The organism is Oleidesulfovibrio sp. (genome assembly GCF_047973035.1).
In the GTDB taxonomy this organism is placed as follows: Bacteria; Desulfobacterota; Desulfovibrionia; order Desulfovibrionales; family Desulfovibrionaceae; genus Oleidesulfovibrio.
Genome location: NZ_JBKEBF010000019.1, coordinates 1 through 57,671, shown reverse-complemented (window position 1 = coordinate 57,671; position 57,671 = coordinate 1). Strand labels below are relative to the sequence as shown.

The following is a 57,671-nucleotide window of genomic DNA, read 5'->3' as shown; positions in this document are numbered from 1 at the left end:
CTCATGTCCCACGCAACAACAACGAGTACTCCAGCAAGAGCAGCCAACGGGATGTATGCCGCAATTGGTGCCAGAAAAAGCACGAAAAGAACTAATACGACAGCGTGAATCATGCCGGAAACGGGAGAGTATGCTCCGGCACGTATGTTTGTTGCTGTTCGCGCAATTGCACCGGTAGCGGGAATGCCGCCGAAAAATGCTGCAGCGATATTTGCTGTGCCTTGAGCCAGAAGTTCAGTGTTGGCGTTGTGGCGGCTGCCGGTCATCCCGTCTGCGACTACGCACGAAAGCAGAGATTCGATGCCTGCCAGCAGTGCCACCGTTATTGCATCAGGCAGCAGTAACTGCATTTTTTCAAGGCTGAACTCCGGCAGGGCGAATTGCGGTAATTGCTGGGGGATACCGCCGAAGCGGGAGCCGATGGTCTCGACAGGCAAGTTGCATGCCCATGCCAGAGTGGAGATTGCCACAACAGCCATAACAGGGGCAGGTATCCTTGGAATGTATCGCCTTACCCCCAGAATAATGGCTAACGTCAGTATACCCAGTGTCGCCGTTGTGATATTGATATGGTTGATGTTCGTAATATATGTCTGCCACTTTTCAATGAAATCTGGCGGTACTGAGTGCAAGCTTAATCCCAGAAAGTCATTCATCTGCGATGAAAAGATCAGTAACGCGATGCCCGCAGTAAAGCCTGTGGTCACAGGATAGGGTATGTAGCTGATCAGCTTGCCCAGTCTCAGAATCCCGAACAGCAGTAATATTACTCCTGCCATCATGGTTGTAAGCAGCAGTCCGCCGTACCCGTGCTTTGCAATGATGTTGAAAACGATAATGACAAAAGCACCGGTTGGCCCGCCGATCTGGTAACGGCTTCCGCCAAGGGCGGAGATCAGGAAGCCTGCTACAATGGCAGTGAACAGCCCTTTTTCAGGAGTGGCTCCGGAAGCAATGGCAAAAGCCATGGCCAGAGGCAGGGCGACAATGCCTACTGTTGTTCCAGAGCAAAGATCGCGAAGAAAAGATTGTTTGGAATAACCGTGGCGAAGAATGGAAATGGCCTTGGGCAGGAACCCTTCCCTGTCCGAGGCCGTGTTTTGAGAATACATCAAGAGGCCTCCTATATTCTTAGCGCAGTAATGGCGCCAAGTAGGGAGGCATACTCCTCGGAAACTGTTGTGGCAATAGAGTTTGTAAGATTTTTGTCTTGATGTTCAAGTATGAAAGTGTAGTTGCTTTTTGTACTTGCGCTTGTGCTTTTTTGTACAAGTCGATGTGGCGCGTAATCGTACTGTTTAAGTGATAGTTATGAAGTCCGCGCCACGCATGATTGTACACGCTGCTTTGTTGTAATTGTGAAAATGCATTTTATTAATCTGATGTGCTGTATGATGTGCAACGCTATCGCGTATTTTTATTACGAAATGCGTTGTACTTATTGCACGAATATAACCAGCGTACTTGTTTGCGGCAGGTTGCAACGCGTCCGGCTTACCTCTTCGCTATAATAATCACAAATATTGCCAGGCTTTTTTCTGAGCCTGCCATTAAGGGGCAGACACCCTTGTTAAAGCATACGTCGAGCTTGTTTTATGCTGCAGTTGCAAGTTCTATTCAGGATAATTTATGGCTCACGTCGATGGCGGGCTTATGCGGATGGCAAAGAAGTGAGAAGATAGTGCCTGCGGTGGAAAGCGAAAGGCTTTCCACCGCAGGCTTGTTTGTGAGGGTACGACTATTTTTTAGCTGGCAGAATGAATGAAGCTAAAACTCCGATTGCCAGTGTTCCGATGACAATCAACACGCTTACCTGAGGATCAATGTGGATGCCGGTATCACCGAATACATGGTTCCACGACTGTAGTGTCATCTTTGCAGCGATAAAGAAGAGCAGTGCGACTACAGCTTTCTTAAGGTGTACAAGGTAGTCTGTCAGCGCGGCAATGACAAAGTACAAAGTTCTCAGGCCGAGAATTGCAAATATCATTGCTGCATAGACAAGCAGAGGCTCCTGCGTGACTGAGATGACTGCCGGTACCGAGTCAAAGGCGAAAGCAAGGTCTGAAGCTTCAATGGCGACGAGGCATAGAAAAGCCGGAGTCGCATACCATAATCCTTTGCGTGTGACAGGTGCAGAGTCGCTCTCTGATTTGATTTCATCATGCTTCATAAAAAAACGCTCACCAAAGAGGCGCGTGTAAACAGGCATTAATTTGCCGATACAGTTAACGCTCCAGTGATGGGTGTAATCTTCAATCTCTTCGCCGGTGCTTTTGTCTCGCAACATCTGTACGCCACTCCATGCAACAAACGCTGCAAAGAGAAAACCAACCCACGGTGTTGCATAGAAAAGCCCAGTGCCGATGACAACGAAAATGGCTCTGAAGGCCAAGGCGCCAAGAATGCCCCAGTACAAAATTCTATGCTGAAGGTGTGAGTTAATCCCGAAGCTTGAAAAAATGGCAATGAAGACTACCAGGTTGTCTATTGAAAGGCTTTTTTCAAGCAAATATCCCGCAAGATACATGTCCGCCCAGTATTTATCAAAACGTATCCATAAGTATACGTAGAATAGTAAGGCGATGACAATCCAGAATGCACACCACTTGGCAGCACTCGTAATAGAGATGCTTTTTGCTTTTCTGTGAGCGAATAAATCCAGATAGATTGATACAGCAATTGTTCCAAAGAATATTGCAATCACTTCTATAGGAAAGCCAAAATGTTCCATGAATACCCCGGACTATCATTATGAAGAAGTTATGATGGCGACATCAAACTTGTCTGATCAAAAATACTATTGCAGCACTTTGTCAATAGATAAGTGAAATGTAAGAATATTAAAGTTGTTTTTGAGTTAAATGATGCGATACTTTTGGTGTGTCGTTTGGTGCTATTATTCACTGAGTAGAGTATGTGATTATTTTTTGCATAATGTGCTAAAAAATGCACATTTGATTGATTCACACGAATTCATAGTAGCGTACAAGCATTAGCGTGCAGTTTTGATGGCACTTAACATCGTGAGTGCTCAAAGGATTGTAGTTCATAGGAGCTTTATGGCAGTGTGTAATTTACGCTGGCGCCAAAGGTTGCGTTATAAGCTGTTAGAAAACCCAATGTGTTAGGTGGGGACGTGGCGCTAGTACGTTGATCTCACCGTTCTTAATGTTTAGAGATTCAAAACGCTTTTTTGCGGGATGAAAGGCTAAAACTTAGCCTTGGAATGCTGCCTCATTCTTACTTTTCAAAAAAAAGACCAACGGTGATGTAAGGTCACGCAGGTAGGGATGTGTGCGATGCGTACCTGTGCACACTAATTGTGACTGGTATTGTGAAGGATGTGTGTGAAACTTTTTTCTGTAATCATTCTCAGTCGTTGAATGATAATTTGTTATTTTGAAAACGGAAAAAGGCACTTACAGTTTGGATCTGTAAGTGCCTTGCTTCATTCTGGTACCGAGGGCGAGACTCGAATAAAGGCACAATTTTTCATGCTGTAATGGGTTTAAATCTATTGCTTTTTGAGAAAGGTGGATTGCTCGCCCTCTGATCCCTGACCTAGCGTTTTGACCCTGTTGATGTCAAGGGTGTGTGGGGATTGCCGCCCAACAGGACGCCTATGCGGAGCGGTATAATCGGACCGTCCGCTCCGATTGGCTTGGGCAGTTTCTGTTCTCAAGCAGTGAAGAAGTACAGGACCACGCCGCCAACTGGTTGTGGACCTACAATAATGAACGACCTAACATGGGAATCGGGGGAATTACCCCTGCCCAAAAACTGAGAATGGCTGCATAGCCTCTACTTTTCAGGCCTCCTAAAAATGGTGGGATTACCGACCACGAACTACACACCAACTGTTCCCCTGCCTCGCGGCACGAGTATCCCAACTCCGTAACGAGCTTAACGGCGGGCAGCTTGATCCTTTTCGAATATTTAATTGGTCTTCCCATGTACTTTTCTTCATGGGCGGACAATCGCCTCTCGCCTCTCGCCTTTCGCCTCTCGCCTTATGACGTCATCTTTAGGGCACTTCAACGTGATGATGGTTAATTATTCACGCGCTTCCTCCCTAGCCAGTTCGAGATCTTTCAGCACGCCTACGTACCCTTCAATTTTGCTTTGATATTTCCTAAGGCCAATGATCTTGTTCAACTCTTGCTTGGCCTGTTTCCAGTCTTTTCGTTCCCATGCGCAAAGGGCCAGAAAAAAATGTGCTTCAGGAGCGTTGTCGGAGTTAAGCTCTTTGCGAAATATGACTTCCGATTTATCGAACTGGCGGGATTGATAGAGTAATTTTCCTTTGCTTAATTGTGCGGAGCCTTCTCTCGAATGCCGGTCCAGATAATCAATGGCTTGTTGGATTCGTCCGGCAGAAGCTAGCAGCGCCGCGATAGTGAGCATCTCTTCATGCTCTGGAGACGCTCCGTAAGCACGTTGCAGGGTGGTGACGGCCATGAGTGGAGCCTGTTGATACTTATACAACGAGGCAAGACGCTCCAAATCCTGACGTGAGGGAGTAAACAGGCTGTAGCCGACTTCTAACGCTCCAGCTGCTTCTGGATATTCTTCACTTTCCAGATGCAGCTTGGCCAGTAGCTTCCAATACTCGGCATCTTCAGGGCTGACGGAAAGGTAATTAAGGACCATTTTTTTTGCTTTGGCTAACTGACCAGCTTCCAGCAGTGCGTGGATTGCCAACCGAATCCAGTCTTTATGTGGCCTTGGAGACTGACTCAGGAGTAGTTGTAACACTCTTGCAGAATCCAGATATTTTTCACCCAGATAATAGGCGGAGCCAGCCTGATAGAGTAGGTCGGACCTGTCTGTCTTTCGTAAAACATAGGTCTTTTCGAACATCCCGCCTGCTTCGGCATAGCGTTGTAGTTCATGCATGGTAATGGCGGTGTTCAAGCTCAGAAACTCGTTGTCCGGGTACGCGTTTAGTCCTTTTTGAAAGATGAGTATGGCTTTGTTTTTGTTTCCTGACTGGTACAGAGCATTGCCCAGAATGACGTAAACTTGCGCGTGAATCGCTTCTTGTGTCGTATTCATATATCCGGTGATCAGAGTCGCGGCATCAGTATACAGCTTGTCGTTTATAAGCATTTGGGCCCTGTGTAGCACCTGACGGCCTTCAGGTGGAAGCTTGGCCAGCGCATCACTAGTTAGCAGAAGAACAACAAACGCTGTTGTCATAAATAGGCGTAAGTTTTTCATTGTGTCAGCTCGAAGTTGAAAGGGATTATGACCCAAGTGTCCACTGCTTGGCCTTTGTAGTAACCGGGCCTGAACTTCCAGCGGTTGGCAGCATTGAGCGCTGCTGTTTCAAATACGCCTGAAGGTGTGGCTGAATGAATGGAAAGGTTACTTGGTTTGCCTTGGCTGGTAACCAGCATACGAACGATAACTTCACCTTCAATATGGTTGCGTTTGGCTCCATAAGGGTACTCAGGTGGTACTCTTCGCGTGACTTGCGGTGCTTCGTCCACTTCATCCATGCTAAAGCCGATACCGCCAAGGTCGCCCGTGGGCATGGCGATGCCGTCTTTGAGGCCTGAGTGCATGTCTGCACTGAAATTAGGCGTGCTGATGTTGATACGTGGCTTGACGTTTTCGGCGCGTGCTTTGGAAGAAAATGTTTTCGGCAGATTTTTTGGAGGTTTGGCCTCTTTTAATTCTTTTCGTTTGAGTGGTTCCGTCGGCTTGTCTTTATGGGGTTGGGCAATGCGGATGGCTCCTTGCACTACGGTGAAGTCTCCGGCTTGTTCTGCGTCATTCAAAAGCAACACACCGATATAGATAATCCCAGACACAAGGATTGCGGTCAAACTGGCGGCCACAAAATCGCTTGATTCTTTTACCTTGCGGGCCATTATTCTTTCCTTGCCGCAATGCTGATGTTTTGCACTCCTGCAAGGCGGCACTGGTCTAGCACCTGAACAGCCGCGCCGGTCATGCTTTCTTTGTCAGCTACAATAACCACCGAGCCATCCGGTGTTTCCGCCAGAAAGCGTTCCATGTAGGCACGTACCGTGCGAATATCCAGAGGTCTGCCTTCCACGAAGATTTGCCCTTCAGCTGTAAGTCCTAGAATAACATTCGCTTTTTCTTTAGCTTCGGCGGTCTGGGCGGAAGGGCGCTGTACATCCACTCCAGCCTCGCGCACAAAGCTGGTGGTGACGATGAAGAAAATAAGCAGGATGAAAACCATATCGATGAGCGGCGTCATGTTGAGCTCGCTCCTGCGAGCTCGCGCACCGCGTGCGTAACGGAGGTTTTTCATATCCTTATTCCTTGCAAATTATTGTATTGTCTGTCTGCTCCTGCAGGCCGATGCAGAAAATCTCCATGCGTGCTTTGAGCTTTTCCCCTCTACGGAAAAGTAAACCGCCAAGGATCATGCCGGGAACAGCCACAACAAGACCACTCTGGGTGGTAACAAGTGCTTCGGATATGCCTGATGCCAGAGCTCGTGCGTTACCGGTACCAAATTGAGAAATGACATCAAATGTAGTGATCATTCCTGTCACTGTTCCAAGCAGCCCGAGTAACGGGGCAATGGCAGCCAGAATAAGGATGGTGCCGATGTAACGCATGGCTTTGAATTCCTGTTTTACACGGATAACATCAAGCATGTTTCGGTTCAGTTCGGGGTCATCGCATCGTTCATCTATGTAATTGGAAAGGATATCCCATTGCCATTGGGCAATATCCGTCTGAGACATACAACGTTTACTCTGGAATAGCTTAAGGCATTGGCTCGGCGAAGTTTCTTTTCTGCGTTCGCGCACAAAACGGATGGTTTTGACGATGGACAGAGTCCACATAAGTATAGAAAGTACCATGAGCGGGATCATGATTTCTCCGCCGGCCTGAAAGTACTCTACCATGTGCTCTACAAGGTTATGCTGCTGCATCAAGCCCCTCCCGTTTTTTTACCTGCCCCTTTTTCATAAGGGCTACGGCGAATCCGGTTCCTTTTTCCTCCATGTCGCCGATGATTTTGTCCACCCTGCGCTCTAACACATGATGAAGAATCATAATGGGTACAGCCACGGCCAGTCCGAGCTGAGTGGTGATCAAAGCCTCTGAAATACCGCCCGACATCATGCGTGGATCACCTGTGCCGTATAGCGTAATAATCTGAAAGGTGTTGATCATGCCTGTCACTGTACCCAGCAGACCGAGAAGCGGTGCCACAGATGCCAGTACATTTAGTGTCGGCAAGAACCGCTCTAGAGTAGGTAGTTCCTTGAGTAGCCCTTCATGGAAGGCATTTTCAATGATCTCACGGGTGCTGCCAATATACTTAAGGGTGTGTCCGATGATACGACAGGTGGGAAACTGGGATTTGCGGCGGCAAAAGTCGCGGCACTGTTCCCATTCTCCTTTTGAAACCATGGTCAAGATCTTTTCCATATTGCGATCCGAGTTACCTCGGATTTTACTTAGGGCATAGAATCGTTCCACGACCAGCCCCATGGCCACAAATCCTACAAGGATAATAGGCCAGACCAGCAGGCCGCCTGCACGAAGCCAGTCCCAGACACTCTTTTGTTCTTGTGCCAGACGAGTGAAGGCTGCACCGTTGGAGATGTCTACCGGAAAGGCTATTCCTTCTTTGTCGAAATATGCATTCATAAGTTTGGAAAGAGACCATCCCGGAGCTCCCTGCACGGCCACCAGTTTGGCGCCGTTGCTGGAAGGCCGCAAGAAGCCAAGGGTTCCGTCTTCCAGACGATATGCCTCGGTAAAAGTGCCGATACGTACCAGCTCTCCTGTTTTATCTAATCCATCTGTGCCAATGAATGTTCCGGTGCGGCGGGTGATTTCGCCCGAAACAGTCATTTCATTCAGATACAGGGTTAGCAGGTTGCGGATGCCGCTTAGTCCCGGAAATTTTTCAGGCTGAAGGATCTCTTCAAGTACGGTTGCGCGCTGCGGGTACTCCGGTGTGGTAAGGATTTCATTAAAATAGTCGCGGGCCTGCTTGGCAGAAGTGCGGATTGTGCCGTCGATGGTTTTGAGCTCATGAGCTTGGGCAGCCAGATCTTCTTTAAGTTTTTTTTCGTGCTCTAACAGTTTGTCATACTGTAACTTGAGTGATTCAAAGTTTATCTGTTTCTGATTGATGCTGGCTTGCAGGGCAGCTTTTTCGTTGCCGAGGGTACGTTTTTCTTCTGCGAGAATGGCTGTGGTTTGGATTGCGTTTTGCTTAGCCTTTTCCGCTATGACTTTAACGTCGTTAGTTGCTTTGTCCCAGTTCTGTGCCTGAACCCCGTTCGTAAGAATTATAAAACTGAAAAGTGTAAAGAATGCGTGTTTCATCGTCCGGCTCCTACTGGTAAGTCGAGCAGTTCCACAGCGCGTTTGCGGGCTGCCATCTCTGTGGCGCGATGCAGCGTACGGGAATAGCTCTCATTAAGTGGTTTCCATGAGCCGGAAGCGCGATCCCAATAGCCGGCTTGGGTATTGTCAGTGGTCTGATAGAAGAGCGCAGTGCGTCCCAGCCGGAAAATGGTGACCTGAGTAGGCGCACCGTTGATGTCCAATTCCTGAGTAGTGGTGGCTACGTTGCGTCCATATTCCATTTCTATCAACAGAGCCTCAAACACTCTGCGTAATTTTTCGCTCAGTTCCAGCCGGTAATCATCGAGGGATGTCTGAAGAAACTGAAGGCGCCTTGCACGCTCTTCAGCAAGAAAAGGCAGGTCAGACGCTACAAATTGTCTCAGGCTGTCGACAACGGTTTCCAGATAAGGTTCAAGTTCCATTTTGATGCGCCGGGCTTCTTCCTTACGCCTTTCCAGTTCGGAGATGGTTTCTTCCTGTTTTTGGATGTACTTTGTGTATTTTTTGTTCTGGAACTCCAGCCATGAATCCATGGCTTTCATGTCACGGATATCTGCGGCAATGTGTTCCTTTTGGTCCGTCCATTGCTGATATTTTTGTTGGGCCGCGGATTCAACGGCAATGGCCTTGGTGGCTTGCTCATGCACTGCCTTGGCGGGCGAGGAAGCGGTTGCTGCGGTAGATGGTACCAACAGCAAAGCGAACAGGCTTAACGTGACTGCTTTCAACATGTCTGCTCCTTGCAGGGGGCGCCTGAGCGGGCCCCATGTTCTGAACACGAAATAGAAACTATAGAAGCATCCCGCTCAAGCTCACCACTCCTGTAAGGAGCAATTTTGTCCGATTGTGAATTTCGTTATCAATGCATGGACAATGTGTTGCATCAACAGAGAGGCATTGAATTGAGTGGCAAATCTGAAGTTCAGAAGGAGTTCCGCTTTGTTGACCAAGATACTCTTGTTTATCCGCTGCCGGTGAACGTTATCCAAAAAAGCAACAGGGTGAATTTGTGCAAAACAGATACGTTCCCCTGACATTTTGGGGAAAGTTAATTTATACCCAGCACATTTGAAATCTGCGTCCTGATATCCGTGAAAATGCTGTCACGGTTTTCGTCAATGAAGAAGTGCCCTCCGGGAAACATACGAATGGAGCATTGGCATAAACTTAGTTCTTTCCAGTGCTCCATGCTCCATTCCGGTGAGTCTGCATCGTCGACACCGCCAAGAACTCTGATGGGAACAGCAAGGGGGACAGGCTTGGGAGGAGTAAAAGTTTCCAGCACCTGAAAGTCCGCGCGTACAACTGGCAAGAAAAATTGTTTGAAGGTCGGGTCTGTCAGAACTCCTTCAGGAGTCCCACCCAGTCTGCGGATTTCATCAATCAGATCTTCATCGCTCAAGGTATGGCAGATGCGTCTGGTGTGTTTCAAGTGAATGGGAAAACGTCCTGATGCGAAGAATAGTGCGGGCAGGAGTGCTCCTCGGTGATGTAGTTCTCGAATGACCAGACTCGCGATGCCGCTGCCCAGACTATGTCCGAAAAAGATATAGGGTTGTCCAGTGAAAGGAAGCAGAGCGTCTGTCAATTCTGTGACCAGTCCGTTCATATCCTTTGCTAGTGGTTCATGATGTCGTGAAGCTCTGCCCGGTAACTCTACCGGGCATACTCTGACGACCTCTTTGAGAGCGGGCTGCCATTGTCTGTAGTATTCGGCGCTGCTTCCGGCAAAAGGAAAGCAAAACATCCTTGGGATGTTGTCAGGCTCTGCAGGCAGGTGCGGCAGGCAGGAAGGATTCGTATATGTATTTATCTGCATGATACCCTCTGTACGGATTCTTTGGGGGGTGTAAGCCAACCCCGTTCAACCATGCGGGCCAGATAGCCCAGGAAGAGTTCTTCGGAAACAGGATTTATTTTTCTGTTGATCCGCTGCAAAGCTTCCGTGGTTTGTTCGCAGCCAATGGTAAGTGAAGTGTTGGCGTCGTATCCGTCGTCGTTGATCATTGACAGCAATATGCGCACGTTTTCATCCATATTTTCGGGCGGAATGGCACGCATGTGTTCGGCCCATTTTTCGGGGCTGGTCATGGTTATGGTGTAGCCTGCTTTGGTCAGAAACTTGTGGATGGCATCCCATTGAAGCTTACGGGGGCTGTTTATATGGAACGCCCGGCCGTATGATTCTGGTTGCGATGCCAATGCAACCACCGCCTTGGCCGCTTCATCCACAGGCACTAAGTCTACGACACGCTGGCTGTGGGGCATGAGACCTGTCTGGGTGAATACCCGTATCAGTCGCCAGTATATTTCGTCCGTATCACAATAAAAGCTTCTGTCATCACCGCCCACAGTAGTCATCCGGTAGACAGATACCGGCAGCCCGCGCTCTCCTGCACGGCGAATCATATGATCTGCTACCCAGCGGCTTAGAATGTAGCCGGTCTGGATGCCGGAGCAAGATGTGAATGGGTCATCCTCCAGCACTGCGGCTGTTTCAGAAGAACGGGTTACAAAATCAACAATTGAAGTGCTGCCCACGTAGTGGATGGGGATTGGTTTGCTACAAGCCATCCGCAGGACCTCCCTTGTACCCAGCACGTTAGCCGGTCGGAGCACTGTATAGCTTTGAGCCAGATTTACCTGAAAGCCGCTGTGCATAATGATGTCAGTGTCATTTGTCAGTCTAGACCAGTGCTTCTGGCTTAGGCCGAATTGTGGTTTTTCAAGCGAGCCGGGAACAATGGTCAGACGGTTTGAATATGAAGCTTGCCAGCAGCCAATATTTTTAAGTCCGGATTGCAGAGCCTTCATGCCTTCAGCTTTTGTCCGGCATGGCTCCATGCAGTGGATGTTCAGGTCATTACGTTCAAGCAAGGTGGCTAAGATCCATAGGCCGATGAAACCGGGAGCCCCGGTGACAAAGATTTGCTGGCCCGGACTGATTGGGGGGTGCAGCCGGTCCAAGGCCTTCGGTTTCAGTTCATCGGCCAGAGTAATGTCTTTTTGTGCCTGCGTGATTTCCGGCAGACTGTGAGCTCCTCCATGGTCCGATGCCAGAAAAGAGGCCATGTCTTTGAGTACAGGATAACCGTACAAATTTTTGATGGTGACTTGGTGGTTATGGGATTTTCGTAGATTGAAGGCCAGTTGCGTGACGGACAGGGAGTCGCCGCCCAGTTCAAAGAAATCGGCTTCGCGGTTGGGGACGTTTCGTCCCAGTGTTGTTTCCCATATTTTGGCCAACTGTTTTTCAAACGCATTATTGAATATTCCTGTAGCGGCGCAAGTTGTACTGAATGCCGGAGGAAGTGCCGAGGCGTTAATCTTACCGGATGGGGTTGTAGGCCATTCCTGTACAAATGTGATGGCGTGAGGCTGTATTGCCTGTGGAATGAGGCTTTGCAGATGAGCTTGAAGCTTGAGACGCAGAGAGTCTGGTTGTTCGTCTTGTAATCTGTCCGGCTGAACATAGGCTGCGATACGGCGCTGTCCGTTATGTTCGGGGGTCAGGACCACCGCATCCAAGACCTGTTCATGACTGATGAGTGCTTCCCTGACTTCCAAGGGATTAAAGCGTACGCCTCGTATTTTGCACTGACTGTCGGCCCGGCCAGCAAAGCATATACGTCCTTCTTCATCTACGCGTGCCCTGTCACCGGTAGCAAACCATAGCTCGTGCTGGGAATCGAATGGCATAGATGCGGACGGTATGAATGCAAGTTGTGTGGCTTCAGTATCGTGACTGTATCCCGAGGCAAGGCAATCTCCTGCTATGTAGAGTTCTCCCTCCACACCGTTGGCCAGTGGCAATCGGTTTTCATCAAGCACTATTGCGGCAGAGTTGGATATGGGCTTACCGATGGGGACAGACCCTCGGGCGTCTGTGGTAATTTCATGCCATGTGGCATCCCCCACGACTTCTGTAGAACCGTAAAGGTTAAAAAAACGTATACCGGTCAAGGCGCTTCTTGTTTTGTTGACCAGCTCAGTACTTAGCGACTCTCCGCTGCAGGTCAGGTACTTCAGATTTTGTAACCGGCCTTGAAGACCGTCTGTAGCAATGTGCATAGCATTAAGCAGGGAAGGAACAACTATGAGTCGTGTGACCTTATAGCGCTCAATAATATTTACGAGTTGTTGGGGATTCCGGGAAGCCTCAGAGTTTACCAGTACCAGAGGCACCCCTTGCAGCAGAGCTCCGAACGCTTCCCAAATAAAGTCAACAAATGCCGGCGAAGTCTTTTGGCAGGACCGTTCACCAGGTTCCCAGGGGAGTTCGTGCCACATCCAGTTCAATCGGTTGCTTAGTGCCCGGTAGGATATATTGACTCCTTTTTGAAAACCGGTGGAGCCCGATGTGTGCAGCATGCAAGCTTGCATGCTTTGATCAATTTTAGGTGAGGTCAGCGGTTGGAAGTGAGTGGCTTCAGTTCGTAGCTGGTCTGTAAAAATTGTAATGAGGCCATGGTCTGTACCAAGGTTATCGATCACACTCTCCCACAAGTCTGGGACGGTCAGGACACAACGGGCTCTGGATCTAAGAAGCATCTTTGCGACCTGCTCTGCCGGGTAGGAGGGGGGCAGCGGAGTCCAGATTGCTCCAAGTTGCCAGACTCCGAACATGGCTGCCAACAGGTCGGAACCTGTATCCAGCCTCAGACCAACAAGGTCACCTGCTTTGACCTCTTTCTTTTGCAGAGTCGCGGCAATGGCCTGTGCTCTCTCCATGAGGGTCTGGTATGTTATCTTTGTTTCTTTCTCGCCATCCCCCAGAATTAGTGCGGTCTCATCTCCTTTGTTGTGCACCAGAGATGTGAGAATCTCCCAAGGTTCAAAGGCAGGGAAAGACGAATCTTTTCCAGTTAATGGGGTGTAAGTTTCGGTATGGGGAGCAAAATAATCAACCAGTCGTTCTTCAGAGCTATCGGTTAAAAACAGAATGGCGTGATTCATTGCTTTGAGCAGTTCAAGCATGGCATCTCCTTCGAACTCATCATTATTGTACTGGAGGTTGAGCCGGAGTTCGTTGCCGGGGAAACCCACCAACGTCAGGGGGTAGCTGGTTTTGTCAAAGCTGGTGACGTCGTTGAAACTGAACCCCAGATGACCGGTAGATGCTTCGGACATGGGCATATTTTCAAAAACAGCCAGACTTTCCAGAAAAGGTTCATCAGGTTTTGTACATAGGTTCCGAATACTGTTTAACGGCAGGTGGTCATGTTCGGAGGCTTCGGCAAGGTAGTTCTGGATGGAGTGCAACCATTCCTTGACTGGGGCTTCAGCCGGGCAGGCTAGGTGTAGTGGTAATACGTTTAGAAGCAGCCCAAACGTTTCTTCAATGCCGGGGACGCATGCAGGGCGCGATGCCACAGTTACGCCGGTAAGAATAGTTTTTTTACCGCAAAATCTGGCCAGTACCAGAGCCCATGCACCAAGAAAAAACGTGTTAAGCGTCACTCCGGCCCGACTGGCGCTACGGGTGACTGCTTCAGTTGCTTTTGCAGAAAGAACAATGCTTTGCACAGCAAAGCTGCTGGATATATTGGCAGAGCGTTTTTTGCGTCTGCTTGCCAGAGGCAGGCAGGGGGTGGCCTTATCCAGCCGTTCGGCCCACCATTTTAACGATGCTTCCTTGGGTTTGGTGTTCACGTAGCGTGCATATGCTTTGAGAGATGGTGCGCAAGGTGACTCTACTCTTTTGCCTTGCACGAGCTGTTCGTATGCAGTGATGAATTCACTCAGAGCGATGCCTATGGACCAGCCGTCGGCAATGATGTGATGCAGGGTCATGGTCATGCGGAAGCGTTCTTTGCTCAGATCATGCAACGCAATACGGATAAGAGGTGCCTTGGTCAGAGAGAACCCCTTACTGCTGTCATCGAGAAGAAATCTGCTGAGGAGTTGCATTTGTTCTTCGTCGTTCAGATGGGCGATAGATTCATGGATAAACGGAAGTTTTACCTGAGCCTGTACTACTTGATATGGCTTTTCCAAGCCCTCCCAATGAAAGGAAGTTCGCAAGGCAGGATGTCTTTGCACTACTATTTCCCATGCTTGCCGGCAGATATGAGCGTCCATACTGCCCTGTCCGTGCAGGCTGTATTGCTGGACGTACTCCGAGCTTTCAGGGGCTTGTATGGTGTGAAAGATCATTCCCTGTTGGAGCGGTGTGGGCGCAAAAATATCCGTGATTTCCTGGGGGGCTCCTGTCATGAAGATGCTCCTGTAGCGGCGAAGATGGCTTCTAGATCGTTTTGGGAAATACCGGATTTACTGAAATCCGGTGTCGCGTTCTTGAGAGAAGCGTTGCAGGCTGCTGCGGGTTTTCCGGGATTGTGTTCCGGCAACTCATCCATCAAGGTGCATAACGTAGCTATGGTCTTGGCATTGAAAACATCTTTGATTGTGAAGTGTAGCCCATGGTCCGCAGCCATACGCACCATGCGCAGGACGTGCATGGAATTGCCGCCCATTTCGATAAAGTTGTCCTGAATGCCCACAGGCTGGATTAATAATAGTTCCTCCCAGATGGAGACCATTTGCTTGTGCGTGTCGGTTTCCGGCGGGACATAGCTGTCAGGATTAGCTCTGGCTTGCTTATTGATGCCGCAGTCAGTCGTTTTCCGCATGATCTGAGGCGCTACTTCGGATTGATCAGTGGCAATGGAGGCGTTGTTCAGATTTTCGATCCAGTGTTTTTGCTGACTGAAAACGTATCCGGGTAAAGGTATCCGCTTGCCGATTTTTATGCTCGGGCAACAATTCCAGTCCGGTCGGCCTCCTGTGGCCCATACCCGACCTAAAATTTTTAGTACCGATTCCGGTTCTTCATCGTATTGTCCCCCTAATGTATGAACAGTAATTCCGGCAGGTCCCATTTCTTGACTGGCAAAGTTGCACAGGGTTCTGCCGGGACCGACTTCAACTCCGAGGCATTGTTGGCTGAACAGAGTCTGCAGGCACCGCGAGAACCGCACGGTGTCGCGCAATTGTTTTACCCAATAGTCGGGGGTGGCCATGAATGCGTCAGCCCAAATACCTGTGAGGTTACTGACCAGAGGAATTTGGGGCGGCTGCATAGTTACTTCCTGAAGCACTGCGCGAAAATCTTGCAGAACGCTATCCATAAACGAAGAATGAAATGCGTGTGATGTCTTGAGAAAAGTGCCTTTTTCTCCTGCCTGATCAATAATTTCCGCACATGTTGCCAGATCCTGTTCATGACCGGAAAGAACGCAGCTCTGACTGGTGTTGACTACAGCTATTTCTACCTTGGACAGCAGCGTTTCAGGGAGCATGGAAAGTTTGTCTTCTCCGATGGATAATGCAAGCATCCTGCCTGTCGGAGCCTGCTGCATGGCCCTTCCGCGTGCAACCACCAGTCGGGCTGCATCTTCCATGGAAAACACGTTCGCCAGGCAAGCTGCTACATATTCGCCAATACTGTGTCCGAGCAGGAATTCGGGTTGGAGTCCTTTTTTAATAAGTAACCGGGCCAGAGCGTATTCCAGAGTGAAAAGCAGCGGCTGGGTTATTTTGGTGCGAGTGATGGCTGCGGCGGCTTGTTTATCACCGGTCCAGCAGGCGTACATCAGAGAAAGTAGATCTGGGCCTTTGTATTGCAGCACCACCTCTGCGGTTTGATTGAATTTCTTTTTGAAATATGGCTCTGTCTTATACAGGCTGCTTCCCATGGCAGGATGTTGTGAGCCTTGGCCGGAAAACAGGAACGCAAGCTTGCGTTTTTTTCCGCCAGAAACATGTCGTAAAGGCGCCTCCATGCTGTTGAGAGCGTCTTTTAGCTCTTCCATGCTGGCAGCTATAATTGTCCGGCGTGCCGGAAGGTGAGCCCGGCCATGCACCAGAGTATGGGCAACATCCGCTATATCGAAGTGACCTTGTTCCAGATGTGCTGCAAGCTGCTTCTGAGTTCTGAAAAGACCTGCGGTATCGTGTCCGGATATCAGAAACAGCCTCGGCTCTTTTTTTACAGATCCGGAGTGTTGTTGCGGTGCTCCCTGAAGTACCGTGTGGACGTTTGTACCCCCAACTCCGAAGGAACTGACGCTTCCAAGTCGCGCTGTGCTTTCATCAGCCAGTCGGCTATTGTTGGAACGCACTTCAAAGGGGGCCATGCTTGTGCCAAACAGCGGATTGTGTCTGGTAAAGTTGGCTGTACCCGGTACGCAACCATGGTATAGGCTCAACACGGCCTTGATAAAACCGGCCAGCCCTGCGGTAGCATCCAGATGCCCGATGTTGCTTTTTACCGAGCCCAGAAGAATAGAGCGGCCTGTCGGAATATTGCATTGCGCTATTCCTGCATAAGCCTGTTGCAGCGCTGCCACCTCGATTGGATCTCCCATAGGGGTGGCCGTGCCGTGTCCTTCAATGAAATCCATATCCCACGGGTCGATACCGGAAAGAAGCAGAGCCTCGGTAATGACTGCGGCCTGCGCATTGACGCTGGGAGCGGTGAACCCCACTTTATCGTTGCCGTCGTTGTTGGCGGCGGTGGAGCGAACCACTGCGAGGATATGATCGTTATCGGCCTGTGCATCGGCTAGCCGTTTAAGCAGCACAGCGGCTACGCCGGAGCCGAAAATTGTTCCTTTACCTTGAGCATCATAAGGACGGCAGCGTCCGTCAGGCGAGCGCATACCGCCTTCCAGATACATATATCCCAGAGGATCTCCGAGTAGTGTGGCCGATGCCACCAAGGCCCGATCACATTCGCCTGCCAACAGAGCTTGGCAAGCAACATGCAGGCTGGTCAGAGAAGAAGAGCAGGCGGTCTGCACTGTCATGGCCGGGCCACGCAATCCTAATTTGTAGGCCAGTCGTGTGGCCGGGTAGTCTTTGTCATTACCCAGCAGGGCTTCGGTCATGTCCAGCCTGCCCGCCATGACATGGCCGTGCAGGTTGGAAAGCAAGTACGAACTGATGCTGCAGCTTGCGTATACACCGGTTATGGTGTCCTGCGAATCTGTCGGTTCATATCCAGAATGCTCAAAGGCCTTCCAGCCATACTCGAGCAATAACCGTTGCTGCGGATCGGTTATGGCTGCTTCATGAGGCGAGATACCGAAAAAGTCCGCGTCAAAGCATTTGTATCCGTCGATGCAGCTGCACATGGGCACATAGTGCGGATCTTTGCAGATGGCAGCGTGAATGCTTTTTTCCAGATATTCCGATTTCAGGACTGACATGCTCTGCTTGCCCTGCAGTAGGTTTTCCCAGAATGTATTCAAGTCGGTGGCACCAGGAAAACGGGCAGCCATGCCGATGATTGCAATGCAAGAATCCGTGTACTCGTAAGTGGTCATCGTATTCCTCAGGCGTTATGCGCTACGTATCATCCGCGCGTTGCGGCGCTTTTGCCCCTGTTCTTTTTGTCCGATGCGCCGTGGAGTCGGATATGGATAAGGAGCTGACTGGTTATCGTTGCCCAGCCATGCAGCCATACTTTCCACAGTGGGATTCTGGAACAGGGTCGTCAGCGAGAACTGGTGCCGTAACAACCGTTGAAGCTGCTCATGGACGCTGACAATGAGCAGCGATGTGCCGCCAACTTCAAAGAAGTTATCGCGTACGCCAATGTCATCGACTTCAAGGATAGACTTCCAGATATTTAAAATATCGGATTCGATGGAAGAGGCTGGGGGTGCTGCTACAGTGAGCACTACCCCGCATTTGGGCAGGTTGTGGAGATTGACTTTGCCGGAGGGGGTTCGTGGCCACTCTGTAATTGGAATAAAAATGTCCGGCAGCATAGATGGGGGCAATAATGTGCTCATAAATGGACGGAGCTCTCGGGCCCAATCTGCCGAGTTGAATTCGTTTGCTCTCTGTTCGGGCAGGATATAAGCCACCAACCTGTCTGTGCCATCTGGGCCCGGTTGTGCCATGACCTTTGCTTCTTTGACCTGTTCGTGCTTTTGAAGGGTTGCCACAATGCCATCCGGCTCCATCCGGACACCTCGAACCTTGATCTGCCTATCCTTGCGACCATGATAATAGATGAGGCCATCTTGACCTAAGGCGGCCTCATCACCCATGCAGAACCAGCGTCCCTGGGGTGTTTCTATTCCCGGGATTTCAGGGGGGATAAACATAGCGTTTTTTTTGCTGGCTTTGCCGTGGTAGCCGTGGGCTACGCATGGGCCGCAGACATAGAGCGTGCCTTTTTCGCCGGTAGGAACAGGCCGCAGTGCATCGTCAAGTATAGCCACCGTGGTATTGTGGACTGGTTTGCCTACAGGTACGGCCTTTCTGTCCTTGGCAGAGGCCTCGTGCCAGATGGCGTCCATGACCTCTGTGGAGCCGTACAGATTGAAAAGGCGGATGTCGGGAAGGGCGTTGCGTGTCTTTTGGCATAGCTCCGGACAAAGCACTTCGCCACTGCTGAGGATGACACGTAACGAAGGAACTGTTTCGCCAATCCCTTGTCCAACTTCGTGCATGGCCCGGAGCAGAGAGGGGACAAGAACCATGTGGGTAACCTTGTGCTCACGCATTACTGTAAGCAGCCGGTCAATATTCCGATATGGTCTTGCACCGGCAAGAACCAGCGGGGTGCGCCCCAGAATGGCTCCGAAGGTTTCCCATAGAAAATCCACAAAGCAGGGGGATGTTTTCTGGCAAGCAACATCGCCCGTTTTCCAGGGCAGCTCAAACCACATCCAGCTCAGCCGTGTATGCAGGGCTTCGTGGGACAAGGTAATCCCTTTGGGCTGACCGGTGGAGCCGGAAGTATACAGGATGCAGGCTGCGGACGCGCTTGGCGGAGTTCCGACTTTGGCGGGTTGAGTTTCGACGTGACAATCTATCAGGCAGGGCATGATGCCCGAAACGGTTTCTTTGGTATGCTCTTCCCACAGCAAGCTATGGGTTATGACACAACATGAAGCGGAATCTTCCATGATCCATTGATTCATAGAGGCCGGATGATCGGGGTCCAGCGGAACCCAGATACAACCCTGACGCCATACGGCCAGCATGGCGGCTGTTTGTTCCAGACTGGGATGAAGCATGATGGAGACAATGCTGCCGGGCTTGAGCTTAAGCTGGTCAAGACGCGCTGCCATCTGTTCGGCTTCTCTGACCAGATCGCCGTAGCTGATCTCTTTTGAGTCTGTTTTGTAGCCGGATTCTCCGGTAATAAAGATGGCTGTGGTTGACTCATCCGTTTCCAGAATTTTTTCCAGCTGCTGCCAAAACGGCAGATAGTCGTGCTGCAACTGTTGCCCGTGGAGAATGGTGGCTTTCTCCGCAGGCAGGATTTCATGGATAGGAATGCTCGGTGTGTCGCTGACAATCCGGCCTATCCACTTGAGCGTATCGACCATATCTTTGGCACGCTGGGCACTGATGATGTCTGTGGCGAAAACCAGATAGCAGCGAAGTCCGTTCTTTTCCGGCCAGATCAAAAACTCGACATCCATATGGGTAGTGTTCATAGGCACCAGAACGGAATGTAGAGACAGCTCTTTGCTGAGTGTGTCCAGCGATGGAGTGTTCTGGTAGACTAGGCCGGCCTGATAGAGCGGGTTTTTGTTCAGGCTTCGTCCTTCGCCTACTGCGTCAGCAAGAAATTGGAACGGTAATTCTTCGTGCTCCATGGCGTGCAGCACAGTGTCTCGCAGGTTTTCCAGCAACTGTGTAAAGGGGGAATTGTCAGTAAGACGATTGCGCACCACCAGATTATTGAGGAAAAATCCGATAATATTCTCCGTAGCCGGATGGTTACGGCCTGCAACCGAACACCCTACGGCAAAATCAACCTGCCCGGAAAAACGAGAGAGCATCAGACTAAAAACTGCCAACCATGCCATAAATGGAGTTGCATTATGCCTTTGGGCCAAATTTTCCATGGCTGTTGCCACCGAGCCGGGAATGAAGAATTCAATTGTGTCGCCGGAAAATGTCTGGGTTTCCGGTCGTGGAGCGTCTGTCCATAATTGCAGCTCTGGAAGGTCTTGCAGCTCTGTCTGCCACCATTTTTGCTCTTTTTTTATATATTCCAACGTCATGCGTTGGCGTTGCCACAAGGCGTACTGTTCATACGTAGCATCACTGTTATGCAGTGGCAGAGGGGTGCCTTTACGGATTGTGTCGTAGATTTCAAAAAGCTCTTTGTAAAAAATGGTCACGGACCAGCCGTCAAAGATGATATGATGGAAAGTGATAAGCAGTGTATGCAGATTTTTTTTCTGACGGATTAATACCCCTCGTAAGAGCGGGCCTTGCGCCATATCAAAGCCGATACTTCCTTCGTAATTCATTGCGCACTTAAGATGTTTTTGCTGCTCTTCATGCGCCTGATGAGAGATATCATTATATGTGAGAGGCAGGTTGTCTGGTAGTAACAGAGTCACTGTTGGCTTTCCCGTTTCGTCTCCGGGGTAGCAGCTGTGAAGGCAGCTGTGCCGCTTGATGAGTTCTGTCCACGCCTTGGTAAAGGCTTTCCGGTCTAGCTCTCCGGCTACTTCCAGGTAGAAGGGAATGTTGTAAAATGGATTATCGGGTGAAAGCCGGTTCATGAACCAGAGGCGCTCCTGAGCAAAGGATAGCTCTGCTTTTTCCACCGTCACTCCTTCCGGCCCGAAAGCAATATGGACATTCCCATTGTTTCTGGCTGTTTCTCTGGCAAAATTGAGCAGTTCTTCCAGAGGCAGTTCGACTAATGTTTGTTTGTTCATGTTTACGCCGCACCTCCGCTACTAACGTGTTCTGCGTTATGGTCCGTAGTCAGTTGCACGAGTAGTGCCTCTGCCAGCTCAGCGATGGTGGGCGTTGCAAAGAAAGAAGCCAGTGGGTGGCGGATGAAGATCTTGTCTTCTATGCGTGTGAGTACCTGCATGGCTTTAAGTGAGTTGCCACCTAGTTCAAAAAAGTTGCTCATGACACCGGCAACATTTACTTCAAGAACAGCTTCCCAAATTTCTTTCAGCAGTTGTTCCATGGCATTTGCTGGCTCCCGTTGTTCCTCCTGAATCCGTACTGCGAGGCTTAACGGCGTGCCCTGAAGAGCCTTGCGATCCAGTTTGCCGTTAGCTGTTAGCGGAAACTCGTTCAGCATGAAGATCACTTTGGGCTGTATCTGTAAGGGCAGCTGTACTAATAGCCAGTTACGAAGTTTCCGGATATCCAGACTGCTATCATGTGCAACAAGGAAGGCCCCGAGTATTTCCTTTCCCTTTTCGCCTACGGCACTGACAACGGCGCGCCGGATGGCAGGATGTCGATTAAGCACTTTTTCCACTTCTGCGGGGTCCAGCCTGTAGCCGTTGATGTTCAGCTGAAAGTCTTTACGTCCAATGATTTCAATGAGTCCTTCAGGCCTATAGCAGCCCATGTCACCCGTCCGGTATAGACGTTCTCCGGTGCGTGGATGGATTACGAAGTTTCTTGCGTCCAGAGTCGGATCTGTGTTGCTGCTCATGCACAGCGGTGTACCGCCGCAATACATTTCTCCTTCTACCCAGTCTGGCGTATCCTGAAGTGCCGGGGTCAGGATATGGTAGCTGCTGTTGGCAATGGGCTTGCCGTATGGGATGGTGTCCCAGTTAGCAGGCTTGCTCGTTACCTCGTTCATGATGTTCCATACTGTGGTCTCTGTGGGGCCGCCGATAGAAATGAGCCGTGCATGTGGGGCCACTTTCGCAAGTCGTCGGGTAATTCCCGGATCAAGCCAGTCTCCGCCCAATATAGCCAGCCGAAGATTGGCAAGTGGAGATCTGCCGGCCCAATGTGCCAATAAGTGTTCCATAAACATGGGTACGCTGTTCCAGAGCGTTATCTTTTCGTTTCGTAAAAGAGTCTCCCAGTGTGCTGCATCCAAAGCTTTATCGTTATCCATGCAAACGAGCTTTGCTCCGGCGGATGTGGCTCCGAAAATGTCAAAGACTGACAGATCATGATGCAGAGCCGTCACAGCCAGAATGGTATCCGACTCGTTGATGTTGAAGCGGCTGTTGGTGTAGGTCACGAGATTGAGCAATGCCTTGTGCCCTACAGTTACGCCCTTGGGCACGCCCGTGGATCCGGAAGTGAAAATTATGTAGGCTGGTTCATCCAGCTTAGGGCCGGGCGGTAGCCCTAGCCCTGCATTTTTTTTAAGGAACTGATCCACCGGAACGAACGGGGTCGTACTTGAGCCGCCTGCTTTTAAATAGCCGCATTCGGTTATGACCATGTGTGGCCGGCTTGTTTCCAGAATTTGTTGCAGTCTTGTGGCAGTGGTCCCCGTGTCCAGCGGAAGGTATGCCAGCCCTGCAGCATGGATGCCCAGAACGCAGGCTATCTGTTTCCAGCCGCGGTTAAGCATCACGCCCACCGCCGGGGTAGGGCCGGGGGCGGCATGAGTCTTTCCTTTTTCCATAGCCTGTACGATGTGTGAACCGATGGTGTGAGCGTACTGCAGCAACTCACTGAGTGATATGCGCTCATTACCGCTGACCACGGCGGTTTTTTCCGGGTATTCTGCAGCTTTTGCTGCAAAAAGATCAAAGACCGTTGTATCTGGTAGTTCCAGATGAATGTTGTTCAGGCTGTCTCGACGTTTCAACTGATTCAGAGGAGCGCGGGCCGGACGTTCGCACGACCAGACTTCCTCATCATCGGCAAACCGCTCCAGCAGGCGGATATATTCGTTGAACATGTCCTGAATAAGACCTTCCGGGTATGTTTCTGCCTGAGTGTCCCAGTTGATCCTCAGCTTGTCGTTTAGCAGAAAATACTGGCAGTCGAGCTGAACCTGCGGTGTTTCGCCCTTGGTGGAGAGTACTTCACCGAAGGATTCGATGGCCTGTTCCAAGGTTTTGCCCGTCGTGCGTCTGTCAGGCATGGCCGTAAAGACCACCGGCATGGCTTGTATTTCCAACGCGCCTTTTTCGCGAGTGCGCTCGCGCAGAAGGCGCAGTCCAGAGACATTGCTGTGTTCCAGATCCGTCCACATGCGTTGTTGCAGTTTTTTTGCCCGGTCTAGAAAGGTCACCCCAGATGCCAGATTGACTTCCAACAACGTGAATGACGCAAATTCTCCCACAATATTAGACACATCAGGATGCCAGTCTAGATTTCGGTTGAAGCGGGGAAAATTGAGGGTGAAGTGCTCCATGCCGCTCCAAAGGCCGAGAACTTCGCTATAGACCGCACCCATGAAAGAGGTCAGGGACAACCCGTGTTTTGCGCATCCTTTTTGGATGGCGGCAGTTGTTTCAGCCGTGAGGGTGTGTGTCAGGGTGGTAAAGCCTTGCGATCCGGTTTTTTTGGCGTAAGCACTCTTTGCAGGAGGACGTGGCAGTGATGGTGGTGGCGGCATGGTTGCCAGCTTGTTGCGCCAGTAGTTCAGGTCGTTTTGATATACTTCGCCTTTTTCAAATTCCTGCAGTGCGAGCACATAGTCCCGAAAGCGTAGTTCCAAAGGAGGTAGGTCTGCATCAGGATTTTGATATAAGGCGGCAAGATCTTCGAAGATGATCTGGAAGCTTCGCCCGTCAAAGCACCACATGTCCCATTTAAAATGCAGTCGGCCTTCGGTTTTTCCAGATGTTGCAGAAAAACGGAACTGGCTTTGGGGCCATTGCTTCAGGTCTGATACGGTTTCCTGCATTTCCAATGCGATAGCTTGCAGGCGTTGGCTTTGTTCGTCTGACCCGAGAGCCGTTAAATCTTCAAAAAAAATCTTTTGTTCGGGGACTGTTTCCAGCACCCGTTGCTGCCCGTCACCGTGGATGACAACGCGTAACATGTCGTGTCGCTGGATCAAGCGGTTAATAGCCTGATTGAAGCGTGTCCGGTTAAAGTTGCAGCAATGAAACTCCATGTACATCTGCATGCCGGTGCCGCCCTGAAGTTCGTTACTTCTGCCTATCCAGTATGCCTGTTGCAAGTCGGTAAGCGGAAATGGATCGTACCTGCAGGCGGAGTCGGGTGTCAGATAGTGCCCTTCTTTTTTTCGGTTCAGAGCGTTATCAAGTTGTTTTCTGGAAAATGTAAATTTTCTGGTCATGGCTTCCTCATGGCTTAACTATGCGTGATAGCATGCGTAATTATGATGCTGAGAAGGGTGCGGAGGCGTCCTTATCTTGTTGTCTCAATTGGAATTCCACATGCATTTCCAACGCTCGCAGGGTGCGCATGTTGCTAAATTCGGAAAGGGAAATAGTAATTCCCATTATGTTTTTAATGGTCGTTAAAATACGGATAGCAGCTATGGAGGTGCCCCCAAGAGCGAAGAAGTCGTCGTCCTCGCTCAGGCCGTCAATGCCTAAGATTGATGTCCAGATAGCTGCAAGCGTTTCCAGCAGGCTCATATCTTCTTTGTTTTCAAGCTCCACGGCAGTCTGAGGGGCTGGTGTACAGGCCTTGTTGTCGGAATAGCCGGCTTTTGCCATGTCCAGCCAATGGTGCTCTTTGGCAAACGGATACAGCGGCAGCGACAATCTGGGACCGCTGGGAGTGGTCGGAACTGGAGTGATTCCACGTTTGTAAAGCTCGATGAGGCACAGGGCTATAGCCTGACTGTCTGTATGTACCTGTCGCGTGGGGTCATCTAACAGCGGCAGCCATGTGAAGGGGGTGTCCAGTGTTGCCAGTGTTTGCAAGGCGGGCGATTCGAGAACAGGGCGCGGGCCGATTTCAATAAAGACGTTTTCACCCTCCTTTGCGGCATGCACAAGCCCCTGACTGAAAAGCACCGGATTGAGGGTATGGTCCAGCCAGTACTGAGAAGAGGTGAGCAACTTCGCTTCAGGTTTGCCCGTAACATTGGAGATAAGTGGAATTTTTGGGAGGTGAAACCGTGTCTTCTCCAGCTCGCTGGAGAAAGCGGTAATCATGGGTTGCATGAGCGGGGAGTGAAATGCATGAGAAACATCAAGTCTGGTGCAACGGATGGCTTTGTTTGTCAGTACCGTCCGAAGCTTTTTAATCATATCACATGATCCGGAAACCACGGTCTGTTCCGGGGCATTACAGGCCGCAATCGTCAGAAAAGGCTCGTTTGGAGCTGACGGTACTCCTTGCAGGTAGGGGAGTAGTGCATCACGACCGGCTGCTACGGCAAGCATGTCACCACCGGGTAATGCCGCCATAAGTTGTCCCCGGGCGCATGTCAGCCGTACGGCGTCTTCAAGTGAAAATACGCCGGCTACGCAGGCCGCAGTGTATTCACCAAGGCTGTGCCCCATTACTGCATTGGGTTTGATTCCTTTAGCCTTGAGTGTTTCACACAAGGCGTACCCGATAGAAAACAAAACGGGCTGTATGACGTGGGTGTGCTTCAGTTTTTCTTTTGTCACATCAGGACAAAGGGCCTGACGCACTAAATTTTCTCCGGCATACTTTTCTATCAGCTGGCCGCATCTATCCAAGGTTGTTCGAAAGTCTGCATCCTTGTCGTGTAGTTCGTTAACCATACCGGGGTATTGGGAGCCCTGCCCGGAGAAGACAGCCACAAGATTCTTAGCAGTTTTGCTGACAGGCTTTAAGGGAAGAGCCGATGTAGCTTTTTTTAAGGACTCAGCAAGTTGTTTTGCTGTGTTGCCCCATGCTCCGGTTCTCCAAGATAGGTGCTTTCTGCTGTTCAGGCTTTGGGTGGAAATATCGCGGAGAACAGCGCCAGCATTCGCTTGCAGGTAGTCGGACCACTTTCGGCACAAGCTATCCAGAGAGTCGCGACTGGCTGCACTGAGGTAAATGCAATGGTTACCGGAAGTATGATGTTTCCGTTGGGTTGTTATTTCCGCAGGCCACTCTTCCACCACCGCATGGCAGTTGGTTCCGCCGAAGCCAAAAGAACTGACTGCTGCAATTCTTGGGGATTCGCTATGCCACGGTGTGGTTTGCGTAAAGATGCGAAATGCGCTTTTGTCCAGAAACAGATCAGGGTTCGGTGTGTTATAGTTAATCTGGGGCGTAAATATGGCGTTTTTCAGGGTCAAGATGACCTTTATTAAGGAAAGCATGCCAGCTGCGGCACCCAGATGGCCATAATTGGCTTTAACAGAACCTAGCACACAGGGAGTGGATCGGTTTTTTTCGCCAAATACAGATTGCAGGGCTATAAATTCGATGGGATCACCTAAAGACGTGCCCGTTCCGTGAGCCTCCACGTATTGAATTTCGCTGCTGCAGATGCCGGCTACACTGTAGGCTGTGCGAATGACAGCCTTTTGCCCTTTGATGCTCGGGCTGGAGTAGCCGGGGCGGGCTGCACCATCGTTGTTTACTCCGCAGCCCCGAATGACAGCTTGAATGGAATCTCCATCTGCAATGGCGTCTCCTAGTCGTTTGAGAAGAATTGCCCCGACGCCTTCGCCGCTTATGGTTCCGCAAGCTTTGGCATCGAATGGACGGCAATGCCCTGTGGGGGAAAGGATACTTTGCGGTTCGGCAATATAGCCCCAGTTCCGTGGCGAACTGACACTACCGGCTACGGCCAGTGCCATATCGCAGCTGTGATCCAGCAAGTTCTGGCAGGCTGTGGCCACTACCACAAGGCCGGTGGAGCAGGCTGTCTGTACGTTGAGGCTTGGACCGTTCAGTCCGAGCTTGTAGGAGATCCAGGTACTCAAAAAGTCCTGACCGTTGAGCAAGGCGGGCTGGAGATAGTTGAGGCATTGATTGTCGCTAAAATCGGGCTGTACATTGCAAGGCCAGTAAAGGCTGAACTGTGCTCCGGCATAGACTGCAGCCAGCCCGCACTCCGGTCTGGGGGCATAACCAGCATTTTCAAAGGCATGCCATGATGTTTCAAGCATAAGCCTCAACTGAGGATCCATCGTGCGCGCTTCTGCAGGAGTGTACCCGAAGAATGTTGCATCGAAATAACCAACATCCTCCATTTGTGCGGTCATCGGCACGAAGTTGGGATGCTCCCTTATGTGTGACGGGCATCCTGCTTGGTCAAGAATCTTTGGGCTTAGAGGGCGAACCACCTCCACACCGTTTTTCAGATTAGTCCATAACTGGTCGAGAGCGTCGGCCTGACTGAAGCGACCGGCCATGCCTACCACGGCCACGGCATTCATATATTTTTCTTTTTCCCATTTGTTATCGGCTGACATGAGTATTCTCCGTCTCAATCGGGGTTGGGGTCTGGTTAATTACTGGTGCGGTTTTTGCGTTTGAGACGTGCCGTTCGTTGGGCCGCTGCCCGCGCGTCAGCCAAGTTGTTAATGTCGGAATACTGTGTTGCTTCGTGCTTCGTGGCAGATTGTTGGCCGATGGCAAGAGCCATTTCACGCACACTTGCATGCTGAAAAATGCCCGTGCTTCCAATATCTACCCCGAAGACCTGCTCCACTTTGGTCCGCAGCCTGGGAAGAAGAACCGAGCTGCCGCCCAGTTCAAAAAAGTTTGCCTCCACGTCTACATGCTCAAGGCTCAGCACTTCTTTCCACACAGCAGCCATGCGCTGTTCATAAGCCGAGGCCGAGGCGGCTTCGTGGGTGGATGTATAGTCAGTTTTTTTATGCACCAGCTCGGCAGGTAGCATCGGACATTGAGGATGCCGCAGCGGATACGTCGGAACAAAACTGCTGACGTTGGAGCAATTGATTACCTGAGCGGGGACAACCGCTGAATGCACGTCTCCGCTTATGGCTGGACTAGTGCGGTCAACGCCTACCATTGCCGCAGATATTCCGGCCTGAAGAACTCCCAGCATGCTGATGAAGCAGTTACGCGGCGTGATGGAAAGAAAGCCTCGTTTGGCAAGGAAGCGGCTTTGCATTGCACTGCTCTGGGAAGTGGTGTTTGTGGTGAGTAAAGCCCAGCTCAGGGTGCATCCCGCATCAGAACGCCGGGCGGCCTTGTTGTGGATGAAGGATTCCTTAAGCGCGCTGCATGCGGCATAGACGCCGAAGTCACGTTCGCCCCAATGGGCAAAAACTGTGGAGAAGTTGATGATAGGCCCGTTGCCTTGATGGCTATTGAAAACGGACTCGAGATTTTGCAGGTTTTGCAGGGTCGCGGTGGTTGCCTTGCAGAAGGCTTTGAAGTCTATGTTTTGGATCTGGTGGGAACTGGTGTCTGCTGCCAGATGCAGAATGCCGCCCGGAACACTACCGAAAATCCGGCAGCCCAGAGCAAAAGCGTTGTTCAGCGCTGTGTAATTGCTCAGGTCGGCTTGTACATAAACCACCCGACTAGCATGTGCCCCACGGGTGAGGGCTTTAAGTTTATGTTCTGCTTCGCCTCTGGATTTGCGACCGATGATCAGTAGGCGCGCTTTTGTAGAGGCAAGAATATGAGGAAGCAGGGCGGAACCAACGGAACCCAACCCGCCCGTGCATACGCAGAATTTGTCACTTCGGAACGGCATTTCCCATCCTGCATGGGCCGGAGCTGATGCAAACTTTATGGGAGCGAGATCCGGAACAAACCGCTGACCGTTACGTAGCGCCACGGTGGTGCGGGGTGTGGGCTCGCAGAGTTCCGTCGTAATCATTTCGGATTCCATCGCCAGATCCGCGCCTTGGGAGTCCACAAGCAACACTCTGTGATTATTGTTTTGACGCTTGTGCGCGTTAAGCAGGCCCGTCACAAGAGCTGCGCCAGGGGAGCATGAATGCTGCCTCTCCACTGCCTGGCCGTTTACAGTGATAGCGCAGATCATATCAGGTTCCGGAAGATCTTTGCCGGCAAGGTGTTTAATAAGGGTGAAAAGTGGGGAAAGGGCTTTTTCCTGCCATTTTACAAATCTGTCCGGCGGGCATGATTCTGTATCGTTCGCTTCGGGGAGCAGGCAAACAATGCCTGTTTTATTTCCTTCAACCCGACTGATCAGCAGGCTGATCCAGAGTTCTGCACTGCCGTTTTCATGCCTGTTATTGCAATCCATAACCGCCTGCACCACCTGTGCACCTCGGGTTTCCAATGCCTGTTGCAGCGGAGAGCGCAGACCCGTTTCGGGACCCACCAGAAAAATGGTCCATTTGTCCAGAGTGTGGAGCGGATTGTGATTCAGCTGTTCAGGTATCCAGCGCTTGGCTGCAAACCAGTCTGGCATTGTTCTTTCGTTGGCCAGAAGCATATCAACTGCGCGGATGGCGTTGGCAAATTCACCTTCAAGAAAGCGTTTAATAAGTGAGGCGCGTTGGATTTTTCCCAGACTGGATTTGGGTATCTCATGAGTGGGGACAGGAATGATATGTTTGGGAACGACTCCAAACCCTTGGGAAATGGTGCTCTGAATACGGCTGACCAGCTCGGCTTTTGCTTCGGCCGTGTGCAGATCGGTAGAGAAAAACAACACCACCTCTTCCACCTTTGTTTCGGCATCACGGCATCCTAGAGCGGCGGTAAAACCGGGGATAACGCCAGGAAGAGCCTCTACTGCGCCTTCGACTTCTACTTGGGATATATTCTGGCCGCGAATAATCAGGATTTCCTTTTCCCGTCCATAGAGGATGAGTTTATCGTCGCAGATAAGGGCCAGATCGCCGGTGCTAAACCAGCCGTCATCCGTGAAGTCTTTGGCGTTGGCTTTCGGGTTGTTATAGTACTCTTTGATGACTGCCGGGCCGGATACCTGCAAAGAGCCTATTTCTCCTTGTGGCACCACCTTTCCTTTGGCATTGACTATGCGCATGGACATGCCGGGTACAGGCGCTCCGGCATCTACTATGCTGGCAAAAACCTGCCCTGATCCTGCAGCCCAGGGGCGTGCTATAGTGTAGAAAGATGAAGTTTCGGACATGCCCCATGCATTGGCTAGAACACCCTTGTTCATGCCAAAGGGCATTAGAGCTTCTTCCAAACGCTTAAATGTTGCTTCGCGGGTTGGCTCTCCTCCAGAAAAGACGTGGGAAAGGCTGGAGAGATCCCACTTGCCGGAGGAGTTACTTAAGGCAGTTACGGAACTGTGTAGCTGGCGCCACAGAAACTCTGGAGCCCATGTTCTGGTGATTTTGTGTTCGGTTATCAGGTCAAGAATTCGGGTGGTGTCTGCCAGAATGTATTGCACCGGGCAGAGCACCAGACGAGCCTTGCGCAAGATACCTAAGAAACAATGGGCAAAGAGCGATGCTACGTGATCCAGAGAAGTCATGGACAGCAGCGTTTCGCTTTCCAGTGGTCCGAGCCACTGGGATTTGCCGATGAGCATCGAGGCGATATTTTGAGCCATGAGCGGGACGGCCTTGGGCTTGCCAGTGCTGCCCGACGTGAAAGCCATATAGATGAGTTCGTCTGGAGCCGCCGGAGTTACTTCAGCTTGCTCACCGTTGCCTGCCAGTTCTTCAACATACAAGGCCTGAGCAGTGCTTTCTGGTAACTTTTGGTTTCGTCTAGTGACCACAGTTGGAAAATCCAAAGACTCCAGAATGTACCCAAAACGTTGTAGAACCGGCTCTGGGTTTTGCCCTTCAACTGGAGGAAGGAATATGGTCAGGCAGTATCCGCCGAGCAGCGAGGCCCAGAACAGAGGGAGTATGTCGATCTGCTCCGGGCAGTAGCAAACAAGCTTGTCGCCATGTAGCATGCCATTGGATTGCAGCCCGTGCAGTAGACTCTTGGCTCTGTCCATCAGCTCCTTGCCGGTAAGAGAGGTCCGCTTTCCTTTGTGATTGATGAAAATAAACTCTGTATACGCTGCCTCTTCAATGGTTTTTACAAATGAGAATGTCAGGGGACTACGATCTGGATTGCCCCCGTATACCTGAGATATTTTACCAAAATCCTGAGTCGTTTCGGGTACGGGCATCTCCATGCCCATGGCTGTGTATTGCTTCTCGATGGGGCAATACTTCCCCGGCTTGGTCACATCTGAATGATGCAATACGGGCAAAGAGCGCTGGTTAGGACCTATCTGAGCATCGGCAGGTGCTTTTAATGCTGTTTTTGATAGTACAGGTAGTCGTGATAGGGTGGTAAAATCGGGTTTTCCCGCCTCAGTGAGCGGAATGGCAGAAATCTTTACCCAGTGAGCCAGAGAGACCCCATCGCTTTCATAGACAGGTTCCGTATCATCTTCGCTTGCATACCAGACGACCAATAATTCAGTTTTCAGATTTGTGGGAGCATACTCGGGCCCTGGAGAGGGAAGCATCCCAAGCACCAGATCCACCCCCCCTGACTGGATTGAAATTGAGCGTGCCAGTCTATCAAGGTCAATGCATTGGCCTTCAATCCATGCCGTACGGTTTTCGGGGGTAGGTAGAGGAAACATCGCCTCTCTCTGTCCTTTGCTCCAACCACGCAGGGAAGGCAAAAGCTCTATAAGGTCAGCTGGGTGTGTATTTTTGAATGGTTTGCTGAATGTAGCCGGAACGTAGCGTTCGTCGCCGCGTAGCGTTTCTGTGTTCGCGAGGTCGATGGTAATATGTTGGTTATTGTCGCTGGGATGTTCCAGCAGTAACGAGGCAATGGCTCCGCTTTGCTGGAGCTGTTTCAGGTTGTGGGCATGGCAGAGAGTGTTCAGAAAGCAAATGCGTACGTCTTTTAGCTTTCCGTTCTCCAAAGCCTCTTGAATGTCCAGAGGATGGAGTGTGGTGATGATGAGAGTGGATTCAGAAATTTTTTCCGGAAGTTCTTCAACCCAGTGGCATGCTGCCTGTTTGTTTTCGGCCAACGCGATAAGACGCCGGACCAGCGGCGAGTCTTTGGTTTTCAGAAAAAAGACTGAATCGGCAGCGTTCATGCTTGGCATGACTGCTTCATCGTAACGAGGTGCTTTTGCAGGTTCCATGATCGGAACCAGTTCCAATTCTGCCGGGGTTGTAGCCAAATTCCCGGGCAAGGCCTGACATATGCAACGGAACAGTGCGACGAAGGATTCCATGTTTTCTGCCTTGAAGAGGGCTGTGTCGTACTCGACCATACCTCCTAGACCACCATGGACGTCCCATAGAAGTAGAGACAAGTCATACTTGGCGCTGGCGATGGGCAGGGGGTGGGGGGTAATCGGCAGTCCGGAAAGGTTCAGGCTGTTGTAGGAAAAAAAGATTTGACTCAGAGCCTGCCAGCTTTGTACCCGCGGCTGTGATTCTAGCAGACGGGCATAGGGTAATTCCTGATTGGCAAGACTTTCAAGCAGGCAGCGCCGCCCGCAATCGACAGCGGTGGCAATGGTGTGCCCGGGATTGAGTTTGCAGTGGAGCAACACTTTGTTGGCAAAACATCCAACCAGAGCTTCCAGCTCGGTTCTGGTCTGCCTGTTTGCAGCAGGCACAGAAACTACAGGTTCGAGCTCATTTCCGAATCGGTACATGGCAATGCGAAAGCATGTATGCAGAATCATGAACAGGCTGGATCCGGTGGCTTGGGCAGCTTTTCCCAGCGCTAAAACTTCCTGCTGCTGCAATGCAAAAGGAATCTGGCGAGTGTTTTCTTTCCTTTTTTCCGGGCGAGTATAGTCCGTGGGTAGGGAATGTAGTGAGGGCATCGTTTGTATTTTGTTGTGCCAAAAGTCGGATTGTTTTCTTTCCAGTTTAGGCATGGTCGTGTCGAGCATCCAGCGTACATAGTCCTGATGCTGAAAGGGCAGAGGTGTCAGCGTCGGCTGATTCATGTCATCTTGCTGTAGCAGGACGAACATTTCTTGCAGAAGAATTCCGACAGACCAGCCGTCTGCCACAATATGATGGACGCCTACAATGAGGGTCTGTTTTTCTGGTCCTTGCACCAGCCCCACACGTATGGGGAGTTCCTCTGCCAGATTATATCCCGTGTTTTGGAACTGCCGGGCCATGTTCTGCATGGCGTGGGCATGCTTTTCCACCGAGGGAGCGTCTATGACTTGCAGCTCAAGGCAGGATGATGGCGCGGTTGTTTGTTCTGGAATGCCGGAAGAGTTTAGTCGGATGCGTGTACGCAGCGCGTGATGCCGCTTGACAAGAATGTTCCATGCTTCTTCCAGCCGGACAGGAGATACTGACTTTTCCATGTCGAAGGCTCCCACCAGATTAAGCATGGAATGGTCAGGGCGATCGCTTATTTGGGAAGCCCACAGGAACTCCTGATAAGGAGAAAGAGGAGCTGTATTGCTCATAGAATGCACCCTAGGCATAGGAAATTTGGAAGTGTTGTCCAGAAGTTCAAGCAGCTGGTCTCTGGTGGTCTTGATGGCGTTGCGGAGGGAGGCACTCATGGCACCCGTTGGAGAGTCAGCCTTGATGCTGCCATTTGATGCGGAAAGGATGATACCTTTTTCCCGGCATTGTTTTAAAACGTCGAGAGCTGTCATTTTAGAATTCCTCCACTTCGCGGCATTGTTTTTCAGCGTGTTGCTGCTCATGTGTATTGAATGCGAGAAGATCAATGGTAGAGGCCATGTCTTTTAGCACGGGCCGTTCGAATATCTGGTTTGTTTTGAAGGGAATGTTGAATTGTTCGCGGATGCGGGCGGCCAGTCGGGTTGCAAGCAGGGAGTGTCCGCCAGATGCAAAGAAGTCTGCGTTGGCAGAGGTAGGGGCTTTTCCCAGCAGATTTTCCCACAAAAGAGCCAGACGTTGGCCGATTTCATCCCGGATTGGTTCGGTGCTGTTTTGTGGTGGCTGCTCGGAGAGTTTTTGCAAGGCGTTGATATCCACCTTGCCGCTTGCTGTCAGGGGGATTACCTCCACGTTCAGGAAGAAAGAAGGAATCATTGCCGGCGGCAGACCCGGAAGCAAGAGGGTTCTCAAATCTTCGGGTGAGAGCTTCTTTCCCTGTGCTGGTACTATCGCGCAGGCCAGACGCGTGTCGTTTGTTTGACCTATACCGAAAACGACAGCATCACGTACTGGTGCTAGCAGCTTCAAAGCCTTTTCGGTTTCAGCAGGTTCCACACGTTGCCCTCTGATTTTGAGTTGCCTGTCGATCCTGCCGAGGTAGAGTAATTCTCCGTCACGAGTCCACATACCCACATCTCCTGTGGCAAAGCAGGTTTTACCATCCTGTATAAAAAATCCGTTGTCTTTCGGGTTTAGATAGCCGAGGGCCGTAGATGCTCCACTGATGCAAATTTCACCTGGGATGCCATGAGGAAGCTCCCGGCGTTGATTGTCCAAAATCGTGACGGCGGTGTTGGCGATGGGCTTGCCGATTGGTATTGCCTCTTCTGCCTCCGGGCTGACCACATGCCATGTGGCGTCGGCTGTAACTTCTGTGGAGCCATACAGATTGTACAGGGTAACATGAGGCAAAACTGTATAGCAGCGCCTTGCCAGCTCTCCGGATAGTTGCTCGCCGCTGGCCGTCAAATGGCGCAGGGTGGAAAGGTCCTGCGGATTGCGCTCCTGAATATCAAGTAAGGCCGCCAGCAGCGTCGGTACTAATGTCAGCCGGGTGACGCCTTTTCGCGCAATAGTCTTTAGCAAGGTTTCAGGATCTGCAGCTTCGTTGGAGGTGCAGATGTATAGATCCCCGCCGCTGAGCAGGGGGCCGAGATATTCGCACAGGCTATCCACAAAGGAGAATGAAGCCTTAGCGCACCATAATTCACCATGCTCTTTGGGGACGGCCTGCCACAACCATTGGATGCGATTAAGCAAGTTGGCATGGGATAGGAGTACTCCCTTTGGGGTGCCCGAAGAGCCTGATGTGAAGTAGAGGCAGGCCACTGTATCGGCACAATTTTGTACAAGCTCGAATGTCCCGGAGGATTTTGCTGTGAAGAGTGTGTCTATACGGATACTTTCCAGACTCAGAATTTGAAACTCATGGCCGTTCCAGATGGATGCATACCTATCCTCTGTCACAATTAGTCGTGTACGCGCAGTTTGTGCATGGTGGTACAGACGTGTTTGTGGGAGCTTGATGTCTAGTGGTAGAAAGGCTGCACTGCATCCCCAGCAAGCCAGCATGGCGATGACGGTATCTATACCCGGGGAAAGATGAATACCTACGAAGTCGCCCTGTTTAACTCCATTTTGCTTAAGAATGCGCATTAACCCCTGTACGCATTTAAAAAGCTCTTTGTATGTAGGGCAAGAATCGCCCAGAAGTGACTGTCCGCATATCGGGCGTTGTTCCGGAACGTTGGCGGTTAACTTAAGAAATGGTGCAAGAAGGTCGGTTTTGCACTTGAACTCTTGGCTGGTGTTATTCCACCTGGACTGGAGGAGTCTGTCCTGCGGAGTCATGAGTTGCAGAGCAGCAAGTTCGCAATGATGGTTCTGTGCTGCTTGTTCAGCTATAAAGCAGAACCTACCCAACAGATCATCGATGCTCTGTATGCTGAAACGACTGTTATTGAAGGTGGCGTTAAGCAAAAGTGAACTGTCATTTTGTTGCAACAAAGACACTTCTAGGTCTAGGGCTGTGCCGTGCTGCCTGCCAGAAAGGGGTTGCAGCTGCATTCCTCCGCCTTCATATGTTTGAGACGGGGAGTTGTCTTGACTGAAAGCGATAGTGAACAGCGGGTGTTCTTCTGCATTTCTGCAAGGCGCCAGCTCCTGTACCAGAATATCAAAGGGGATTGTTGCTTTTTCCTGAGCGCGTGCAATCGTTTTTCCGTTTGCTTTTAGTGTGTCATAAATGGTGGTTGCTGTGTCGTATTCAAGATTCAGAGGCACCGGATTGACCAGCATGCCTAGCATAGTGTCCAGTCCGGGCATAGTTCGAGTGGATGCATATGTCCCAATCTGAACTTCTTTTGAGTTAGTGTGACGGGCTAAAGTAAGCCCGAATAAGGTGCAAAGAGCTGAAAAGACGGTCACTTCGGCTTTGGCGGCAAGCTTTGTTAAAGAGCTGACCATGTATTGAGAAAGTTTCAACGTTACATTACCATAGGTCGGCAACGCGCTTCTTGAGAGCTGATTTTTATCAGGCCAGAATGTTGTGTTCGTTTTTGTGGCTGAAAACTCTTTCTTTGAAGCTTCGATGCTGACCTGTATTGCCCGGATTGTTTCTTCTTCTTGCTCCCAAAAAGCGAGATCAGCTTGAGTGAAGTGTGCTCTGGTCAATTTTTTTGCTTCGAGTGCATTTTTGAGGTCGGCCAAGAATATGCCCATTGACCACCCATCAAAGACTGCATGGTGAAAGGCCAGTAGAAGACGGGCTTCGCTATCATTGAGCAACACAAGAGAAGCCCGGCCCATAGGTGCATCTTCCATGCTGATGGGCCTGAGGGCATTGCTCTGGCACAGGCCTTCAAGAATAACTTGAGCCTTATGGGGAGCTTCTAGACGAAGGTCTTCCACCGCTAATTGAATTTTTGCATTCGTGACAATTTCCTGAAGCAGTACGTCTCCTTTCAATAACAAACGTGTTTGCAGTGCTTCATGGTGAGAAACTACTGTTTCAAGAGCGTGTTGCAGTTTTTTAATCGAGACGTTCCCTGTGACCTTGAGGGTGAAGTGCAGTACGTGGTGAGCATGATTTCTGGGGTTCTGGTTTTCGAACCAGAGCCGATGCTGTGCTCTTGTTGCCGGAGTGTGGGTGGATGAGTTGTACCGCTTAATGGCAGGCAGTCGGCAAACTGTGTCAGAGTTTTGCCTGTGGTCATCCATGACGCGGGCCAGACTGTTGATCGTCGGGTTGGAAAAAATGGTGGACACATGCAGCCCTGGATAGTCTTCGGCCAACAACATAGTGTAGAGACGGACTGCGCTTATTGAATCTCCGCCCAGTTCAAAAAAGTTCTGATCAATATGCAGAGATGCTTGTCCGAGAACTTCCTTCCATACTGCGGCTACGTGTTTTTGAGTCGCTGTTTTAGGCTCTGCTCCGCTTGTTTCGTGCCGGATGTTCCATTTAGCTATGGTATTCCTGTCAATTTTATTATTCTTGTTAAGCGGAAATTGTTCTGCAATGCCGATGAATCGAGGACGCATGTGGCGGGGCAGCAGTTTTTCGAGGTAAGTTTTGAGTTCCTCCTCACGTGGGATGGTTTCGCCAGGGATGCAGGTGCACCACATACCGATGAATCCACTACCGCCTGCGCCACTATAGATAGATGCAACCACCTGGTTTATTAAAGGATGGCGGGCTAGGGTCGCTTCAATTTCACCCAATTCGATACGATACCCGTTGAGGTTTACCTGATGGTCTCGGCGGCCGATGAATTCGATATTTCCTTGTGAGGTAAGCCTACCCAGATCACCAGTGCGGAACATTGGGACACAAGTTTCAGGATGCATGATATAGGCTTTGCAGGTTTTCTCTTCATCATTCAGATACCCTGCAGTGATGCCTTCTCCGGAGCAGAACAGTTCTCCGGCTACCAGTTCTGGGCAGTCCTGCATGTGGCAGTCCCATACATGGTACGTAACGTTCTGGATGGGACGTCCGTACGGAATGCTTTTCCAGCTAGGGTCATATTTTTTAATAGGGTAGAGAATATTCCAGCCTGTAGTCTCGGTAGGGCCGCCACTGGATATCACTGTGCATTCAGGCGCATAGGCTTTTAGGCGCGGTGGTGTACTTGCTGGAATCCAGTCCCCTCCTAGGATGGAGTAACGAAGGTTCGGAAGTTGACCAACTCCGGTGTTGGAGTCCAGATAGTCTAGCAACATGGTCATCATGGCAGGAACTGTGTTCCAGACAGTTATATCTTTTTCCTTCAGGTATATAGCCCAGTATGCTGGGTCACGCAGATGATCCGGGTCAGGAAATACAGTATGCATTCCAGCTAGTATGCCACCTACAATGTCAAAGAGCGCCAGATCGTGATGGAAAGGAGAAAGCGAAAGTACAGCGTCCCCGAAGCCTAGCCCGAAGCGTTTCAAGGTGTGCTGCGCCATGTTAAGGATGCCGCGTATAGGCACCATGACTCCCTTTGGAGTACCTGTTGAGCCGGACGTGTAAATGACGCAGTAAAGGGACGGGTCAAGAGGGTGCTCATTGAGTGGAAAGTCCTTTGTGCTTATCTGCTCGTTCTGGCGGGCGGCCATGTTCAGAGCGAGACCGTCAATTTCACCGGGCTGTATTTGTGTTGCTCCGTCTGTGAGTAAAAGGCGTGCCCCGCTGTTTTGCAAAATGAACATGGCCCGTGCTTGTGGCAGATTGTAATCCATAGGAATGAGGACTCCGCCTAAGCTGTGCACAGCCATAGAAGCAATTGATTGCAGGCGCCCTTTACGCAAGGCCAGAGCCACCGGAGTTCCTTGTGTGACCCCCAGTCGGGCCAGGCTCTTCTGCCAGAAAAGCACTTCCTCTTTGAATTGTTTCCAGCTCAGCGAACCGTCTCTGTCTGTAAGGGCGTTAGCATCGGGAGAGTGTCTGGCGTGATGTTTTAAATGCTCCCAAGGTAGGGTCGGATCAATGGGCACCTTTTCACCGGTCAATGTTCTCCTGCGAGACTGCTCCTCAAACGGAAGCGGGATCGGTGATATGCTTTCCCAGGAGTCAGTGGCGCCTGCCAGATTGCGGACGAGATCCACATAGGCTGTAAACATTTTATCAGGCAGGCCGTTGGGGAACATGGACTCATCTACGTCCCAGAACAGGAATAGTTGGTCGTCTACAACCGCGTACTGACTGTCAATCCAGACTTGAGGTGTCTGAGTCAGGGTACGCTTGACACGCCCGAGTTGCTCCAGAGAACTGACCCACGACCCAGCTTCACCAGTTTCTGTTTCTGGCTCGCTGGTAAAAACGTATGGCACCAATGTGCCGGGCGTTAGCCCCAGAACCTTGCGCCATTCCCGCAATACTTTGACGCCTGAGACAAGGCCATGCTTGAGATCTTCCAGTACCTGCTGCTGGACGGCACGGGCATGTTCCTTAAACGGAAGCGGTTTTCTGCGATTAACTTCCATAAGGGAAAAGCTGGCAAATTCACCGGCAATGTCGTTGATACGCGAGTGCACGGGAAGGCGGTTCCAGCGGGGAACATTGATGGTGAAATGTTTTTCTTCTGCCCATCTGGACAGAGTTTCTGCATAACAGGCCAACAGCAAACTGGCTAGAGTCAACTCTCTTTTCCGGGCTTCTTCGCGAAGCGATTTCCACTGTTCAGATGATAGTTGTGCTGATTTGCGCGAAAAATTAGGTTGTTGTCTGCTGCGGGCTTCTGCTGTGGGTAGTTTGGGAGCCAAAGGAAGACTCTTGATACGTTCTTTCCAATATTCCCATGATTTTTGGTACTGTGGTAAAGTGCGGATTGTTTCCAGATGAAGAACGTAGTCCCGAAAGTTGACTTCCGGAAGGTCTTCTAATTCTTTACCTTTGTAAATCGCGGCCAGATCGTTGAACAATATCTGGAGACTGCGTCCATCCAACGCCCAGCAATCAACACTTCCCATGAGCAGGGCGTCATTGCCATGTTGAAATACCGCAAAAGAGAACTGAGGCCATTCGGCCAGATTATAGCATTGATGGGCAAGCCTCTGGCGCGAGTACTCCAGCTGCTGGTTCCATTTGTCGTAGTCGCCGGTGAAAAGTTTATGCTCCTGTATTGTGAAGGTTGGAGAGCACTCCTGTATCACTTGGGTACCGTCGCCAAGCACCACAGCCCTTAGCATGTCGTGTCGTCTGACAACCTCTTGCCATGCCGTGGTAAAACGATGCAGATCGAAATTAGCAATCTGCACCTCAAAGAATACATGAATACCCACACTTCCAGAGTCCTGTTCACTGCCTCTTCCTAACCAGTAAGCCTCCTGATTTTCGGTAAGGGGAAAAGGGAGGTGGCGTGCCTCTGGATTCGCTCTAAGGGGGGGGAATTCTTCTTCCGGGGCCATGCGGGACAAAAGACTAAGCAGTCTGGGTTTGGCTTTTGTGATACGCTTCCGAAGTTCGGGCGTCAGGGCACCAGGTTTAGCTTTGCAGACGAGACCTTCTTCCTCTGCGCGCAAGGTAATTCCCCGCTGCTTTAACTCCTGAAGAAAAGATAGATCATTGTGAATATGTGCGGTGCTCATATTAGAAAATCACCTCTTCGTAGGAGTTGTTTGATGACGGGATAGCTGCGGGGCTCTGACTTTCTTTGAGTAATGAAATGTATAGGTTAACGTGTTCTATGGTCCGCTTCTGGTAAAAAATGTCCAGAGGGATCGTAGCCCCGGTTGCCTTGCGGATGGAAACAATGAGTGAGGCTGCCTTGAGTGACGTTCCGCCATGGGCCAAAAAAGAATCTGTGTCGGTAAAATACTTACTGCCGAGGGCCAGACGGAACAGGCCCAGAACAGTTTCGGGGGACTCGTCCTGCATATGAACTGATGGTTCTGGAAGTTGACCTTTATCCACTTTACCATTTGCATTAATAGGCATTTTCGGAAGAAAGACGAAATGACGGGGGAGCATATATTGCGGGAGTCGTTTTGACAGGAAAGTGCTTAATGACTCCTTGGAGAACGTGCGGTCAGGCTTGACGACTACATAGGCGACGGGTTCTGACTCGGCACCGCGTCTGACTGCGACATGGGCCGTGGCCACCTCGGGTGCAAGCTCAATGGTGGAGCATATTTCACCAAGGTTGACGCGATAGCCGGAGATTTTGACCTGATCGTCAAACCTGCCGAGTAGTGTCAACTTTCCCTGTGCGTCCAGTCTGCCCAAGTCTCCAGTTCGGTATAGCTTCATACCCGGATTGTCATTGTCAGGAATGAACACCTGCTCAGTTCGTTGCACATCATTCAAATAGCCCATGGATACAGTTGGACCTCCCAGAACAACTTCTCCTGTTTCACCTGTTGGCAACATAATGCCGTGTTCGTCGCAGATACGCACAACAGCGTCGCCGATGGGGGTACCCACTGACAGGTCCTCTTTAGTACTAGGTATACCATTCACAAGGTCCTTGGTGATGATGACCGTTGTTTCAGTTGGGCCGTAACAATGGTAAAATTTTTTAGGTGGTCCTGCTGCGAATACGCTGCGGAGAATTTCCAGAGTGGCCTTTTCTCCACCCATAAACAGGAAGCCCAGAGATGAAAAAACCGATGGATTTTGTAAGGCCAAAGCGTTGAACGCAGCTGTGGCCAGAAAGAGGGAACTGATGTTGTATTTAGACAGAAAGTTCTGGCAGCGGGGTGCGTCAAGGATATCGCTTGTCCTGCCACCCACTATGGTGCAGCCATTGAGCAGACTGCCCCATATTTCCAGAACGGTGGCGTCAAAGGTTAGAGCTGCGCAAAATGCAACTCTGGCTCCGGGGCGCAAGGCCTCGTGGCAAAAATTAGTCGCAAAGTGCAGCACGTTGGCATGTGAAACCATAACCCCCTTTGGCTGGCCCGTAGAACCGGAGGTATGCAGAATATACAGAGGAAGTTGCTCTGCGGGGCTTGTCGGCAACGGTCTTGGTTCGTATTGATTGTCCGTTGTGATTATGACAGGCAGGACAGAGAGTCCGCAAAAATTGTTGTAGGCCTTTTCGGAGGCGGCAATAACCAGACCTGCATTACATCTTTGCAGAATACTCCGGCTTCTTCGCTCCGGCCATTCTAAGGCAACAGGGACATAGGGAACACCGGCCTTGGCAGCTGCAAGAAAGGCCACGATAACCTCGGGAGAACGTTCCAGAACGACCCCCACTGGTTTAGTGGTGCCAAGGCCATGTGCCTGAAGTTGGGTGGCCAGCGCGTCGGATGCCTTGTCCAGTTCTTCATAGCTCAGGCTGAACTCCGAAAATATACAGGCTGGTTGATGACCATGTAGTTGCGCGATGCGGAAAAAGCGCTGCAAGAGAGGGCTCGTCTGCTTTTGTTCGGTAAAATCAGAGGAGTCTTGCCCACTGCATGGGGCATGTCCGTACATGTCTATTTTCATTAAGACTCTCCATGAACGTCTATTTCAAGCCTGTATGGTTAACGAGGTCCGACAGTGGAAGGGAACTGACCCATCGCGGTTCGGACATGGTTATGTCGGTGTTTCCACTAATCCAGCCCACGGCAAGAGTTACATCTTTGCGAGCGGTAGAGACGGTTTTTGCTTTCACAGGAGTTGCCGCGCAGGGGGCTCCATGTACAAGTGCCGTCTTCGGACAGACATGGAACGATTTGAAGTCCCAAGTCAGTCCGGTACCGAGTGCCTTTGCTGCAGCTTCCTTTCTGGTCCAGACTTCGAGAAAACAACGTTCTTTTTCGATCGATTCTGCTATCAAAGTCAGGTCAAGAGGATGCAGCGTTGAGTACACGTTTTCGTATAAGCCGCTTTCTGCCCGGGACAATTCGATATCTATTCCGCAAGGACAACTTCGTGATATCGCCAAAGCTGCAAACGGCCACGAGTGTGACAAGTTGAAATACAGTGGAATGCCAAACGGGATGGCTCTGAGCTTCGGTTTTCCATAAGCAGTGTTCTCGAATTGCCACTGGTGTGGATTAACTGCGGGCTCGTACATGCTGAGCAACACCCTTTTCAGGATATGAGCCGTGCAGAATAACAGCGCATCTCTGGTAAAATGAAAGCGTTTCATTCGAAGCAATTCTTCTGAGGACAGCAGGCCATCAGCAATTCGGGCGGCAATGGAAAACTGGTTTGAAGCACCCTGAACCTCGTCGGTCAGGAAAAAGCTTTTTGCATCAGCAAGCCAAATATCAATGTCATCAGAAAAAGTTACGTCGATACTCGTTGATCTGGCAGCGCGCTCATGCAGCGGAACTCGTGCTTGTCCGCTGCATGGAGCGTTGCTCGGGTTCGTAAGTCCTGCGCTAGTCAGCTGGGACCATCTGGAACTGGAAGTCGTCATTACCGTCTTTATAGGCGTCATATTTGAGAACTTCGGCAACGTTGTTCTGGTCGTCGAAGAGAAGCACTGTGGGCTTTACATTGCAGATATCTTCTGGCGAGTTGACATATTCGGATGCTCCGATAATGACCTCGTCGCCCGGTTGGCAACGGCGGGCTGAGGCTCCGTTGAGAACGCAGCATTTGGACCCGGGCTCACCGAATATTACGTAGGTAGAAGTTCTCTCTCCATTTGTTTTGTTCCAGATGTAAACATACTCCAGCGGGTAAATACCGGCCTGTTTGCAAAGTAGAGGGTCCAGAGTGATGGAGCCTCTGTAATTAAGATTGCTGTCCGTCACTTTCAGACCGTGCAGCTTGGCGCGAATCATCTTAATCATCTAAAATTTCTCCATAGTAATGTTATTTTCAAGAGCTATTGAGCCACTGATGAAGCATACATTAGTTGCTCTCAGTTCTTCGTGCTGCCCGAGGAAGGATTATGCATGCTCGTTTTTGAAAATGATTTTCAATTCCAAGAAGAGGCGGTTATTCTGTACCATTGTTTTTTTAAATTTAGGAACAGGCTCACACAGGCCCTTTAGTGGCGAAATGGTAGATGCTTAAAGATATTGTTTTTTATCTGGCTGTTAGTGATGGGCTGAGCTTTGCCCCAGCTTATTTGTGAATAGGCGTAGCGTTTTTTGGGTACGCATGCTCCGTTTGAGGGGAGTCGTATAGCGTTGTGGTGATGTTAATTCTCATTTTCATTTTAAAGTGATGTCTGACCACTGAACAATGCAACGAAAATGAGGAGAAAACAGTGCATATGTTATCGAGGGTTACTAAATTGGGCTGCTCTTTGTTGGCTGTGCTCGCCATGGTGCTTGTGTTTGGGGGAGGGGCTCCGGCATATGCAGAGGAGCAGAAAGAGGAAAAGAAAAGCCGACCAAGCTATTTACTCGAGCCAGTAAAAGTTTTTGCCAATAAACGTGAGCAGAATGCTCAGAAGATACCGATATCAATGACTATCATGGATGGTAATAAACTTGAGGATGCGGGAATAAAGACTCTTAAAGATGTATTCGATCGCATTCCCAACCTCTATACAGGGACAACTGTTGGCAACAACAGGTTTATGTCTTTCCGAGGCAAGAAAACTATGGAATTTGTGGAAGCTAACCCACTTATCGTTTACGTGGACGGCATTCCTATGGATTCTTTTCTGAATACTGACCCCAGTCTTTTGAATATTGAACGTATTGAGATACTTCGTGGTGCACAGAGTGTTTTATACGGTAAAAGCAGTATGGGCGGGGTAATCAATATTATTTCCAAGAAACCAACAAATGAAAATTTTTTTACGACGTATGGATCAACAGGTAGCTACTTTAGCCGTGAAATTGGAGGACTTGCCACGGGACCTGTTGTAGAAGACAAACTTTTTTACTCACTCTCGGCGCAGTATGACGGTACTGATGGCTATATGGACAATGAGAACAGCGAAGAGAGTAACAAAAAAAATACAGGGCGTTTGAAAGGGCAATTGCGTATTACTCCCTCGGAAAAACTTGAGATGAATCTGGTTGCTGAATACATCAAGGAAAGCAAGGGATTTGATCCTAATATTAAAGGTATGAGTCCGACTTTGAAAACTGCCGCAAATCCGAATGATAGTACCAACAGCGATGCTCTGAGCACTGGTTTTTCACTTGGATATGACTTTGATTGGGCAAGATTGGACTCTGTATCGACATACCGACAGGATAGTGTCGAATATGAACAAGATATGCAGTTCCTTGGGTTGCCGATTCCTGTTTCCGGCCGTGATGTGGACAGGCTTGAGTTTAGTCAGGAATTCCGGCTCAAGTCTCTTGAGGGCAGCGATGGTATCAGTTGGCTAGCGGGTATCTATGGTAGCCACAAAGAACATGACAGAAAAAAAATATATTCAGAAATGTTCGGTATGGAGTTTTTGTATAACAATACAGAAAAGTCTAATGACTACGCTGCATTTGGTCAGGCTGTATTCCCCTTTATGGATGATAGGATGAAACTGACTACAGCCCTTCGTTACCAATATACGGATAAAGAAATACAATTTAAGCACGTGAATCCGTTCGGGACTGACAACAGAGCTCATACAACCCAACATTGGGATGCTATACTGCCGCAGGCGAGTCTTTCTTATGATGTTACCGAGAGTGTCATGGGATATGTCAGTATAACCCGTGGTTTCCAGCCGGGTGGCTTTAACTGGAACAACTCTTCACCAGACCCTGAAAAGCATACCTTTGAGGAGCAGACATCGTGGGATTATGAAGTGGGTGTCAAAAGCATGTTCTTAAGCAACAAGCTCATGGTTAATGCCAACCTTTTTTATTCTGACATTAAAGATCTGCAAACCTGGAGCACTGACGCATTCAATAACTATTATGCCGAAAATGCCGGTAAAGCGACAAGCTGGGGTGGTGAGCTTGATGTTACCGCACGGCCGGTCAAAGGGCTGGAACTGGAGTTTTCGGCTGCCTTCACAAGGGCCGAGTTTGATGACTACGTTACTGACATAAGCGGGGTTGAAGTTGATTACAGCGGTAACGATGTTCCCCTGACTCCGGAGCACACTCTGAGCGCTGCAGCTCAGTATCGGTTTGAAAATGGTTTGTTCGTTCGGGGTGAAGTGCTTAACTACGGCAAAATGTATTGGAATGACGCTAACACGGTTTCCCGAAGCGGCCTGACGATTTCCAATGCGAAGCTGGGGTACGAGTCGGAAGGGTGGAGAGCCTATCTTTATGGAAACAACGTGTTTGATGAGCGCTATCTGACTTTCTATATGCCCACATCTGATATGGGTACTGTCGGTAAGCCCAGAGAGTTCGGCCTGCGTGTTGAAGTAACATTCTAAACGTTTGAATTACGGAATGAAACGCGCAGCTCGGTTAACGTGTTGCGCGTTTTTATGTGAAGTCGCTCTGGTTTCTTGTTTGTTTATCTGCATCGACAACCCATGCGGAAACCTTTCGCTACTGCTCCCGGAGTGACTCCAAAGTGTTTTCTGAAGGCGGCAATGAAGTGGCTGACATTAGTGTAGCCTACGTCCCAGGCGCATTCACTTACGTTTTTTCCGTCATTGATCATAGCAAGATATGCTGTCTTGACCCGTTGCTTTTGCAGGTAGCCAAAAACTGTGGTGCCGAAAACCTGCTTGAAGCCCCGCTTTAGTTTAAATTCATTAATGCCTACTTCTCGGCAAAGGTCCTGCAGTGAAGGAGGGGTGACTATGTTGTTCTTCATGAGCATACGGACTTGATTGAGCTTCGATATGTCATCCTGAGTAAGTGGTATTTTTTTTGTTTTTTGGCATTCCTGAAGATGGTCAAGAATAAGGCACAACATCTCTATACCGGTGCTATATGCAAATACTTTAAACAAATCGGGAGCAAGTGTAGAGCGCATCACTTTGTCGGCCAAAGCAATTGCCTGAGGAGGGGCAGGAAGGCTTTCGGCGTGCAGCGACTGGCCATTTTTTAGTATGATGTCGACAAAGTTAGCTGGAAGGCTTTGTATAAGCTTCGTGCCAAAAATATCCTGCAAAAATTGTGGATCAGCAATGAGCATGACACTGCTGTGCTGTTCTTTGCCCATGGAAACTGTTTCTCCGCAGGTGTTAGGAGCGTACCCGATGTAAAGATCGTTGTCGCATACGTGTATCTCCCTTTTTGAATCATCGAAAAATTTGACAACTCCATAACCAGAAAGAGAAACGGAAAATACAATAGGTGATTTTTTGAACGCAAAGGATTTCGGTTGTGGGTCGGGAGCGACATTGTCAGCAGTAACCATGCTGAATCCAGAGTTCAAAGTCAGTTCGCAAACTCCTTGGGCATAGTTTGAATGGGACACGTCGATAGAGCGTATAAAGGATTTGTACGCTTTGGAACCTAACTGCTCAAGCGCACCAAAAAAGGTGTTATTCAAGCTGGGTTGGACGACCATATCAATTATGCTGGCCATTATCCCTCCTTGCCTATCTAAAAAAGACCGTAAGTTATGACGTATGGAGCTATTGATATCAAAATTCATAATCAAAAGCAAGAGGGCGCGTTGTTTGAGTGGAAATGGTTTTCATTTTCGGGTGTGGATGCTCCTTTTGCAGGTAGCGGCGGTGGCACAAACGAGAGAATGTTCGCAGGTATGCCCATACGTGGATAGAGAACAACCACCGCGAAGCGAATCTAGGCTTATTTAGGGTAACAGGTGAACCAAAGGACACTCATGCTTTCCAAAATAGTTATAAAGATATTTCAGTACGCAGGTATGCGACCCACAGCTTTGGCTCCTGCTGTAGGGTGCTCTTTGCTGGGAGCCGTGCTGTCTTTGGCGCCGGCTGTGGCAGCGTTTTTTATCCTCGCTCCCCCGGTTCAGCGGGAGCAAGGCAGCCAGTGGTTTTTGATTGTCGGAGGCTTAACAGTCATAGCAATGGTTGTGCGTTATGTGCTTGCACTTGCTTCGGGGCTTATGAGTCATAGGGTTGGAAACATTGTATGCACAGCCCTGAGAAAGAATATTCTTGAGAAGGTGGGCAGGCTTGGTGGCGGAGCGCTATCGTCTTTTTCTCAGGGGCGTATGAAAAAAATGCTCACCGAGGATGTGAACCTTGTCGACATGTTCATATCTCACCATCTTCCTGACGTAGTTTCTGCCATTGCATTGCCTCTTGGTATCGGTTTTTCATTGTTTTTTATTGATTGGCGTATGGGGTTGGCTGCTCTTGCTCCATTGCCTTTTGCACTATGGGTGCAGGGTGGCTCTGCCAAAATAGTCCAACAGGACGACTTCATGGCTACGTATGGTGCGGCACAGGAACGTATGAACACCTCCATCATCGAGTTTGTTCGCGGCATGCCAGTGGTGAAAATATTTAACAGAAGCCTTGATTCTTGCGACAGGTTGCGCACAAGCGTGGAAAACTACAGGGATATGCAGGCGTCGTTCATCAGAAAACTGACCGGAAGATGGGGAGCCTTTCTTGCGCTGGTCACCTTGAACCATGTGCCGCTGGGGATTCTCGGTTTATGGCTGCTTTCAAAAGGTTCAATTCAGGTTGCTGAACTTGTTCTGTTTATCATGCTTGGTCCCATGATGCTTGCCCCGCTCATAAAGGTGATGCGTATCGGCGCAATTCTCAGTCAGCTCTCCATAGCTATGGCCGGAATTGATGCTTTATTTGAATGTGAAGATAAAGACGAACAACCCAAGGCGGGACAGAACATACTTACAGAAGCTGTAGGTACAATTGTTGTTCAAGATTTGTCGTTTTCCTATGGGGAGTCTGAAGTACTGACTGGTATTAACATGAGCATACAGCCCGGCAGTTTTGTAGCTGTGGTTGGCCCTAGTGGCAGCGGGAAAAGTTCTTTAGCAGCGCTGCTCGCGGGTATGGAAAAGCCGCAATCTGGATTTATCAAGATCGGCGTACGAGATATGGCTGAGATGTCGTTGGAAGAACGCTCAAAGACCGTCAGCGCTTTTCTGCAGGACTCTTTTATTTTTACCGGTTCAGTGTTTGACAACATTCAGCTTGGCAGCCCTCACGCTAGCACGGACGAGGTTGTCCGTGCCGCCTGCATGGCACAATGCCATGAGCGAATCAAGGCATTGTCAGACGGGTATGACACGATTATCGGCGAAGGTGGCCGCGTCCAGCTTAGCGGAGGAGAAAAACAGCGTATAGCGCTTGCCCGTTGCATTCTCCGGGACACCCCTGTGTTGATTATGGACGAGGCGACGGCTGCAATGGATGCAGAAAATGAATGCAGAATCCAAGAAGCTCTTGCAGCGTTTATGGCGACCAAAACCGTAATCGTGGTTACTCATCGTATACATACAGTTGAAAAAGCAGATCATATCATCGTCTTGAATAATGGTTTTGTTGTTGCGCAGGGTACGCATGCTCAACTTCTCAGGGAATGCAAAGCATATGCGACCATGTGGAGCGCCTCTCAAACAGCGAAACAGTGGAAGATTGGTTCTCGTCAATATAACGGTGTGCAGGAGGCGGTCGCATGACGGTAACACAGGTTGTCCGGTCCATCTTTAGAATTTCCGGTAGCGGTAAGCAGTTTGTAAGACCCATAGCCCTATCGGCTTTGTCTACACTGCTTTTCGGACTAACGTATATGATCGTGGCCTGGTTTTTCGGAGGGCGTTTAGAGCTGACCAACACTCTGTTGTTTCAATGTTTCATCGTTTTGACTGTTCTGGCAATATGTTACCTGCTCGTGGTTACCATAGCGCGCTTGCAATCTACTCTTATGGCTTGCGCAATGGTGGCTAAGGCGCGTGTACGTCTAGGAGAACACCTCCAGCGTTTACCGTTATCTTTTTTTAAAAGAAAAGACCCTGGAACAGTCACGGCCTACATCCTTCAGGACATGGTCAGTGTAGAAAATGTCTTCAGTCAGTTTTTTGTAGAATTAGTGGCATCGGTCATGCTTCCCCTGATTTTTGCCAGCTTGTTTTTTTCCCTTGATTGGCGGTTGGCGATGCCCTTGTGTCTGGTTTTCGTGTTGGCTTTTCCTGTTTTACATTTGGCGCGTGCTGCAGTGCGGGAGTATGGGCAAAAACATATAGAATCACGCAACAAAGTGTTTTTGTATGTCATTGAATACATTTCCGGAGTGCGGGAACTCCGCTCCTGCATGGCTACTGGCATGGGGTTTAAGCCACTGGCTCAGGCGCTGGAGCGCCAGCGCTCATCGTTAATGCGCTTTGAACTGAGCTCTGTCGGCCCGATTCTTGTTTATTCCGCCCTGCTAGACTTAGGTTTCGTGGTCATGTTTTTTGTTGGCATATGGCTACTGTCGGTTTCAATGATTGATGCCGGCACCCTCGTTATCTTCCTTGTGCTTGGGGGTAAGTTTTTTGAGCCTCTGCGGGATATAGGAGCCTTTCTGGCGGAATTGAAAGGTATGGGCACAGCCGCTGTGAGGATTACAGGCGTTCTTGACCAAAGGCCACTTCCTGTAAATGAAACGGAGGTGACTCCGGCAGGAAATGCGATTGAGTTCCGTAATGTATCTTTCGCTTATGAAGAGAAAAAGCATGCCCTTGACAATGTCAGTTTTACAGTGGCCGAAGGGAGCGTTACAGCTCTGGCTGGGCCCTCCGGCGGGGGCAAAACGACTATTGCCAGTCTGGTTGCCCGGTTCTGGGACGTGCAAAGTGGCTCCATAAGCATTGGTGGATTGGACATCCGTTCACTACAGCCAGAAACGTTGCTAGGTAAGCTCAGTGTTGTGTTTCAGGATATTTATATTTTCCATGATACGGTTTTCAATAATATTCGTATAGGCAATCCAGAAGCAACGGACCATGAGGTGATGGAAGCTGCAAAAGCAGCTTGTTGCCATGACTTTATCATGAAGCTTCCTCAAGGCTACCAAACTGTGGTTGGCGGGGTAAGCTCCGGACTTTCCGGGGGTGAGCGACAACGCCTTTCGATTGCTCGCGCCATTCTTAAAGACGCCCCCATCGTACTGCTTGACGAGGCTACTTCGGCCCTTGACCCCGAAAATGAACTGGCCCTGCAGTCTGCGCTAAACAATCTGTTGTACGGTAAAACAGTACTGGTGATTGCCCATCGACTGGCGACCATTTGTGATGCAGACCAGATCCTTATTTTGGATCAAGGCTGCATAGTTGAACAGGGTACTCATGAGCAACTTATGGATAAGAAAGGGCTTTATCATCGACACTGGGATCTTCAGCATCAAACAGAGTCATGGCAATTTCGCGCATCCTTTATGCCTCTGCGGCAGGAATCACCTGAGCCATCTAGCCTTTGAACACTATATAGTTGAATGGAAACGCAGATGAAACGTACTCAATTTTGGAAGGATATGGCAGCTATCGTAGCTCTTATGGGGCCGATACTCGTAACGCAGTATGCGCAGATAGCCAATGGTGTTGTGGATACACTGATGTGTGGCCGACTGGGCACTCAGGCGCTGGGCGCAGTGGGACTGGGGGTTGCTGTTTGGGTTCCCATGCAGGCCTTCTTAATTGGTATTTTGTACGCGCTGTTGGTTGAACTGGCTCAACTTTGCGGCGCAGACAGACAGTCAGATATACCTTTTATCACCCAGCAGGCGGCCTGGCTCGGTCTTATTCTTGCTGGGGGGATGGGGCTGTTTATTTATTTTGCTTCGTCCCACCTCGCTATTTTCGGTTTGCCTCAGGAATTACTGCCTATGGTTGGGAAATACCTTCGCGGTCTGGCGTGGGGATTTCCTGTTTGCGGGTTGTTTTACAGTCTGCGGTTTTATTGCGAAGGGCAGGGGGCTCCCAAGGTTGTAACCGCAATTTCACTCGGTGCAGTTGGGTGCAATATTATTTTGAACTATATCCTTATGTTTGGGGGATTCGGCTTCCCGGCGCTCGGTCTGCAAGGGTGTGGTATTGCCACTGGCGTGTGCTGGGTCATTAGCTTTCTGGCTGTGGCAATGTATGTATCTGTTGCACCGAGGTTTAAAGAAACAAGGTTGCTCAAAAAAATCTACGTTCCTGCTGCAGGAGCTGTTTTGAAGCTGCTTCGGACTGGCCTGCCCATTGGCATAGCGTTTTTGTCTGAATATCTGGTTATGGCCTGCATTGCACTTATGATTGCACGTCTGGGAACGGTCGCTGTGGCCAGCCATCAGATTACCTACAATTTCTCACTGGTGTTGTTCACTCTGCCCGTGGCGCTTTCCATTGCCATTAGTATTGTCGTCGGACAAGCCCGCGGGGCACAGAACGCCGCTCTTGAGCGCCGTATGGTCGCCACAGGATTGTTCATGTCTGTGATGGTCGGCGTTATTCTAACGGCATTACTTTTATTGACTGCAACGTGGATTCCTTCGTTGTACACCAGTGATCCTGCTATTGTGCATCTGACTGGTGGGTTGTTGGTTATTGCAGCTTTTTTCCAACTAACCGACTCTATTCAAGTCGGTCTTTCAGGAGCGCTTAGGGGCATACACGATACTACTATTCCTTTGGTGCTGACTTCAGCTTGCTATTGGGGAGTGGGTATTCCACTTGGTTACGCCCTTTCTGGAGAAGCAACCGTTACTGCGAACCTGCTTCCACGGTTGGGTGTGCATGGTTGGTGGGTCGGGCTGATTGTCGCCATCACTGTGGCTGCGCTTTTGCTCTTTGTTCGTGTGCGGCGCAGCTTTTGGAAAAAAATGACATCACCACATTGAATTTGGAAACGTTGACAGAAGAATCTGCCTAAAGAAACTTTCTCATGACTTTGCATTGAACACGTAAAGGCGTTCCCAGAACAGTATTTACGTGTTCAAGAGCCATGAGCCAGATGGACTTTTCTGTTTAGTTCTTTTCATTATAGTAGCGAGCCCTAGAAGTAATGTTCCAAGTATGATTAGTCTGGCTAGATTGTCGTTTTTTTTGTTGTCAATATGGCTTGAATCGCCCCTAGTTTCGTAGACACTCCTGAGTTATGAAAATGAGACCTCAGGAAAAATCGATGTACGCCAAACGCTACACTGACGAATTCAAAATTGAAGCGGTAAAACAAATCGCCGAGCACGGCTATCCCGTCTAAGAAGTTGCCCAACGGTTAGGCGTCAGCAGTCACAGCCTTTATGCGTGGAAAAAGAAGTATGGCCATGGCGAAGTCCATGCTACCCAGCTTGACGACCAACAAGTCGAAATTAAACGCCTTAAGGCAGAGTTAAAACGGGTAACAGAAGAGCGAGGCATCTTAAAAAAGGCTACCGCATACTTCGCCAAAGAGTCCCTGTGAAGTATGCCTTTATTCAGGTGCATGAAAAGGAGTTCGCGGTTCGCAACTTGTGCCGCATGCTGCATGTATATCGCAGCGGCTTTTATGCCTGGCTCAAGCAGCTTAAGTCGCCAAGACAAAAAGAAAATGAACGGCTGCTGGGACTAATCAAACAATTTTGGCTAGAAAGCGGATGCGTCAACGGCTATCACAACATTTATGATGACCTTTGCGAACTTGAAGAACGTTGTGGAAAAAATCGTGTAGCTCGGCTGATGAAGCAAGCAGGCCTAAAGGCGCAGGTTGGCTACAAGATGCCTCGTCCGAAATCCGGAAAGCCTTCTATTCACGCGGACAACCCCTAAAACAACAGTTTAACCCGCTTGCTCCAAATCAAGCTTGGGTTACGGATATTACGTACACCCGAACTCGCGAAGGATGGCTGTATTTATCGGTGGTCATTGATCTATATTCACGGCAGGTCATCGGCTGGCCAAAGCGCCCACAAATGACCTCAGGTCTGGTGTTAAAAGCCCTTCTGCAAAGGTAAGGTGCTAATTCATTCAGATCAGGGCAGTCAGTATACCAGTCACGACTGGTTTTCATTTTTAAAGGCTCACAATCTCGTTTGTAGCATGAACAGGCGTGGCAACTGTCATGATAACGAGGTTGCGGAAAGCTTTTTCCAGCTTTAAAACGAAAACGAATTAAGCGGAAGACATACAGAACTCGGGAAGAGGCTCGGCAAGACGTCTTTAATTATATCGAGATGTTCTATAACTCGATTCGCCGTAATGGGCACAATGGGAATTTGTCCCCAATAAAATTTGAAGAAAAGTTTGTTAGTAAAGTTGGGACTGCCAAGTAAATCAGTGGCGATTCAAAGTGTGTCCTGCTCTTGTCAACTCAAGCTTCAAAGTCTGCGGATAGCCTTTGGTTGCACTTAGAATGTCTGCGTCCGCTTTATGCCTACAAGAACTTGATCGCTACAGATTTTCAGTACGGTAATAAAAAAGAGAGTCACAACAATATGCCTCTTACTTGCTAATCTATTTTAGGATGAGCAATTTAATTAAAGAAGAGCATATGTTTACTGACGTGACTTTAGGGTTTTGTTGCCGCACCTGACTCTCGCTGGGTTTGTTTAAGATGGGGATGCTATTCTCGTAGCCTTTATCAGGCCAACAAGACCGGCGGATACGTAATGCAGAAGTGGATTGCCGTAAGAAGCCTTTTGGTCATTCTACAAATCTGATCTTTTTTCAAATCTAAGCAGTCCATGAAGAATGGGTGTCATATTACTAAGACATGGCACCATTTTACATTACTTTTTCGCGTTAGCTGCAGCCCATGCCTCGCCCTCTTGTATGGAGGCAAAGCCATAATGGACCATGGTTTCAGCAAGGGTTTCCTCTGCAAGATTACGTCCTTTTTTCCGGCATGCGTTGGTATATTCCAAAAGCTTTTGGAGTGTGGTTAGCGAGTAGGTGGAAAGTTCTCCGCGTAAATAGGTTTCTACAGAAGTTATGCCAAAAATGTCTTGCTTGGAAAATGAAGGGCGCCCTTGTGCTTTCAGGTGCGGATAATTTTTTGTAAGTTCCTGTTCCCAAAACATGTAGTTGGTTGCAATGTTTTCTCTTAGGACACAAAAATGCGCAGGCAAGACAGGCAGCATGTGACGAATACCGGCGAACTCTTTTGGATGGGTAGACTCCATCATGAAAGCATACTTTTCTGACAGCAGGTTACGTTTGTCGTGCTCTGCTGTTTGCAAGTCTTTATAATAACTTTCTAATATTTGTGCTGTCCATGTGATAAATTGGGATTTTCGCATAATCCGAAACGTTTCAGGATCGTTCTGGCATGACGCCCGCCCGTCACTTCCATGAACATTTTGGAACATAGAAAGCTCAAGCGACATAATGCGCTCAATCAGCTCTTGCGTCGGCTGCATGCTATCTCCTAAAAAAATGTAACTGTGTCTCTGTTATGGCTTTGTGCCGCAGTTGTAAAAAACGTTATTCATTAGAGAAAATTATGCAAGGTATGGCGTTATCCCGCAAGCTTTATGAAGAATGTGCAGCTCAGGTTTTTATACAAAAAATTCCAGAACTTGTTGAATGTGCAGCTTTTGGGCTTGTAGGAGGTGTTCTAAAACACACGACTTCCGAAAAACGTAATTGTCTCACTTTTCTATGTTTTTCTACAAAAATAGCTCACAAAGCATGACACTTTTTCCAGGGGCCAAAGACTTCATGTGATAGACTCTACTGGAATCACAAATTCAGCCATTTTCAGCTCAAAAAAATCAAGCCTACGTGGCGTTCTCGATGGTGACACAGCTCAACCAATCCTTTTCACAAAACAATGAGCGCTGCATGATCAAAGCACGATCACGCAACGCCCATTGCCTCATCTAAGTGAGATGAAATAACGCCAGCTAACGCATTACTGTCAACGGCAACTGAGAAGCCCCATAATAACGGGCTCTTCTGGGTGCATATTCCTTCTGATTTTGCTTAGCCAGATAACTCCCCCAATAGATGCACCTGTCCTTATCACGACGGAACTGCTCTTCCTGTTCTTCTCTTTGCTCCCCTGTAGCATCACGTGATGGTCTCCGAATCATGATGCCATTTTTAACAGAGTTTCCTTCGCGGTCACAGTCACAAAACCAAACCAACCCGGACGCTTTGAAGTCAAACAGTCCATGCCAGATAGCCTCGAAATGTGACAGCACGTTTCGGTAGCGTTGCACCTTGTTACCATCAAGCATGATTACACAATGGTAGTGTTGATGCTCTTCTGCCTTTTGTTCACGCGCCCAAACATAATGGAAGTGAATACCCTCAAGTCCCAGTTCTTCCCCTACTATCTTCCAGAATCGAGAAATCTTGTTGTTCGATTCATCAAGAGGGAAGTCTCTTGGAAAACGCAAATCAAAGCGTATAAAAAGCACTTTGTTGTGACGTCGTGTCATATGTTCGATTCTATCGATAATGCGATCAGCAATTTGAGTGCAAAATGCATATTGCTGATCTAATCCTGTATTCATCTCGCACTCCCTGTAGTGCATTGAGTTAGAATATTCTCTTCTCATTAATCTATCTCCTTTTTTATTTTTCATAAAAGATGAATTTGAACATACTTTCATGTTCATGATTAAAAAATAAACACATACTCAATTTGTCATTGCAATCTCTGTGCATGATTGACTATTTACAATAGCAAGCAAGAACTTCTATTGTTCTTATTCTATATTTCCTTAACAATTACATTTCACAATTGTATTATGCGTTGAATATAGTGAGTATATTTAGATTAGATATTACAAATAAACCTACTTTAGCCCACTAACATTTCACGCATTTTTAACGTCGTAATATGCAGTTTACACAAAGAATAATCCATTTTTGCTATCGAAAGCTAGTACACATACTATGGAGCACATTTCTCCAACATGATGTCCAAAACGACAGATGCCCGAGGCGAGAATGAACTCACTTCGGGCATCTGTCTTGCCGCATTGTATTGGCGAGCTTCTGGTTGTTCACATAGCACTACTCAGAAGTAGCCAATGCAGGATCGCTGCTTAGGTTTACTGACAAATCCGCTTTAAGCTCGTTTGCGCCAGACTCGTTTGCGTCGGACTCTTCAGCATCTGTATGGCAAGATGCAGGCTCGTCATCCAACATAATGGCTGCCGTGACCACAGCGGCAGCACCTGCAAGGCAGCCACCAAGAAAGGCGTACACGGTACTTCTGTTTGGAGCAGGTGCAACGACTGGGGCAGTCATCGCCTCTCCAGTTCCATGCGGTTCGAGTGGTACAGACATATTTTGCTGGTCGCTATAGTTTGTCATAGTGTTCTCTCTCCTTGTATTTTTTAATCATCCATCGTTTCCTTCACAGCTTGCAGTACGACGATCGCCACAGCGATCAATGAGCCCCAGTTCATAAAGAGCCTCCTTTTTTGTAACAGCATTTATTGGGCAACTGAATCAAGTTTGTGCAATGACGGCACAGGATGCAGAGAGTGCAGCACGGTACCCCCTGCGGCGTGGCATCGGCACCGTGGATATTGCTGTTCTGTCTGCAGAGGGCTTGCCCACTGCGGAGCTGGTAACGGCAGTGCAGGCGCGTATTGATGAACAACGTCCCGTCACGGCCGCCAGTGCCACTGTGTTGGCCCCGCAACCGTTGCCAGTGGATGTGCACGCCGCTGTGCGGCTGCAGGGCACAACCCTGCCTGTGGTAACGGCGCAGCTTGAACAGGCGCTGTTCGCCTTTTTTGCCACGCTGGTGCCGGGTGATCTTGTGGTGCGCTCGCACCTGGAAGCGATCATTTCCGGTATGGCAGGCGTGCTGGATAGAAGCCTGATAACCCCCGCCGCTAACGTGCAGGCCGTGGTGGATGCAACCCGCCTGCAATGGCCCAGACTGGGGCAGGTGACGCTGGAGGCCATGTAAATGAGCCATATCCGGTTGTTGCAACACCTGCTGCCCCCCACCAGCTACAGCCCGGAAGCCCCGCGTCTGAGGGCGGAACTGCACGCGGAAGGCAACGCCCTTGATGCCGCGCTGGCCGCTTCTGTACGTGCCGTCATGGGCATAGACCCGTTTCGTGCACAGGAATGGCTGCCGGACTGGGAGCGTGTTTACGGCCTGCCTGATGCCTGTTCCCATCCTGACACCACGTTGCAGGAACGCATCATGGCATTGGCCATAGCAGTGCAGGAACAAGCTGGCCTGTCGCGGGCATGGTTTACGCGCCTTGCCATGCTGCTTGGTTACAAGGTGGTGGTGCACGAATACCCGCCGTTCTGTGCCGGTTCACATGCGGGCGACATGTTGACCAACGGCGACTGGCAATGGGCATGGGGCGTAGCTGCTCCTGCCATTACCGAGCGCCGCTTCAGCGCAGGCCGCAGTGCCACGGGCGAGGCTCTGTCCACCTGGGGCGATCATTTACTGG

Annotated in this window: 28 protein-coding genes and 4 pseudogenes (1 of these 32 running past the window's edge); 8 read left to right on the top strand and 24 right to left on the bottom strand. The window is 49.7% G+C overall.

What is annotated here, in order from left to right; genetic code table 11:
• Together ACK5LI_RS05595 and ACK5LI_RS05590 are read right to left on the bottom strand one after the other, a co-directional pair.
• Positions 1 to 1,112 carry the 5' portion of a SulP family inorganic anion transporter gene (locus ACK5LI_RS05595; protein ID WP_416947050.1) on the bottom strand. It extends 631 nt beyond the left edge of the window, so the window shows 1,112 of its 1,743 coding nt (coding positions 1–1,112); the start codon lies at positions 1,110 to 1,112; its stop codon lies off the left edge, out of view.
• A gap of 626 nt (positions 1,113 to 1,738) precedes the next feature.
• On the bottom strand, positions 1,739 to 2,734 hold the full coding sequence (locus ACK5LI_RS05590) for a TerC/Alx family metal homeostasis membrane protein (protein WP_416947048.1): 996 nt from the start codon (positions 2,732 to 2,734) through the stop codon (positions 1,739 to 1,741).
• 878 nt (positions 2,735 to 3,612) lie between these two features.
• On the opposite strand from ACK5LI_RS05590, the pseudogene ACK5LI_RS05585 reads away from it, so the two are divergent.
• A pseudogene (locus ACK5LI_RS05585) lies at positions 3,613 to 3,801 on the top strand (integrase core domain-containing protein); the annotation flags it as partial.
• A 255-nt stretch (positions 3,802 to 4,056) separates the two neighbouring features.
• Here the strand turns inward: ACK5LI_RS05585 and ACK5LI_RS05580 are convergent.
• The 18 genes and pseudogenes from ACK5LI_RS05580 to panD all read right to left on the bottom strand — a co-directional run bounded on the left by ACK5LI_RS05580 (position 4,057) and on the right by panD (position 43,304).
• Positions 4,057 to 5,223, bottom strand: coding sequence for a tetratricopeptide repeat protein (locus tag ACK5LI_RS05580; protein ID WP_416947046.1), 1,167 nt, complete (start codon positions 5,221 to 5,223; stop codon positions 4,057 to 4,059).
• Positions 5,220 to 5,879, bottom strand: a complete 660-nt coding sequence (locus ACK5LI_RS05575; RefSeq protein WP_416947044.1) for a TonB family protein — start codon at positions 5,877 to 5,879, stop codon at positions 5,220 to 5,222. Before ACK5LI_RS05575 ends, ACK5LI_RS05580 begins: the two co-directional genes overlap by 4 nt.
• Complete coding sequence (locus tag ACK5LI_RS05570; protein WP_416947042.1) at positions 5,879 to 6,289, bottom strand: ExbD/TolR family protein; 411 nt, start codon at positions 6,287 to 6,289, stop codon at positions 5,879 to 5,881. Before ACK5LI_RS05570 ends, ACK5LI_RS05575 begins: the two co-directional genes overlap by 1 nt.
• A gap of 4 nt (positions 6,290 to 6,293) precedes the next feature.
• Positions 6,294 to 6,923 (bottom strand): MotA/TolQ/ExbB proton channel family protein, encoded by a 630-nt coding sequence (locus ACK5LI_RS05565; protein WP_416947040.1) that lies wholly within the window; start codon positions 6,921 to 6,923, stop codon positions 6,294 to 6,296.
• The gene (locus tag ACK5LI_RS05560; protein WP_416947038.1) at positions 6,910 to 8,334 is read right to left on the bottom strand and encodes a MotA/TolQ/ExbB proton channel family protein; all 1,425 of its coding nucleotides are present in this window, start codon (positions 8,332 to 8,334) and stop codon (positions 6,910 to 6,912) included. The genes ACK5LI_RS05565 and ACK5LI_RS05560 overlap by 14 nt, the downstream gene beginning before the upstream one ends.
• Entirely contained in the window at positions 8,331 to 9,089 is a 759-nt protein-coding gene (locus ACK5LI_RS05555) for a DUF3450 domain-containing protein (protein ID WP_416947036.1), read from the bottom strand. Before ACK5LI_RS05555 ends, ACK5LI_RS05560 begins: the two co-directional genes overlap by 4 nt.
• Before the next feature lie 317 nt (positions 9,090 to 9,406).
• Positions 9,407 to 10,177, bottom strand: coding sequence for a thioesterase II family protein (locus ACK5LI_RS05550; RefSeq protein WP_416947034.1), 771 nt, complete (start codon positions 10,175 to 10,177; stop codon positions 9,407 to 9,409).
• Positions 10,168 to 14,574 carry a thioester reductase domain-containing protein gene (locus tag ACK5LI_RS05545; protein ID WP_416947032.1) on the bottom strand — a complete coding sequence of 1,469 codons (4,407 nt, stop codon included), beginning with the start codon at positions 14,572 to 14,574 and terminating at the stop codon, positions 10,168 to 10,170. The genes ACK5LI_RS05550 and ACK5LI_RS05545 overlap by 10 nt, the downstream gene beginning before the upstream one ends.
• Entirely contained in the window at positions 14,571 to 17,687 is a 3,117-nt protein-coding gene (locus tag ACK5LI_RS05540; protein ID WP_416947030.1) for a beta-ketoacyl synthase N-terminal-like domain-containing protein, read from the bottom strand. The genes ACK5LI_RS05545 and ACK5LI_RS05540 overlap by 4 nt, the downstream gene beginning before the upstream one ends.
• A gap of 15 nt (positions 17,688 to 17,702) precedes the next feature.
• Complete coding sequence (locus ACK5LI_RS05535; RefSeq protein WP_416947028.1) at positions 17,703 to 21,062, bottom strand: non-ribosomal peptide synthetase; 3,360 nt, start codon at positions 21,060 to 21,062, stop codon at positions 17,703 to 17,705.
• Between the two features lie 2 nt (positions 21,063 to 21,064).
• Complete coding sequence (locus ACK5LI_RS05530) at positions 21,065 to 24,376, bottom strand: non-ribosomal peptide synthetase (protein WP_416947026.1); 3,312 nt, start codon at positions 24,374 to 24,376, stop codon at positions 21,065 to 21,067.
• Positions 24,377 to 24,416: 40 nt separating this feature from the next.
• Complete coding sequence (locus ACK5LI_RS05525) at positions 24,417 to 27,434, bottom strand: beta-ketoacyl synthase N-terminal-like domain-containing protein (protein ID WP_416947024.1); 3,018 nt, start codon at positions 27,432 to 27,434, stop codon at positions 24,417 to 24,419.
• A gap of 35 nt (positions 27,435 to 27,469) precedes the next feature.
• Positions 27,470 to 33,556 (bottom strand): condensation domain-containing protein, encoded by a 6,087-nt coding sequence (locus ACK5LI_RS05520; RefSeq protein WP_416947022.1) that lies wholly within the window; start codon positions 33,554 to 33,556, stop codon positions 27,470 to 27,472.
• Position 33,557: 1 nt separating this feature from the next.
• Positions 33,558 to 35,216 (bottom strand): annotated as a pseudogene (locus tag ACK5LI_RS05515) (non-ribosomal peptide synthetase); the annotation flags it as partial.
• A gap of 219 nt (positions 35,217 to 35,435) precedes the next feature.
• A pseudogene (locus tag ACK5LI_RS05510) lies at positions 35,436 to 40,157 on the bottom strand (amino acid adenylation domain-containing protein); the annotation flags it as partial.
• 1 nt (position 40,158) lies between these two features.
• Complete coding sequence (locus ACK5LI_RS05505) at positions 40,159 to 42,003, bottom strand: non-ribosomal peptide synthetase (RefSeq protein WP_416947020.1); 1,845 nt, start codon at positions 42,001 to 42,003, stop codon at positions 40,159 to 40,161.
• 19 nt (positions 42,004 to 42,022) lie between these two features.
• Positions 42,023 to 42,925, bottom strand: coding sequence for a 4'-phosphopantetheinyl transferase family protein (locus tag ACK5LI_RS05500; RefSeq protein WP_416947018.1), 903 nt, complete (start codon positions 42,923 to 42,925; stop codon positions 42,023 to 42,025).
• Positions 42,888 to 43,304 carry an aspartate 1-decarboxylase gene (gene panD / locus ACK5LI_RS05495; protein WP_416947016.1) on the bottom strand — a complete coding sequence of 139 codons (417 nt, stop codon included), beginning with the start codon at positions 43,302 to 43,304 and terminating at the stop codon, positions 42,888 to 42,890. The genes ACK5LI_RS05500 and panD overlap by 38 nt, the downstream gene beginning before the upstream one ends.
• A gap of 428 nt (positions 43,305 to 43,732) precedes the next feature.
• On the opposite strand from panD, the gene ACK5LI_RS05490 reads away from it, so the two are divergent.
• A complete protein-coding gene (locus ACK5LI_RS05490) occupies positions 43,733 to 45,811 on the top strand; it encodes a TonB-dependent receptor (RefSeq protein WP_416947179.1) in 2,079 nt (692 codons plus the stop codon).
• 83 nt (positions 45,812 to 45,894) lie between these two features.
• Here the strand turns inward: ACK5LI_RS05490 and ACK5LI_RS05485 are convergent, their stop codons facing one another.
• Positions 45,895 to 46,920, bottom strand: coding sequence for a helix-turn-helix domain-containing protein (locus ACK5LI_RS05485; RefSeq protein ID WP_416947014.1), 1,026 nt, complete (start codon positions 46,918 to 46,920; stop codon positions 45,895 to 45,897).
• A 303-nt stretch (positions 46,921 to 47,223) separates the two neighbouring features.
• Here ACK5LI_RS05485 and ACK5LI_RS05480 point away from each other — a divergent pair, with 303 nt between their 5' ends.
• The 4 genes and pseudogenes from ACK5LI_RS05480 (at position 47,224) to ACK5LI_RS05465 (ending at position 53,564) form a co-directional block, all read left to right on the top strand.
• On the top strand, positions 47,224 to 48,975 hold the full coding sequence (locus tag ACK5LI_RS05480) for an ABC transporter ATP-binding protein (RefSeq protein ID WP_416947012.1): 1,752 nt from the start codon (positions 47,224 to 47,226) through the stop codon (positions 48,973 to 48,975).
• Positions 48,972 to 50,753, top strand: a complete 1,782-nt coding sequence (locus tag ACK5LI_RS05475; RefSeq protein ID WP_416947010.1) for an ABC transporter ATP-binding protein — start codon at positions 48,972 to 48,974, stop codon at positions 50,751 to 50,753. Before ACK5LI_RS05480 ends, ACK5LI_RS05475 begins: the two co-directional genes overlap by 4 nt.
• A 27-nt stretch (positions 50,754 to 50,780) precedes the next feature.
• The gene (locus ACK5LI_RS05470) at positions 50,781 to 52,154 is read left to right on the top strand and encodes an MATE family efflux transporter (protein WP_416947008.1); all 1,374 of its coding nucleotides are present in this window, start codon (positions 50,781 to 50,783) and stop codon (positions 52,152 to 52,154) included.
• A gap of 284 nt (positions 52,155 to 52,438) precedes the next feature.
• A pseudogene (locus tag ACK5LI_RS05465) lies at positions 52,439 to 53,564 on the top strand (IS3 family transposase).
• A 456-nt stretch (positions 53,565 to 54,020) separates the two neighbouring features.
• On the opposite strand, the gene ACK5LI_RS05460 reads toward ACK5LI_RS05465, so the two are convergent.
• The 3 genes from ACK5LI_RS05460 to ACK5LI_RS05450 all read right to left on the bottom strand — a co-directional run bounded on the left by ACK5LI_RS05460 (position 54,021) and on the right by ACK5LI_RS05450 (position 56,559).
• Entirely contained in the window at positions 54,021 to 54,650 is a 630-nt protein-coding gene (locus ACK5LI_RS05460) for a DUF4125 family protein (protein WP_416947006.1), read from the bottom strand.
• 486 nt (positions 54,651 to 55,136) lie between these two features.
• On the bottom strand, positions 55,137 to 55,796 hold the full coding sequence (locus ACK5LI_RS05455; protein ID WP_416947005.1) for a YagK/YfjJ domain-containing protein: 660 nt from the start codon (positions 55,794 to 55,796) through the stop codon (positions 55,137 to 55,139).
• Positions 55,797 to 56,256: 460 nt separating this feature from the next.
• A complete protein-coding gene (locus tag ACK5LI_RS05450) occupies positions 56,257 to 56,559 on the bottom strand; it encodes a hypothetical protein (protein ID WP_416947003.1) in 303 nt (100 codons plus the stop codon).
• A 151-nt stretch (positions 56,560 to 56,710) separates the two neighbouring features.
• On the opposite strand from ACK5LI_RS05450, the gene ACK5LI_RS05445 reads away from it, so the two are divergent.
• Together ACK5LI_RS05445 and ACK5LI_RS05440 are read left to right on the top strand one after the other, a co-directional pair.
• Entirely contained in the window at positions 56,711 to 57,166 is a 456-nt protein-coding gene (locus ACK5LI_RS05445; RefSeq protein ID WP_416947001.1) for a baseplate J/gp47 family protein, read from the top strand.
• The coding region (locus ACK5LI_RS05440; RefSeq protein WP_416946999.1) for a YmfQ family protein at positions 57,167 to 57,671 on the top strand (505 nt) is incomplete at its 3' end.

Coding starts and splice junctions, on each gene's coding strand:
- ACK5LI_RS05590 (WP_416947048.1), bottom strand. CDS start 2,734: ATGGAACATTTTGGCTTTCCTATAGAAGTGATTGCAATATTCTTTGGA.
- ACK5LI_RS05580 (WP_416947046.1), bottom strand. CDS start 5,223: ATGAAAAACTTACGCCTATTTATGACAACAGCGTTTGTTGTTCTTCTG.
- ACK5LI_RS05575 (WP_416947044.1), bottom strand. CDS start 5,879: ATGGCCCGCAAGGTAAAAGAATCAAGCGATTTTGTGGCCGCCAGTTTG.
- ACK5LI_RS05570 (WP_416947042.1), bottom strand. CDS start 6,289: ATGAAAAACCTCCGTTACGCACGCGGTGCGCGAGCTCGCAGGAGCGAG.
- ACK5LI_RS05565 (WP_416947040.1), bottom strand. CDS start 6,923: ATGCAGCAGCATAACCTTGTAGAGCACATGGTAGAGTACTTTCAGGCC.
- ACK5LI_RS05560 (WP_416947038.1), bottom strand. CDS start 8,334: ATGAAACACGCATTCTTTACACTTTTCAGTTTTATAATTCTTACGAAC.
- ACK5LI_RS05555 (WP_416947036.1), bottom strand. CDS start 9,089: ATGTTGAAAGCAGTCACGTTAAGCCTGTTCGCTTTGCTGTTGGTACCA.
- ACK5LI_RS05550 (WP_416947034.1), bottom strand. CDS start 10,177: ATGCAGATAAATACATATACGAATCCTTCCTGCCTGCCGCACCTGCCT.
- ACK5LI_RS05545 (WP_416947032.1), bottom strand. CDS start 14,574: ATGACAGGAGCCCCCCAGGAAATCACGGATATTTTTGCGCCCACACCG.
- ACK5LI_RS05540 (WP_416947030.1), bottom strand. CDS start 17,687: ATGACCACTTACGAGTACACGGATTCTTGCATTGCAATCATCGGCATG.
- ACK5LI_RS05535 (WP_416947028.1), bottom strand. CDS start 21,062: ATGAACAAACAAACATTAGTCGAACTGCCTCTGGAAGAACTGCTCAAT.
- ACK5LI_RS05530 (WP_416947026.1), bottom strand. CDS start 24,376: ATGACCAGAAAATTTACATTTTCCAGAAAACAACTTGATAACGCTCTG.
- ACK5LI_RS05525 (WP_416947024.1), bottom strand. CDS start 27,434: ATGTCAGCCGATAACAAATGGGAAAAAGAAAAATATATGAATGCCGTG.
- ACK5LI_RS05520 (WP_416947022.1), bottom strand. CDS start 33,556: ATGACAGCTCTCGACGTTTTAAAACAATGCCGGGAAAAAGGTATCATC.
- ACK5LI_RS05505 (WP_416947020.1), bottom strand. CDS start 42,003: ATGAAAATAGACATGTACGGACATGCCCCATGCAGTGGGCAAGACTCC.
- ACK5LI_RS05500 (WP_416947018.1), bottom strand. CDS start 42,925: ATGACGACTTCCAGTTCCAGATGGTCCCAGCTGACTAGCGCAGGACTT.
- panD (WP_416947016.1), bottom strand. CDS start 43,304: ATGATTAAGATGATTCGCGCCAAGCTGCACGGTCTGAAAGTGACGGAC.
- ACK5LI_RS05490 (WP_416947179.1), top strand. CDS start 43,733: ATGTTATCGAGGGTTACTAAATTGGGCTGCTCTTTGTTGGCTGTGCTC.
- ACK5LI_RS05485 (WP_416947014.1), bottom strand. CDS start 46,920: ATGGCCAGCATAATTGATATGGTCGTCCAACCCAGCTTGAATAACACC.
- ACK5LI_RS05480 (WP_416947012.1), top strand. CDS start 47,224: ATGCGACCCACAGCTTTGGCTCCTGCTGTAGGGTGCTCTTTGCTGGGA.
- ACK5LI_RS05475 (WP_416947010.1), top strand. CDS start 48,972: ATGACGGTAACACAGGTTGTCCGGTCCATCTTTAGAATTTCCGGTAGC.
- ACK5LI_RS05470 (WP_416947008.1), top strand. CDS start 50,781: ATGAAACGTACTCAATTTTGGAAGGATATGGCAGCTATCGTAGCTCTT.
- ACK5LI_RS05460 (WP_416947006.1), bottom strand. CDS start 54,650: ATGCAGCCGACGCAAGAGCTGATTGAGCGCATTATGTCGCTTGAGCTT.
- ACK5LI_RS05455 (WP_416947005.1), bottom strand. CDS start 55,796: ATGAGAAGAGAATATTCTAACTCAATGCACTACAGGGAGTGCGAGATG.
- ACK5LI_RS05450 (WP_416947003.1), bottom strand. CDS start 56,559: ATGACAAACTATAGCGACCAGCAAAATATGTCTGTACCACTCGAACCG.
- ACK5LI_RS05445 (WP_416947001.1), top strand. CDS start 56,711: ATGACGGCACAGGATGCAGAGAGTGCAGCACGGTACCCCCTGCGGCGT.